This window comes from Exiguobacterium sp. s40, assembly GCF_018617905.1.
Classification (GTDB): Bacteria; Bacillota; Bacilli; order Exiguobacteriales; family Exiguobacteriaceae; genus Exiguobacterium; species Exiguobacterium mexicanum_A.
Genome location: NZ_JACSLC010000010.1, coordinates 1 through 57,671, shown reverse-complemented (window position 1 = coordinate 57,671; position 57,671 = coordinate 1). Strand labels below are relative to the sequence as shown.

51 protein-coding genes, 2 rRNA genes and 3 riboswitches (1 of these 56 running past the window's edge) are annotated in these 57,671 nt (G+C 54.4%); of the genes, 6 read left to right on the top strand and 47 right to left on the bottom strand.

Annotated elements, in window-relative coordinates:
• Positions 1-30, top strand: partial view of a peptide ABC transporter substrate-binding protein gene (locus KNP02_RS10055; protein WP_214708877.1) — the 3' portion only. It extends 1,599 nt beyond the left edge of the window; only the last 30 of its 1,629 coding nucleotides appear in the window; the start codon falls outside the window, past its left edge; the stop codon is at positions 28-30.
• A gap of 109 nt (positions 31-139) precedes the next feature.
• On the opposite strand, the gene KNP02_RS10050 is transcribed toward KNP02_RS10055, so the two are convergent.
• From KNP02_RS10050 to ade, 3 genes are all read right to left on the bottom strand, one after another.
• The gene (locus KNP02_RS10050) at positions 140-1,732 is read right to left on the bottom strand and encodes a Na+/H+ antiporter NhaC family protein (RefSeq protein ID WP_214708875.1); all 1,593 of its coding nucleotides are present in this window, start codon (positions 1,730-1,732) and stop codon (positions 140-142) included.
• A gap of 112 nt (positions 1,733-1,844) precedes the next feature.
• Positions 1,845-2,019: riboswitch (Lysine riboswitch) on the bottom strand.
• A 57-nt stretch (positions 2,020-2,076) separates the two neighbouring features.
• Positions 2,077-2,361 carry a hypothetical protein gene (locus KNP02_RS10045; RefSeq protein ID WP_138859995.1) on the bottom strand — a complete coding sequence of 95 codons (285 nt, stop codon included), beginning with the start codon at positions 2,359-2,361 and terminating at the stop codon, positions 2,077-2,079.
• Between the two features lie 117 nt (positions 2,362-2,478).
• The gene (gene ade, locus KNP02_RS10040; protein WP_214708873.1) at positions 2,479-4,188 is read right to left on the bottom strand and encodes an adenine deaminase; all 1,710 of its coding nucleotides are present in this window, start codon (positions 4,186-4,188) and stop codon (positions 2,479-2,481) included.
• A gap of 120 nt (positions 4,189-4,308) precedes the next feature.
• On the opposite strand from ade, the gene KNP02_RS10035 reads away from it, so the two are divergent.
• On the top strand, positions 4,309-4,845 hold the full coding sequence (locus KNP02_RS10035) for a gamma carbonic anhydrase family protein (RefSeq protein WP_214708871.1): 537 nt from the start codon (positions 4,309-4,311) through the stop codon (positions 4,843-4,845).
• A gap of 433 nt (positions 4,846-5,278) precedes the next feature.
• Here the strand turns inward: KNP02_RS10035 and KNP02_RS10030 are convergent, their stop codons facing one another.
• The 11 genes from KNP02_RS10030 to KNP02_RS09980 all read right to left on the bottom strand — a co-directional run bounded on the left by KNP02_RS10030 (position 5,279) and on the right by KNP02_RS09980 (position 15,769).
• On the bottom strand, positions 5,279-5,827 hold the full coding sequence (locus KNP02_RS10030; protein ID WP_138859999.1) for a nitroreductase family protein: 549 nt from the start codon (positions 5,825-5,827) through the stop codon (positions 5,279-5,281).
• A 116-nt stretch (positions 5,828-5,943) separates the two neighbouring features.
• A complete protein-coding gene (gene lysA, locus KNP02_RS10025; RefSeq protein ID WP_251129255.1) occupies positions 5,944-7,236 on the bottom strand; it encodes a diaminopimelate decarboxylase in 1,293 nt (430 codons plus the stop codon).
• The gene (alr, locus tag KNP02_RS10020) at positions 7,206-8,294 is read right to left on the bottom strand and encodes an alanine racemase (protein WP_214708869.1); all 1,089 of its coding nucleotides are present in this window, start codon (positions 8,292-8,294) and stop codon (positions 7,206-7,208) included. Before alr ends, lysA begins: the two co-directional genes overlap by 31 nt.
• Before the next feature lie 14 nt (positions 8,295-8,308).
• A complete protein-coding gene (locus KNP02_RS10015; protein ID WP_034781253.1) occupies positions 8,309-9,235 on the bottom strand; it encodes a branched-chain amino acid transaminase in 927 nt (308 codons plus the stop codon).
• 46 nt (positions 9,236-9,281) lie between these two features.
• Positions 9,282-9,989, bottom strand: coding sequence for a 2,3,4,5-tetrahydropyridine-2,6-dicarboxylate N-acetyltransferase (dapD, locus tag KNP02_RS10010; RefSeq protein WP_034781255.1), 708 nt, complete (start codon positions 9,987-9,989; stop codon positions 9,282-9,284).
• On the bottom strand, positions 9,967-10,716 hold the full coding sequence (dapB, locus tag KNP02_RS10005) for a 4-hydroxy-tetrahydrodipicolinate reductase (RefSeq protein WP_128123933.1): 750 nt from the start codon (positions 10,714-10,716) through the stop codon (positions 9,967-9,969). Before dapB ends, dapD begins: the two co-directional genes overlap by 23 nt.
• Complete coding sequence (gene dapA / locus KNP02_RS10000) at positions 10,713-11,594, bottom strand: 4-hydroxy-tetrahydrodipicolinate synthase (RefSeq protein WP_214708867.1); 882 nt, start codon at positions 11,592-11,594, stop codon at positions 10,713-10,715. Before dapA ends, dapB begins: the two co-directional genes overlap by 4 nt.
• A 12-nt stretch (positions 11,595-11,606) precedes the next feature.
• Complete coding sequence (locus KNP02_RS09995) at positions 11,607-12,602, bottom strand: aspartate-semialdehyde dehydrogenase (RefSeq protein WP_034781260.1); 996 nt, start codon at positions 12,600-12,602, stop codon at positions 11,607-11,609.
• 12 nt (positions 12,603-12,614) lie between these two features.
• The gene (locus KNP02_RS09990) at positions 12,615-13,814 is read right to left on the bottom strand and encodes an aspartate kinase (protein WP_034781262.1); all 1,200 of its coding nucleotides are present in this window, start codon (positions 13,812-13,814) and stop codon (positions 12,615-12,617) included.
• A 114-nt stretch (positions 13,815-13,928) separates the two neighbouring features.
• Positions 13,929-14,109, bottom strand: a riboswitch (Lysine riboswitch).
• Positions 14,110-14,186: 77 nt separating this feature from the next.
• Positions 14,187-14,615: a GNAT family N-acetyltransferase gene (locus tag KNP02_RS09985; RefSeq protein WP_214708865.1), complete on the bottom strand. Its 429-nt coding sequence runs from the start codon at positions 14,613-14,615 to the stop codon at positions 14,187-14,189.
• Positions 14,609-15,769 (bottom strand): alanyl-tRNA editing protein, encoded by a 1,161-nt coding sequence (locus KNP02_RS09980; RefSeq protein WP_214708863.1) that lies wholly within the window; start codon positions 15,767-15,769, stop codon positions 14,609-14,611. Before KNP02_RS09980 ends, KNP02_RS09985 begins: the two co-directional genes overlap by 7 nt.
• Before the next feature lie 96 nt (positions 15,770-15,865).
• Between KNP02_RS09980 and KNP02_RS09975 the strand changes: the two genes are divergently transcribed.
• Positions 15,866-16,594 carry a GntR family transcriptional regulator gene (locus KNP02_RS09975; protein ID WP_214708861.1) on the top strand — a complete coding sequence of 243 codons (729 nt, stop codon included), beginning with the start codon at positions 15,866-15,868 and terminating at the stop codon, positions 16,592-16,594.
• A 33-nt stretch (positions 16,595-16,627) separates the two neighbouring features.
• Here the strand turns inward: KNP02_RS09975 and KNP02_RS09970 are convergent, their stop codons facing one another.
• The 4 genes from KNP02_RS09970 to KNP02_RS09955 all read right to left on the bottom strand — a co-directional run bounded on the left by KNP02_RS09970 (position 16,628) and on the right by KNP02_RS09955 (position 21,333).
• On the bottom strand, positions 16,628-17,731 hold the full coding sequence (locus tag KNP02_RS09970) for an LCP family protein (RefSeq protein ID WP_214708859.1): 1,104 nt from the start codon (positions 17,729-17,731) through the stop codon (positions 16,628-16,630).
• A gap of 151 nt (positions 17,732-17,882) precedes the next feature.
• Positions 17,883-18,647 carry a glucosamine-6-phosphate deaminase gene (gene nagB / locus KNP02_RS09965; protein WP_214708857.1) on the bottom strand — a complete coding sequence of 255 codons (765 nt, stop codon included), beginning with the start codon at positions 18,645-18,647 and terminating at the stop codon, positions 17,883-17,885.
• Positions 18,644-19,789: an N-acetylglucosamine-6-phosphate deacetylase gene (gene nagA / locus KNP02_RS09960; RefSeq protein ID WP_214708855.1), complete on the bottom strand. Its 1,146-nt coding sequence runs from the start codon at positions 19,787-19,789 to the stop codon at positions 18,644-18,646. Before nagA ends, nagB begins: the two co-directional genes overlap by 4 nt.
• Positions 19,790-19,962: 173 nt before the next feature.
• Positions 19,963-21,333 carry an MATE family efflux transporter gene (locus tag KNP02_RS09955; protein WP_214708853.1) on the bottom strand — a complete coding sequence of 457 codons (1,371 nt, stop codon included), beginning with the start codon at positions 21,331-21,333 and terminating at the stop codon, positions 19,963-19,965.
• 37 nt (positions 21,334-21,370) lie between these two features.
• Between KNP02_RS09955 and KNP02_RS09950 the strand changes: the two genes are divergently transcribed.
• Positions 21,371-22,144 carry a CHAD domain-containing protein gene (locus KNP02_RS09950; protein ID WP_214708851.1) on the top strand — a complete coding sequence of 258 codons (774 nt, stop codon included), beginning with the start codon at positions 21,371-21,373 and terminating at the stop codon, positions 22,142-22,144.
• On the opposite strand, the gene glsA is transcribed toward KNP02_RS09950, so the two are convergent.
• Both glsA and KNP02_RS09940 read right to left on the bottom strand, forming a co-directional pair.
• A complete protein-coding gene (gene glsA, locus KNP02_RS09945; RefSeq protein WP_034781271.1) occupies positions 22,141-23,082 on the bottom strand; it encodes a glutaminase A in 942 nt (313 codons plus the stop codon). The two genes, KNP02_RS09950 and glsA, sit on opposite strands and share 4 nt — an antisense overlap.
• Positions 23,083-23,140: 58 nt before the next feature.
• Positions 23,141-23,314, bottom strand: coding sequence for a hypothetical protein (locus KNP02_RS09940; protein WP_167491852.1), 174 nt, complete (start codon positions 23,312-23,314; stop codon positions 23,141-23,143).
• A 112-nt stretch (positions 23,315-23,426) separates the two neighbouring features.
• Between KNP02_RS09940 and hemG the strand changes: the two genes are divergently transcribed.
• Together hemG and KNP02_RS09930 are read left to right on the top strand one after the other, a co-directional pair.
• Positions 23,427-24,791 carry a protoporphyrinogen oxidase gene (gene hemG, locus KNP02_RS09935; protein WP_214708849.1) on the top strand — a complete coding sequence of 455 codons (1,365 nt, stop codon included), beginning with the start codon at positions 23,427-23,429 and terminating at the stop codon, positions 24,789-24,791.
• A complete protein-coding gene (locus tag KNP02_RS09930; protein WP_214708847.1) occupies positions 24,788-25,861 on the top strand; it encodes a TIGR04053 family radical SAM/SPASM domain-containing protein in 1,074 nt (357 codons plus the stop codon). Before hemG ends, KNP02_RS09930 begins: the two co-directional genes overlap by 4 nt.
• 38 nt (positions 25,862-25,899) lie before the next feature.
• On the opposite strand, the gene clpB is transcribed toward KNP02_RS09930, so the two are convergent.
• The 27 genes from clpB to KNP02_RS09795 all read right to left on the bottom strand — a co-directional run.
• Positions 25,900-28,491: an ATP-dependent chaperone ClpB gene (gene clpB / locus KNP02_RS09925; RefSeq protein WP_214708844.1), complete on the bottom strand. Its 2,592-nt coding sequence runs from the start codon at positions 28,489-28,491 to the stop codon at positions 25,900-25,902.
• Between the two features lie 18 nt (positions 28,492-28,509).
• Entirely contained in the window at positions 28,510-29,373 is an 864-nt protein-coding gene (locus KNP02_RS09920) for a DnaJ C-terminal domain-containing protein (RefSeq protein ID WP_214708842.1), read from the bottom strand.
• Between the two features lie 141 nt (positions 29,374-29,514).
• Positions 29,515-30,687 (bottom strand): CamS family sex pheromone protein, encoded by a 1,173-nt coding sequence (locus KNP02_RS09915; protein ID WP_214708840.1) that lies wholly within the window; start codon positions 30,685-30,687, stop codon positions 29,515-29,517.
• A gap of 142 nt (positions 30,688-30,829) precedes the next feature.
• Positions 30,830-32,701 (bottom strand): DUF7507 domain-containing protein, encoded by a 1,872-nt coding sequence (locus KNP02_RS09910; RefSeq protein ID WP_214708838.1) that lies wholly within the window; start codon positions 32,699-32,701, stop codon positions 30,830-30,832.
• 214 nt (positions 32,702-32,915) lie between these two features.
• Complete coding sequence (gene ligA, locus KNP02_RS09905; RefSeq protein ID WP_214708836.1) at positions 32,916-34,910, bottom strand: NAD-dependent DNA ligase LigA; 1,995 nt, start codon at positions 34,908-34,910, stop codon at positions 32,916-32,918.
• Between the two features lie 9 nt (positions 34,911-34,919).
• Positions 34,920-37,136 carry a DNA helicase PcrA gene (gene pcrA / locus KNP02_RS09900; RefSeq protein WP_138860015.1) on the bottom strand — a complete coding sequence of 739 codons (2,217 nt, stop codon included), beginning with the start codon at positions 37,134-37,136 and terminating at the stop codon, positions 34,920-34,922.
• A 38-nt stretch (positions 37,137-37,174) separates the two neighbouring features.
• On the bottom strand, positions 37,175-37,852 hold the full coding sequence (pcrB, locus tag KNP02_RS09895; protein ID WP_214708834.1) for a heptaprenylglyceryl phosphate synthase: 678 nt from the start codon (positions 37,850-37,852) through the stop codon (positions 37,175-37,177).
• A gap of 93 nt (positions 37,853-37,945) precedes the next feature.
• The gene (locus tag KNP02_RS09890; protein WP_131437309.1) at positions 37,946-38,182 is read right to left on the bottom strand and encodes a hypothetical protein; all 237 of its coding nucleotides are present in this window, start codon (positions 38,180-38,182) and stop codon (positions 37,946-37,948) included.
• A 12-nt stretch (positions 38,183-38,194) separates the two neighbouring features.
• The gene (locus tag KNP02_RS09885) at positions 38,195-39,577 is read right to left on the bottom strand and encodes a TrkH family potassium uptake protein (protein WP_052090282.1); all 1,383 of its coding nucleotides are present in this window, start codon (positions 39,575-39,577) and stop codon (positions 38,195-38,197) included.
• Between the two features lie 36 nt (positions 39,578-39,613).
• On the bottom strand, positions 39,614-39,919 hold the full coding sequence (locus KNP02_RS09880; protein ID WP_034781303.1) for a YerC/YecD family TrpR-related protein: 306 nt from the start codon (positions 39,917-39,919) through the stop codon (positions 39,614-39,616).
• Positions 39,920-39,987: 68 nt separating this feature from the next.
• A complete protein-coding gene (locus KNP02_RS09875; RefSeq protein WP_214708832.1) occupies positions 39,988-41,730 on the bottom strand; it encodes an adenine deaminase C-terminal domain-containing protein in 1,743 nt (580 codons plus the stop codon).
• A 188-nt stretch (positions 41,731-41,918) separates the two neighbouring features.
• Positions 41,919-44,195, bottom strand: coding sequence for a putative bifunctional diguanylate cyclase/phosphodiesterase (locus KNP02_RS09870; protein ID WP_353047350.1), 2,277 nt, complete (start codon positions 44,193-44,195; stop codon positions 41,919-41,921).
• A 99-nt stretch (positions 44,196-44,294) separates the two neighbouring features.
• Positions 44,295-45,548 (bottom strand): phosphoribosylamine--glycine ligase, encoded by a 1,254-nt coding sequence (gene purD, locus KNP02_RS09865; protein ID WP_214708828.1) that lies wholly within the window; start codon positions 45,546-45,548, stop codon positions 44,295-44,297.
• Between the two features lie 13 nt (positions 45,549-45,561).
• A complete protein-coding gene (purH, locus tag KNP02_RS09860) occupies positions 45,562-47,082 on the bottom strand; it encodes a bifunctional phosphoribosylaminoimidazolecarboxamide formyltransferase/IMP cyclohydrolase (protein ID WP_214708826.1) in 1,521 nt (506 codons plus the stop codon).
• Positions 47,079-47,657: a phosphoribosylglycinamide formyltransferase gene (gene purN, locus KNP02_RS09855; protein WP_214708824.1), complete on the bottom strand. Its 579-nt coding sequence runs from the start codon at positions 47,655-47,657 to the stop codon at positions 47,079-47,081. Before purN ends, purH begins: the two co-directional genes overlap by 4 nt.
• Positions 47,654-48,688 carry a phosphoribosylformylglycinamidine cyclo-ligase gene (gene purM, locus KNP02_RS09850; protein ID WP_138860024.1) on the bottom strand — a complete coding sequence of 345 codons (1,035 nt, stop codon included), beginning with the start codon at positions 48,686-48,688 and terminating at the stop codon, positions 47,654-47,656. Before purM ends, purN begins: the two co-directional genes overlap by 4 nt.
• A gap of 12 nt (positions 48,689-48,700) precedes the next feature.
• A complete protein-coding gene (purF, locus tag KNP02_RS09845; RefSeq protein WP_214708822.1) occupies positions 48,701-50,110 on the bottom strand; it encodes an amidophosphoribosyltransferase in 1,410 nt (469 codons plus the stop codon).
• Entirely contained in the window at positions 50,086-52,305 is a 2,220-nt protein-coding gene (gene purL, locus KNP02_RS09840; RefSeq protein WP_034781321.1) for a phosphoribosylformylglycinamidine synthase subunit PurL, read from the bottom strand. Before purL ends, purF begins: the two co-directional genes overlap by 25 nt.
• Positions 52,289-52,969 (bottom strand): phosphoribosylformylglycinamidine synthase subunit PurQ, encoded by a 681-nt coding sequence (gene purQ / locus KNP02_RS09835; RefSeq protein ID WP_214708820.1) that lies wholly within the window; start codon positions 52,967-52,969, stop codon positions 52,289-52,291. Before purQ ends, purL begins: the two co-directional genes overlap by 17 nt.
• Complete coding sequence (gene purS / locus KNP02_RS09830; RefSeq protein WP_021065194.1) at positions 52,966-53,208, bottom strand: phosphoribosylformylglycinamidine synthase subunit PurS; 243 nt, start codon at positions 53,206-53,208, stop codon at positions 52,966-52,968. Before purS ends, purQ begins: the two co-directional genes overlap by 4 nt.
• Positions 53,208-53,909 carry a phosphoribosylaminoimidazolesuccinocarboxamide synthase gene (gene purC, locus KNP02_RS09825; RefSeq protein WP_214708818.1) on the bottom strand — a complete coding sequence of 234 codons (702 nt, stop codon included), beginning with the start codon at positions 53,907-53,909 and terminating at the stop codon, positions 53,208-53,210. Before purC ends, purS begins: the two co-directional genes overlap by 1 nt.
• A gap of 48 nt (positions 53,910-53,957) precedes the next feature.
• The gene (gene purB / locus KNP02_RS09820; RefSeq protein ID WP_214708816.1) at positions 53,958-55,250 is read right to left on the bottom strand and encodes an adenylosuccinate lyase; all 1,293 of its coding nucleotides are present in this window, start codon (positions 55,248-55,250) and stop codon (positions 53,958-53,960) included.
• A complete protein-coding gene (gene purK / locus KNP02_RS09815; protein ID WP_214708814.1) occupies positions 55,247-56,341 on the bottom strand; it encodes a 5-(carboxyamino)imidazole ribonucleotide synthase in 1,095 nt (364 codons plus the stop codon). Before purK ends, purB begins: the two co-directional genes overlap by 4 nt.
• Positions 56,341-56,829: a 5-(carboxyamino)imidazole ribonucleotide mutase gene (gene purE / locus KNP02_RS09810; protein WP_214708812.1), complete on the bottom strand. Its 489-nt coding sequence runs from the start codon at positions 56,827-56,829 to the stop codon at positions 56,341-56,343. Before purE ends, purK begins: the two co-directional genes overlap by 1 nt.
• A 69-nt stretch (positions 56,830-56,898) precedes the next feature.
• Positions 56,899-57,000, bottom strand: a riboswitch (purine riboswitch).
• A gap of 140 nt (positions 57,001-57,140) precedes the next feature.
• Entirely contained in the window at positions 57,141-57,332 is a 192-nt protein-coding gene (locus KNP02_RS09805; protein WP_034781380.1) for an NETI motif-containing protein, read from the bottom strand.
• A gap of 83 nt (positions 57,333-57,415) precedes the next feature.
• A 5S ribosomal RNA gene (gene rrf / locus KNP02_RS09800) occupies positions 57,416-57,531 on the bottom strand.
• Between the two features lie 57 nt (positions 57,532-57,588).
• Positions 57,589-57,671: ribosomal RNA gene (locus KNP02_RS09795) — 23S ribosomal RNA — on the bottom strand; the annotation flags it as partial.

Below are 57,671 nucleotides of genomic sequence, written 5' to 3'. Positions count from 1 at the left end.
GCTAGCTTCAAGTGGTTGGACGTCAACTAATCAGCAAGCCCTGTCACTCCTGTGGCAGGGCTTGTTTGTGCATCGACACCTATGCCAATACAAAAAAGAGGCGTGCCACGAGCGGTGGCACGCCTTTAATCTAGATGAATTACGCTTCGCGTTCAGCGCGCATATCAGCTGGCACGCGTCCGCGTTTAGAAATGATTTGCGCGATGACAAGGACCACGACAAACGTCGCGAATGCCGCGAAGAAGCCGATCCACATCGAGCCTGTGATCCCGAGGACCAAATACCCGACCGCTGACACACCAGCCGCAATCAACGCGTATGGAAGTTGTGTCAACACGTGGTCGATATGGTGCGATCCGGCACCCGTCGAACTGAGGATCGTCGTATCCGAAATCGGTGAGCAGTGGTCACCGAACACCGCACCAGCGAGCACCGCCGCGAGTGTCGGGAGCAACAGTTCCGGATCGACGGCCATAATCAAGTCTGCCCCGATTGGAAGCATGAGACCGAACGTCCCCCAGCTCGTCCCTGTCGAGAACGCCATCAGACCAGCGATCGCGAACAAGATGAGCGGCAAGTAAGACGCTGCAATCGAATCTGTGACAAAACTTGCCAAGTAATCACCCGTTTTCATATCTCCGATGACGGCAATGATCGTCCAGGCAAAGAGCAAGATGAGTACGGCGGGCCACATGGCACGGATACCGGCCCACGTCGCATGACCGTAGTCTTTAGCTGGAATTTTACGACCAATCAAGAGCAAGAGCGCAACGAGCAAGCTGATGACGGCACCGGTCACGAGTGACCGTGTCACATCTGTCGACTCGAACGCACCGAGAAGCGAGAAGCTTTGACCATCGGCAGCAAGCGCTTGTCCGCCTGTGTACAACATGGCTGAAACAGTGGCAATGATCAACACGATGATTGGGACAATCAAGTCGCGGACTTTCCCGCCATCGTGTTCTTTAATATCTTCACTCATCCCCATCGGTGCGCCTTTCGATGAATCGTAGAGCTCTCCTTGAAGGGCACGTAGCTCATGTGTACGCATCGGTCCGATCGCGAGTCCCGTGTAAGCGACATACGCCGTCAACATAAGTGCGAAGATGGCATAGAAGTTCATCGGGATGATTTGGATGAACGCTGAGAATGACGAGTAGCTGTCGATTGAGTACTTCGCAAGAATTCCTGCGATGATGGCGATGATGTACGCTCCCCAACTCGAGAGCGGGCTGATGACACAGACCGGTGCTGCCGTGGAATCGATCGTATAAGCGAGTTTTGCGCGTGATACTTTTTTCCGGTCCGTCAGCGGTCGGCTAATATTCCCGACGGCAAGACTGTTGAAATAGTCATCGATGAAAATCAAAATCCCAAGACCGAACGAGACGAGCCGAGCGCCACGAGCCGTTTTGACGTTAGAAGCGGCCCATTCTCCGAACGCACGGGCTCCGCCCGACGTTTGAATGATGGATGACAAGATGCCAAGCAAGAGCAAGAACGCGATCAACAGCACGTTCCATTCATTGATGGCCCCATCCGCCCAAAATAGCGCGATGATGTTTGACCATAAATACTGAATCGATTCGAGCGGGTTGAAATTGTGAAGCAGTAGCACCCCTGCGATAATCCCGACACCGAGTGACGGAATGACTTTCCGTGTTGTGATGGCCATAATAATGGCGAGTAAAGCTGGTACGAGTGATAGTACCGAAGTTGAATAATCTACCATGCTGATTTCCTCCTCTTCTGTTTGAGATTAGGCCCCCTATGCTTAAAAAAACGCAAAGCGAGGGCATCGGCAACAAAGCCGACACCCTCGCTGGATGTTCCGTCTTTCTTAGCCGACTTGGAGCGCTCCATACATAAATATGTATGGCAGTCTGACGGGTATTTCCCGTCAGCCCAGCACAAAGTCAGAGACATGACTTTACACTTCGGCGATCTTGCCTTTCTGTAGTCTTCACCGTTGTCATCCTCGGACTACTTACTCATCAGCATCGCACCTCTACCTCATCGATAGCACGAATATTCATTTAAAGTTACGTCTAAATTATCATAGGTCATAGTGACTAATCAATAATTTTTTTCATCTCGGATGATTTGTTTTAACACAGCGAGTGCGGCTTGATCGTCAGACTCGACCGCTTTAAAGAAATCACTAAAGAAATGATACAAGACGAATCGTTCGGCGTGTGACGATGTATGGTCTTTAATCGTCAGTAAGACGAGTTGACGCAACCGCCGTTTCGTCCGCGTCTCGTCAGGCAATTCTTCACATCGATCCTGGAAGGCACGATACACAGAATTGATCAAATCCTCATGTTCATCATACGACCTGTTGTAAGCAACTTGTTCCATCTGTTATATCCCCCCTTTCCATTTGTACCGATGAAACTTGTCGTAACTATACCAACTTAACCAAGAGCGTTCAATCGTTTCGGGTCGTTCTTAACAAAAATCATACGTTAGACTGACTTACGACTCGATAAATGAGAACGTCGTCACATCGAATAGTCCCATATCGGTCAACTTCAAATCCGGGATGACCGGGAGCGCGAGGAATGACATCGTCAAATAGGGATTGAAATGACGATGGGCGCCGACGACGTCGAGCGCATCGTTCAACTGTTCGAGCACGTCCGCCACTTCCGCATACGGACGTTTCGTCATGAGTCCTCCAATTTCGAGCGGCAAGACCGCCAGCACCTTCCCTTCTGACACCGCGACGACACCACCGCCCACTTTTTCAAGTGTTTCGGCAGCGAGCAACATGTCGTCCGGGCTCACCCCGGCGATGACGAGGTTGTGGCTATCATGGGCGACCGTCGCCGCGAGCGCACCCCGCTTCAAGCCGAACCCTGTCACCGGGGCCAGGGCCATGTGACCCGTCCCGTGATGGCGTTCGATGACGGCGAGCGTGGCAATGTCTTGGGCGAGGTCGGCTCCGGACGCGTCAGGTGTGAAGACAAGACGCTGTCGCTTCGTCAAGAGACTGTTCGGCAATACTTGAATCACATCGACCGCTTCTTCTTTCACGGCTAGACGGAACGAGTCCGCCGTCAAATCGGGTAGTTCGAGCTCACCTTTCATCGGTTTCGGCACTTCAATCCCGTCGGCTTCGAACGTCGCCTTGCCTTCTTTGGCGACGACTTCCCCGTTCACGTAGACGGTTTCGATTTTTACCGATTGGACGTCTGACAAGATCACAAAGTTTGCTCGTTTGCCCGGAGCGACGGCACCCACATCTTTGAGTCCGTATGCCTCGGCCGCGTGCAGACTAGCGATGGCATAGGCCGTTTCTGGTTTGACACCTTGTTTGATCGCCATGCGAATGTTGTAGTCGATCCCGCCTTCGGCGACGAGGTCGTCCAAGTGTTTATCGTCCGTACAGAACAGGAAACGGTGAGCGTTGCTTTCCGTGATGGCCTGGCTGACTTTCTCCACGTTCCGCGCGACCGACCCTTCTCGAATTTGAACATAAAAGCCGCGCCGGACCCGTTCGAGCGCTTCTTCGGCCGTCGTGCATTCGTGATCGGTCATGATTCCTGCCGTCCGGTATACGTTCAGCTGGTCCGGACCGAGGCCCGAAGCATGGCCGTCGACGACTTTCCCGACGTGTTCGGTTTGTGCGATTTTTTGAAGCATATCCTCACTTCCGGACTCGACAGACGGATAGTCCATCACCTCGCCGAGACCGTGGACGCCCGGGTCCCCTAAAAACGGGGCCAAGTCCTCGGCGTATAGCTTCGCCCCGGCGTGCTCGAACGGCGTCGCCGGCACACAGCTCGGGAGCATCATCCGCACGTCGAGCGGCAACCCTTTAGCGTCGGCGAGCATATACTCGATGCCGAGTGCCCCGTTCACGTTCGCAATCTCGTGCGGATCGGCGATGACCGTCGTCACCCCGAGCGGAAGCACCGCTTTGGCGAACTCGTGAGGAGGTACCATCGACGACTCGATGTGGACATGCGCATCGATGAATGACGGTGCGAGCGTCCAAGACGGGTCATGGTATTCGGTCTCCCCTTCGTAGCCGTCCCCAATGGCCACAATATAGCCGGCGTCGACGACGACATCGGTGCGAATCGTCTCACGGCTGTAGACGTCGATGACCGCCACATCTTTAAAGACGACCGCTGCTTTCTTTTTTTTCGCCGCGACGTCGATCAAATGTTGTTTCTCCATCTGTGTGTCTCCTTTTTTCTACGTATTTTTACTATCTTAACAAGAATAATCTTTCCGGTGCAATTTCTTTTTCAACTTATGCGACAATGAAAGCATATCCGTTTGAAAGGGGTTACACATATGCAATACAAATTAGGAGAATTGATTCCACATGTTGATAAGACGGTGTTCATCGCACCAGGGGCGCACGTCATCGGCGATGTCACCATCGGCGCCCATTCCGGCGTCTGGTTCAACACGGTCATTCGAGGCGATGAAGGACCGATTCAAATTGGTTCGTACGTGAATATTCAAGACGGATCGATGGTCCACCAATATGAAGGTTCCCCGACAGTCATTCATGACCGCGTCTCCATCGGACATATGGCGATGATTCACGGCTGTGAGATTGAAGAAGGTTGTCTCATCGGCATGCATGCGACCGTCCTCGACGGAGCCAAAATCGGGAAGGGCTCGTTCATCGCCGCTGGTGCTCTCGTCACACCGAACATGCAAATCCCGGAAGGCGTCATGGTCATGGGCGTGCCCGCCAAAGTCGTCCGTCCGCTCAATGACGAGGATCGCTTCATCATGGAACGGACCGTCAACAAATACGCGAAACGGGCTGAGCAGTACTTGACGACATGCGAGCCACTCACATCGACACAAAGATTGTGAAAGCGTTTACAAGATTCATAAATTGTTAACGCTTATCCCGATTTTTCTTCATGTTTCCTTTGTATACTGAGGATGTAGTCAAGCCGACGTGTCGAAAGGGGCCAATTGTAATGTATCCAAACCATGCCGAACTCATGTTAGACTTGTACGCCTCGTCCGTTAACCCAAGCTATTGCCTGCATATCGAGGATTCGTTTGACGATACGCTGCAAGGAACACATCGAGAGGTTTGGGAACGATTGCAATCGGATAATACTAAAGAGGAAGAAACTAAAGTTAAGGGAACGTGAACACAATGATTCCAACGAATGTCATTCAAGACTGGCTCGCAACCAAGTTAAAAAAATAAACTGAGCGCTCACATGAACGGCTCAGTCGCATTGACTTATAAATACTGGTCCGATCGTAGTCACCTACGCTCGGACCTTTTCGTTCACTCAAAAATCGTCAAGCAAGCGTCAATCGATTGACGTTGCTTCGTAGGCGGTACGTCTTCGTAACGACCGAGCTGGAGCAGTCCGACAAACGTCTCACCCTCAGCCCCAATCATCTCTTGAAGCCTGACATCCTCAAAAATACCGCCCGTCCGCCAGACGAGGCCGATCTGTTGCTCACTACATAATAAATGAAAGTTTTGAATCATCGTCGCCGTCGCGAGCAGCGCATCTTTCTTCCCTTTGTCCGTCTCGAAATGCTTCGTCGTCACGTAGACGCAAGCTGCCGCGTTCCGGATGCGTCCCGCAATTTTCTCGCGCTTCGCCTCTGGTCCATCTTGAAACGCCGGTTCGAGCGCCTGAAGCAAGACGTCTTTTCCATCCCCGTTGAACAAATAAAGATTCCACGGTTCGACTTTGTTATGAAATGGCGCTTGGTGAGCTGACGCCAACAACTCATAGAGTACTTTCGTCGCAATTGGTTCTTCCGTGAACATGCGAATCGTCCGCCGCGATTCAATCAACTGTTGTCCTGCTGTCTTTTCCATTGAAGTCACTTCCCCCTCTGTTATCTATTCCATCATAATTGAAAACATTTCTCATTTGAAGGAGAATGACTTCAACAAAAAGAACGCATCCCTGAGTCAGGAATGCGTTCGTTCTATCATGTCGATTGCCCAACGACCTCACAGGCGACCAAATCTTCGAGCGTCTGTCTCCGGACGACGAGACGATGTGTCCCATCTTTCACGAAGACGACGGCCGGGCGGAGCATCTGGTTATAATTGCTCGCCATCGAGAAGTTATACGCCCCTGTCGCTTTGACGAGGAGGAGATCGCCCGCTTCGACCGGCGGAATGAGCGAACGGTTCGAGATGATATCTCCCGACTCACAGCACGCCCCGACGATTTTTGCTTCAATCGTCTTCGGCTCATCCATCCGTGTCGCCGCGATGACATCATACTCGGCATCATAGAGGGCGGGACGAATGTTATCCGTCATGCCCCCGTCGACCGAGACATACGTGCGGATACCGCTCACTTCTTTCACCGTCCCGACTTCATAGAGCGTCGCGCCGGCGTTGGCGACGAGCCAACGGCCTGGTTCGATCCCAATTTTCGGGAGCGGCAAGCCGAAGCGTTCCACTTCCGCGACGAGCGTGTCCATCACTTGTGTCATCGTGTCGGCGAAGTCGAGCGGGTCGTCCGACTCGAGATAGGCGACACCGAAGCCGCCACCGATATTCAAGACGTCGGCCGTGTATCCTGTCTCTTGACGGATCGTCTCGATGAAGTTGACCATCGTCTTGACGGTATTGATGAACAACGTCGGTTCTTGAATCTGCGAGCCGACGTGACAGTGGATGCCTTGCAAATGCAGACGTTCCGCCTGCAGCGTCGCCTTAATCGCTTCGAGATACGTGTCGTCGTGGGTCGGGAAGCCGAACTTCGTGTCGACCCCACCCGTCTGAATCGCCTCATGGGCGCCTCCGACGACTTGTGGGACGATGCGGAGCAGGACGTCGACGTCGACATCGTGTTCGACAGCGAGGCCCGACAACAGTCCGATTTCGCGCATATTGTCAATCGTGAAATGGGTGATGCCGTTCTCGAGTGCGAACGTGATGTCCTGCACCGTCTTGTTCGACCCGTGGACGTGAATCCGGTCAGCCGGGACACCTGCGTGGAGCGCGACGAACATCTCACCGCGTGAGACGACGTCGATGCTTAAGCCCGCTGCCATCATTTTATCGTACACGGCCGCGATCGACATCGCTTTTGATGCGTAGAGCGCATATGTGTTCGGATACTTGTCGAGGAACGCGTTCCGGACGAGGCCGAGGCGACGCTCGAGTTCAGGCTCGCTCATGATATAGAGCGGTGTCCCGTACGTCGCTTGAAGTTCACGGACGGACACGCCTTCGATCATACAAACTGATTGGTTGGTGGTGTACATACATTGCCTCCTTCAAAGCGATACGGGACACGCCATGAGCGTGCGCATAATTGTTCTGAATTGTTGGCGTGCCCGGTGCGGGTCACGTCATCGATTTTCGTGAGATGGCCGTACAGCTCCACACGGTCTCCGACTTGAATCGTGTCATCGACGCGTAAAAAACTGTGGCTCATGAAGATGTTGCTGATGAACGGATAGGCCCGTCCTTCGATGTGGGCCGGTAAGAAGCGCCGGGCTCGCATAAGTCCGTCGCCATAACCGACCGAGAGCACAGCGATGCGTTCATTCGTCTCGGCCGTGTAGCCCGTACCGTAACCGACGTGGGCACCGGCCTCGATGTCATGGACGGCGACGACTTCCGCATCCCAGTGAAACGCCGGGATGAGCCAATCGACCGGTTCGACCGAAGAGTAGCCATAAAGGAAGATTCCCACGCGCACATGGGTACAATGCCCGAGGCGCGGATCCGCTTGTAGTGTCGCGGCGCTATTGGCCGCATGCACGATGTCGAACGAATGCCGTTCGATGAGACGATTCGACCAGTCGGCGAACCGTTCCACGTGCACACTGTGTTCGATTTCTGCGTTGTCGGCGTCAGCGAGCGGGAAATGAGTACATAACCCGACGAGGTCGAGCCCCTCGTCTTGGCAAAACGCGACGATGGCTAGCGCTTCTTTGAACGTCTTGGCACCGAATCGGTTCATCCCGACGTCAAGCTTTAAATGAAGGCGGACACCGTCCAACTGATCCCGTTGCGAGACGAGCCAGTCATAGGAACCGATGGCGACGTCAAGATGGTCACGATGGACGGTTGCCCAGTCGTAGACCGGGTTCATGACGAGAACGCGCGCTTCCGGAGCTGATGCCCTGACCTCGCTCGCCTCGTCCAGCGTCGTCACCATGAAGTGACGCACCCCTTCTTCATACAGTGTCGTCACAACTGGCTCCATCCCTAAGTTATAGGCGTTGTTTTTCACGACGGCGAACACCGGTCGGCCAAGCGCTTCAATCCGACGTTTGTTTTCGCGAATCGCATTCAAGTCAATTGTGACTCCCATACAAAAAAACTCCTTTATTCTTTGACTCCAGCTTTGACGAACGTGATCCAATCGCGGTGTGTCGGAATTTGACCCGTCACAGCCTCACGGTAACGCGCGAGCATGTTCGTCGCGACCGTCTGGACGCCGCCGCCGATTGAGATGTTGTCGATTTCGATGACGCTCGTCACTTCAGCCGCCGTCCCAGTTAAGAAGATTTCATCTGCGACATATAGTTCGTCACGTCCGATGTGGCGTTCAATGACCTCGAACCCTTCCTCACGGGCGAGTTCGATCACCGTTTGACGCGTGATGCCGTCGAGCACCGAGCAATCGAGTGACGGTGTGAAGATTTTGTTTCCTTTGACGAGGAAGATGTTGGCGACGCTCGCCTCGCTGACGTTTCCGTTCATGTCGAGGGCGATCGCTTCATCATATCCATCGCGCACCGCTTCTCCTTTAAGGAGTTGCGAGTTCATATAGTTCGCCGCCGCTTTCGCTTGCATCGGCATCATCGTCGAAGACACGCGACGATACGAGGCGACTTTCGCGCGGATCCCGACCGTCTTGCTGAAATATTCGCCGAGCGGCCAACAAGAGATCGCGACGTGTACTTTCGTTTCCTGCGTCGGCATGAGTGCCTGCCAAGGTGTGCCGAGGAAAACGAATGGGCGGATGTAACAAGCCTCGAAGCCGTTGCGTTCAATCAATTCGATTGTCGCTTGTTCGAGCTCATCGACCGTGTACGGCAAGTCGACGTGATAGTATGCACACGAACGAACGAGTCGCTCCAAGTGTTCACGGAGTCGGAAGATGGCCGGGCCTTCCTCTGTATGGTATGCCCGAATCCCTTCGAAGAACCCGCTACCGTAGTGAATCGCGTGTGTCATGATACTCGTGTTCGCGTCACTCGGCTCGATCCAAGCCCCGTCTTGCCACATCCATTGTCCATACTGTTCCATTGTTCAACTCTCCCATTCATTGTTTATATTTTCTGTCTATTATACGTTACAGGGAGCGTAAGTCATCAACGAGTTGTGTTTTTTCTGCGGTTTTTTCATCTTTTTGCTTAATGACACGGGCTGGTGTTCCGGCGACGACGCTTCCTGCTGGGACGTCTTGCGTGACGACACTCCCTGCTGCGACGACTGCGTTTTCACCGACACGGACGCCTTCCAAGATGACGGCGTTCGCACCGACCATGACGCCGTCTTCGATGATGACCGGGTCTTTTGAAGGTGGCTCAAGGACACCGGCGACAACCGCGCCGGCTCCAAGATGGACGTTCTTCCCGAGCGTTCCGCGGGCACCGATGACCGCGTTCATGTCGACCATCGATCCGTCACCGATGACGGCACCGATATTGATGACGGCACCCATCATGACGACGACGTTATTGCCGATTTGAACGTGGTCCCGGATGAACGAACCTGGTTCGATGCGCGCGTTCAATTTCGTCGTGTCGAGCATCGGCACGGCGCTGTTCCGGCGGTCGTATTCGAGATGCGTATCTGTGATGACCGCTGCGTTCGCTTCAACGAAAGCGGCTGCGCGTTCGGCCGTCGTGAGGAATAATTTCGATTCGTCGGTCCCGAATGCTTTCGCCCCTTCGATGTCTAGACCGGCCAACTGACCGTTGACGTATAGTTTGACAGGCGTTTCTTTCTTGGCATCTTTAATGTATTGCGCGATTTCATAAGCGTTTGTGAGTAACATGAGTGGCCTCCTCGTATAGGTTCGTTAAATTGTATAATCCGGCCGGGCGGTCGAGAATCGTTGCCGCCGCGGCGAGTGCCCCGTTCGCGAAGACGCGTTTGGACAGGGCCGTATGTTTCAATTCAAGCATTTCGTCGTCTCCGGCAAAGAGGACGGTATGTTCACCGAAAATCGTCCCCCCGCGTACCGAGTGCATGCCGAGTTCATCGGCTGCACGCGCTTCGCGACGCGGTGTCCGGTCATATACCGGTGTCACATCGCGTTTGGCTTCGATGGCACGGGCGAGTAATTCCGCCGTGCCGCTCGGTGCGTCGACTTTCTTGCGGTGGTGCGCCTCAATCACTTCGATGTCATAACCGAGCGTGAGCGGGACGAGTTGGTCGAGCAACTGTTTCAGGAGCGCGATCCCATAAGACGTATTATAAGACTGGAAAATCGGGATCTCCTGAGACGCCGCTTCAATTTTGGCGAGTTCCGCTTCCGAGAAACCCGTCGTCGCGATGACGAGCGGGATTTGCTTGGCTTTCCCGAAAGCGAGCACATCATCTAACAGTGCCGGGTTCGAGAAGTCGATGACGACATCGACGTCGGCCTCGACGTCTTGCAACGAGACGGGATGCTCCCCTCCGGCCGGTGAGACGATGGCCGCAACGTTCAAGTTTTGTGTCCGAGCGACTTCTTCGACGATCTGTCCCATCGCTCCGTAGCCATGAATGAGTAAGTTCACTGTCTCACCTCATTGAACTGCTCCATTGCCGACAACAAGCGGGCCTCGGCCGTCGCGCTCATCGGGACGAGCGGGAGACGTGGTGCACCGAACTCGAAGCCGCGTGCATTTAATGCCGCTTTGACTGGAATCGGGTTCACTTCCGCGAACAATTCGTCGATGACCGGGAGCAGTCGGAGCTGCCATGTGCGGGCCGTCTCTAAATCTCCGGCGAGGAGCGCTTCGGCTAAAGCGACCGTCGCGCCTGGATAGACGTTCGAGAGGACCGAGACGACACCTTGCGCGCCCCAAGCCATATAAGGAAGGATTTGATCATCGTTCCCGCAATAGACTGGGAAGCCTTCCGGCACGTGCGCCATTATTTGAGCCATCACCGAGATATCCCCGCTCGCTTCCTTGAGCGCAGCGATGCGTGGGTGGTCGGCGAGTTCCCCAACCGTTGCCGGATCTAGGGCGACACCCGTGCGTGACGGTACGTTGTAGAGCATGAGCGGAATCGGTGACGCGTCGGCAATCGCTGTGAAGTGGGCAATCAGACCTGCTTGCGTCGACTTGTTGTAATAAGGCGTGACGACCATCGCCATCTCGGCTCCGAGTTCGGCGGCCCGTTTCGTCTTTTGAATGCTGAGCGCCGTGTTGTTCGACCCGGTTCCGGCGATGATAACGGTGCGACCGGCAGCGACTTCAATCGCTTTGACGAGAAGCGTCTCGAACTCGTCGTCCGTGATGGTCATGCCTTCACCGGTCGTTCCCCCGATCACGAGACCGCTGACACCTTCTTTAATTTGATCTTCAATCAACGCTTCCCACGCTGTGAGATTTAGCTGACCGCCTGCTTGAAACGGTGTAGCGAGTGCGGTTGCGACTCCTGTGAACATATAATCTCCCCCTTATTTTGTAGCAGTCTGCCCAATCATGCATTGGGCGATTTGGACGGCGTTCGCTGCCGCGCCTTTTCGAACGTTATCAGCGACACACCAGAGATGGAACGTGTTCGGCTGTGACTCGTCGACACGAACACGACCGACGTACACGTCGTCTGTCCCGTTCGCATCGAGCGGTGTCGGATAGACGAGTTCGCCCGGGTTGTCCATGAGGACGACACCTGGCGCGTCCGCGAGCACGGCTTTCACTTCGGCTAGCGTCGCCTCGCGGTCGAGCGTGACCGTGATGGAGACGGCGTGGCTGTTACGGACCGGGACACGGACGCATGTCGCCGTCACCCCGAGGTTCGGCGCGTTCAAAATTTTACGTGTTTCCTCGATCATCTTCTGTTCTTCTTTCGTATAACCGTTCTCTAAGAACACATCGATGTGCGGCAAGACGTTATCGTAAATCGGATACGGATAGTTTTTCGGTTCCTCGCCGCGCGCTCCGCGTTCCAAGTCTTCAATCCCTTTTTGACCCGACCCGGAGACGGCTTGATACGATGTGTAAGCGACGCGCGTCAACCCGTATACTTCCGCAAGCGGTGCGAGTGCGACGACCGATTGAATCGTCGAGCAGTTCGGATTGGCGATGAGTGTCTTGTCCGGGCTCAGTTCGACTCGGTTCACTTCCGGGACGATGAGCGGGATGTCCGCTTGCATCCGGAACGCGCTCGAGTTATCGATGACGATGACCCCTTGTTCACTCAAACGAGGCGCATATTGTTCACTGAGGCTCCCCCCGGCTGAGAAGAGCGCGATATCAATCGGGTCGGCGTAAATCGCGTCCGACAGTTCCCGGATGACGACATCTTTTCCGTTCACGTTCACGGTCTTTCCGGCTGAACGGGCTGAAGCGTAAAGCAATAATTCGTTGATTGGAAACTCGTATTCGGTCAAGACTTCAATCATTTTTTGACCGACGGCTCCGGTCGCGCCGACGACGGCTACGTTATACATGGTGACTCCCCCTTATAAATGGAAACGTTCGGCGATAGCTGCGACCGCCGTTTCAACGTCTTGATCGTTAATCGTGTACGAGATGCTGATCTCGGATGTCGTGACTTGATAGAATGGGATCCCGCTTTCACGGAACGTGGCGAACAATTCGGACGCGACTCCGGTCGCGTCACGCATCCCGATGCCGACGACCGAGATTTTCGCATGTTCGGTATGACGGTCGATTTTGATTTGCGGGAACGTCTCGGTCAATTCCGCGAGCGCTTCTTCGAGGAACGCCTCTTCATCGAGCGGACACGTGAACGATAAGAACACTTCTCCATCGAACGCCGTCTGACTGATCATATCGATATTGACATGACGCTGTGACAACTTCTCGAAAATGTCGGCAACTCCTGCCACCGAATGTGGAATGTGTTTGATTGAGACACTGAGCACGTTTTTCACGACGCTCACGCTCGTCACCGCTTTTTGTTCCATCGCCTGTGTCATATCCATGATCCATGTTCCTCCTTCGCTTGCAAGCGTCTTCCCTACAAAAATGTTCACATCAAATTTTTTCGCGAGCTCTACACTCCTCATCTCCATCACTTTCGACCCGAGCGCGCTCATCTCCATCATCTCGTCATATGAGACCGTGTCTAGTCGGCGTGCCGTTTTGTGGATACGTGGATCAGCCGTGTAGACCCCGGCGACGTCTGTATAGATTTCACAACGTTTGCTTAGCACGGCGGCCAAGGCGACGGCCGTCGTATCCGACCCACCCCGTCCGAGCGTCGTCACATCACCGAACTCGTTGACACCTTGGAAACCGGCGACGATGACGACGTCATACGTCCGAAGTTTTTCTTCTAACACTTCTTTTCGAATCGCTTTGATTTTACTTTTCGTGTGAATGCCCATCGTGTCGATGCCGGCTTGTTGTCCGGTGAGCGAGATGGCGGCCACGCCCCGAGAGTTCAAAGCGATGCTGAGCAGGCTGATCGTCTGCTCCTCACCGACCGCGAGCAAGCGGTCAAGTTCACGAATCATCGGACGTTCCGTGATTTGTTTGGCGAGTGACAAGAGTGAGTCAGTCGTTTTCCCCATCGCGGAAACGACGACGACGAGCTTTTCACCGGCGGCGGCCCGAGTCTGTAAATATTCAGCAATGGCCTGGATTTGTTCAATCGTGGCAACGGAGCTGCCTCCGAATTTCAATACGGTTGTCATCAGGTTCCCCACTTTCATGATGTCCACCAACAGAAAAAGCGGCAGACCGGTAGGAAGCACTCTCCCTACGGTCTGCCGCTTGTACGCGCAGTTGAAAAACGATTAAAGAATCGTTCCGTAGATAGCGCTCCATGGCATTTCATCCATGGCAGTGTAGGCGTTATTCACGACTACCCCAGCCTTCGTTCGTACGCATGCGAACGTCGACTTCGGCGAATTTCCCCTTTCGGCTCGATCCGGAATGCGTCCGTGTCGATCAAGCTTACTCATGTCATTCGCAACCTCTATCTGTCAGTTGTTAGTTTTAGTTATAACAAATGCTTCCCGGCTTGCCAACCTTTTTTTAGAAAAAAGGAAAATTTCAAACAATGGTCACCACGCCTTGTGCATCATCCGATGTGGAATGTCAGCATCTAAAAATTCATCGCCGTACGCCTCGTACCCGAGTCGTTCATAGAACGGAAGTGCCGTCAGTTGCGCCCCTAGTTTGAGCTCGTGTAACTCCCTCGCCCGCGCGACAGATTCAATCGAAAGCATGATCTCCTTGGCATACCCGTTGCCGCGCTTCGTGGCAAGTGTGGCGACCCGTTCGACTTTCCCGACCCCGTCACCGATTGGGCGCAGACGTGCCGTCGTGACAGGCTCAGCGCCCACCATTCCGACAAAATGGATACAGTTCGGGTCGAGTTCGTCATACTCAAGTTCCGGCGCGATCCCTTGTTCACAAATAAACACCGTTTGCCGCACAGACCGGGCCAGTTCAATCAGTTTCGAGTCGTTCCCGTGTTCAATCTTCAACATGATACCATTCCTTCCTGTAGCCGCTTCACAATCTCCGCTGTCGCTCGTTCTAACTCGAGGACAGACTCGAAGCGGGCTTGCGCTTGTTTGTGACTGCCGCCCCCTCGACCGATGCCGAGGTCGTCGAGCGTCCGTTTCAAAAACTTACCGATGGCGATGTCGTGTGTCCCGTCATGCATGAGCCACAGCTTTTGACCCGTATGATTGGCTCCGACGGCAATCCGTCCGGTCGCGGCGATCCGTTCGACGATCGTCGTCGTGAGCGTCTCTGCTTCCGTCTTGCCGATGTGGGTGATGACATAATTGTCTTCTTGCAAGAAGGCAGCGACTTTCGCTTTCGCGACGCGGGCCTCGAGCGCCTTCACTTCTTTGTCCCGCTCGAGACGAAGATTCCGTTCTTCGATGACACGGGCGGCGACCGTCTCGTTCGTCGTCGACAACGTTTGGTGAATCGTGCGTAGTGCGGTCCGGGACGAATGGACCGCGGCCAAGGCCCGAAGACCGGCGACGTACGTCAAACGGACGTTACCGCGGACTTTCTTCATCGAGGTCACATGGACGATTCCGAGTTGACCCGTTGAATCTACATGGGTCCCGCCACAGGCGTTGTAATCGAGGCCGTCGATGGCGACGATGCGAACGGTTCCGGTGCGGTCGGTCGCTTTTCGTAAACGGTCTTGTTCGACTTCTTCGGACGACAGTTCATATGTGGAGACGGGGCGATTTTCAAAAACGATACGTTGCACGTCCCGTTCTAGCGACTCGATTTGATCCCAATCGAACACGTCCGTCTCGATCTCAAGCGACGATTCCTCAGGCCCAATCCCAAAACTGAGCGTCTGAATACCGTACTCATCCTCTAGCAAAGCCGTCAACACGTGCTGGGCCGTATGTTGAATCGAATGGTCGCGTCGGACAGCGTCGTTGACGATGCCGGTCACAAGCGTTCCAGGTTCAAGCGCACGTTCGATCAAGTGCCAGACGATCTCATCGACCCGTTGCACATCGAGCACGGGCTCTCCGTTGAGTGTGCCGGCATCCGGTGGTTGTCCCCCGCCTTCTGCATAAAATAATGTGGATTCAAGCGCGATCCATGTCCCGCGCGCATCGGTGCGGGTCTCGGTCACCGTCGTTTCAAATTGCCATGAATTCATTGCTGTCGCCGCCTTTTCTGTAGGATATGTTCAGACAACTAGTCTAATTTGGTCTATAATAAGAAACACTTACTTTCGAAGTCAGGAGCGATATGCATGTTACAGATTGATAAACAATCACCGCTACCTATTTATTATCAAATCGAAGCCTATTTAAAGCAACAAATAGATGCCGGCGAGCTTCAACCCGGAGAATCGATTCCATCCGAACGGGAGTTTTCCGAGCGCTATAACGTCAGTCGGATGACGGTCCGACAAGCGATCACGAACTTGGTCAACGCCGGTTATTTAAGCCGGCAAAAAGGCCGGGGAACGTTCGTCGCCAACAAGAAAATCACGATGGCACTGTCTGGATTGACGAGTTTCTCAGAAGAAATCAAGCATCGGGGCATGCGACCGTTCAGCCGCCTGTTATCGTTCCAGACGATTCCAGCCCCAGCGAAAGTCGCTCAAAAGTTGAGCGTGTCTCTTGATACCCCCGTCTATGAGATGCGACGGTTGCGTCTCGCCGATGAGAACGTGCTCGCCCTCGAGACCGCGTATATCCCGGTCGCCTTGTTGCCAGAACTGACCGAGACGGTTGCCGTCGGTTCAATCTATGAGTTTGCCGAGCAGTCCGGCCTTCGATTAAAGAACGCGACCCAAACGCTCGAGGCACGGAGTGCGGGGCCGGAAGAAGCGAAGCTGTTGACGATTTCTCCGAACGCCCCTGTCCTTTTGATTGATCAACGAACGTATCTCGAAAACGGAGACATGTTCGAATATAGCCGTTCCTTGTTCCGTGGTGACGCCTACTCGTTCACCGTCTCCATGGATCGGACGTAAAAAAATGGTTTGCCGCGGACGGCAAACCATTTTTTATTGTGCTTCGTACGTGATGCCGGCAGGATCATACATATACGTTTCGATCTCTGTATCGGTCATCGGCTCCACTTCATTGCCCGCATCGGCCTGTTGGACACGATAGCGGACTTCTTCGAGTAACGGCTCGTTCAAGAAGTAATAGAAATGGCCGTCGTTGCCGCGGGCCCCTTCACCGGTCAACTGATACTGGACCGTGTTGTTGAGGGCACCGACGTCTTCGATCAGGCGCATATAGTCGTTTGGACCGAGCGTCGTCTGCATGTTGTCACCGACCGCCTTCAACACCTTGTCATAGTTGTTGATGAGCGACGTGCCGAGCGCTTGGTCAAGGACGGCGTTAATGACTTCCATCTGGCGCTGTCCGCGTCCGATGTCACCGCGTGGGTCGTCATAGCGGTTCCGGACGTAAGCGAGTGCCTCTTCACCTGATAGCCGTTGACGGCCCTCTTCGACACGAATCACTTCTTTGGACGTAGTATGTTTGATTGTTTCAAAAGGAAACGCGACGTCTACAGAAACGCCTCCTACCGCGTCAATGAAGTCAATAAATCCTTGAAAATTGAGCGAGACGACGTGATCGATATCGATACCTACCAAATCCTCTACTGTATTCGTCGCTACTCGCATCCCATTGTTCGGGTTCGACTCGTCCATCGATCCGAAATAATGTGCGTGCGTGATCTTATCTTGATCGAGTCCAGTCTTCCCATACGGGATGTTGAAGCCCGTGTAGTCGATATTGACGTACGAGTCACGCGGGATGCTGAGCATCGTCGTCTGCTTATTTTTCTTATTCAAAATGACGACAATCATGACGTCAGAGCGGCCATATGCTCCTTTAGCTTTCATTTTCGGGGATAAGTCCGTTCCGAGCACGAGGAAGCTCTCGGTATCCTCTTTATCGAATCGCGTCGGTTCGAGGGTCGGATCATCCTCAAGTGTCACTTGCGTACCGGACAACATGTTATGTGCTTTATAAAACGTTGTCCCATACATGCTCGAGCCAACGATGACGGCGATCAATACGAGGGCGCTGAACAGCTTATAAAACGCAGACGGGCCTTTGCGACGTCTACGAGCCTGGGTTCTTGAATTCATGAGTTTCTCCTTCACGGTCGATTGATATGAGCTTCACCTATTATAGAGGAATCCTCGACTTTTGTCGAAAACGTTTTGATTACAAATCCATTTCCATACAATTTCCCACAGTTGGCCATAAAAAAACCTGGAGACACTTGTCTCCAGGTCGTTAAGCTCGGATGGAAAAGAATCGGTCGGCCGCTTCGCTGCCACGTGCCTGTAACACGTCACTGCATCCTGAAGCCGCTTCGGCGTCGAGAACGATGGTGACGCTTGGATGCGCCTGTAAGATGGAAGCCGGCCACTCGATCGTCGGTACGCTCTCAATCATGTGGTGCACGGCTTCCGCTTTACGAGCACCTGTTGCGACGAGTACAATTTCTCGCGCGTTCATGATCGTATCGAGCCCCATCGTGATGGCATGTGTCGGCACTTCTTCAATCGTGTCAAAGAAACGACGGTTCGCTTCCCGCGTCGACTCGGTCAGTTCGGTCACGTGCGTCTTCGCATCGAGCGCGGTACCCGGCTCATTGAAGGCGATATGTCCGTTCTCTCCGATGCCAAGCAATTGAAGATCGACCCCGATCGACCGGACGAGCTGTTCGTATCGTGCCGCTTCCGCTTCCGGATTTTCCGCGTCACCACGAGGCACATGGCTCTCTTTGAACGGGACGTCATTGAATAGCTTCTCTTCCATGAAGTGATGATAACTTTGCGGATGACTCGGTGCGAGTCCGATGTACTCATCTAAATTGACGCTTGTGACATGACTGCAGTCAAGCTTGTCACGTTTGAACATCTGATACATGCCGACCGGCGTGCTCCCCGTCGCCAGCCCGAGCACGAACTCTCGTTTCCCGGCCAATCGTTCAGTGATGAGTGTATAAGCGATCGTTTCTGCATCTGTCGGTGTTTTCGCAACTAGTATGTTCATTCCATATCCTCCTTCGAATAAGCGATACGTCCTTGAAGAATCGTTGTCGTGACCGACAGCGCATCGTCCCAAATGACGAGGTCCGCATCAAAGCCGGCCGCAATCGATCCTTTGTTCGTCAATCCGAATTCACGCGCTTGGTTCGTCGACGTCATCTTCACCGCTTCAGGTAATGTGCATCCAGTGAACGTGACCACGTTTCGGAACGCCGCGTCCATCGTCAAGACGCTACCGGCCAAGTTTCCGGCTTCAAGGCGGGCTGCCCCGTCCGTAACGATGACCGGTTGGCCTCCGAGTTCATAGCGACCGTCCGGAAGCCCTTTCGCCCGCATTGCGTCCGTAATGACGACGAGCCCGTCCGCCCCTTTTAAGCGATAAGCGAAATCGACCATCTCGTGACGGCTGTGAATCCCGTCTGGAATGATTTCGACCATGACGTCCCGCTCCAATAAACAATAGCCGACCGTTCCCGGCTCCCGATGGTGAAGTCCGCGCATCTGATTGTATAAGTGCGTCGCATGTTTGACGTTCGCTTCCTTGTTCTCGGCGAACGTGGCGTTCGTGTGCCCGGTCGACCCGACCGCCCCGGTCTCAAGCATCGCTCGTTCGAGTTCACGTGCCCCTGGACGTTCCGGCGCATACGTGACGAGACGGATGTGCCCGCCGGCCTCTTGTTGCCATGTCCGGAACTGCTCCGCGTCGGGGTCGATAATATATTCTGCCGGTTGCGCCCCCGCGTTATCGACGTTGACGAACGGTCCTTCTAGATGGATGCCGACGAGCGACGTGTCTCCCGCCTCGATGACAGTCCGGGCTGATTGTAGCGCCTTCGTGATGGCAGTCGGTGACTGCGTGATCGTCGTCGCAAAGAATGATGTCACTCCTTCAGCAAGCATCGACTTGGCGAGATGACGCAATCGGTCTTCATCCGCATCCATCGTGTCGACGTCATACCCGCCGTGGATATGAACGTCGATCATGCCCGGCGTCACAAGCGCCCCGTCCACATCGAGCTCCGTCTCACCTTCTGCTCTATACTCATCCATCGAACCGACGCTCTCAATCGTCGCTCCTTCGAACCGGATATATCCTCGTTCCCATGTCTTGTCCCCCGAAACGATCTGTGCGTTGATGATCACCATGATTGGTCATCCACCTTTCCTCAAGTAGCTTCATCGTCATCATAACAAAAAATCAGTATAGTTGTATAGACCAATTTTGTTTAATAAAAAGGATTGATTCCCTCAATCCTTTGCCCGACTTATTCATGCCTAAAACAACAAAAGTTGACGTCAGTGACGTCAACTTTTGCAGGTTATGAGGTCTCGTTCATGAGCGGTTTCCCCTCATACCGTTTGACGATATGAATGAGACGCATGAACAACAAGACGGCGCCTGCCGCAAGACCTGCGATCAACCCGATCCAGTAACCATCCGGTCCCAAGCCGAACTGTTCGGCGAGTGTATAGCCGAGCGGGAGACCAATCACCCAATAGGCGATAAGCGACAAGACGAGCGTCACGTTCACGTCTTTGAAGCCACGCAAAATCCCTTGAATCGGTGCGGCGACCGCATCCGACAGTTGGAAAAAGACAGCGAAGATCATGAAGTGGGCCGCGAGTTCCACGACGGCCGCGTCGTTCGTATAAATCGCGGCTACCCGTTCATTTTGCCAGAACAAAAGACCACCCGAGAAGAGCGAGACGGCCAGACAGAGTACAATCCCGATTTTAGCATAGCGCACCGCATCCTTCAGTCGCCCTGCCCCGAGTTCGTACCCGACGACGATGGTGAGCGCGCTCGATGCCGACAACGGCAACATATAGACGAACGAGGCGAAGTTGATGGCGGCTTGGTGGGCCGCGACGATATTGTCACCATAGGCGCTAAGGAGCAATGTCACTGCCGCGAAGATGCTGACTTCAGCAAAAATGGCGAGACCGATCGGCGTGCCGAGCTTGAGCAACTCTTTTTGTCTCGGCCACATGAGACGTTCCACCGAGCGCAGGAAGCGATACTCGAGGAACGGTTTTCCGTTCCGGACGAACGCGAACGCCATAAAGAACAGCAACCAGTAGGTGATCGCTGAGGCAATTCCGGCCCCTACGCCGCCATATGCCGGCACACCAAGTTTTCCAAAGATGAAGATGTAGTTTAACCCGACATTAATGGGTAACCCTAATAATATAAGCAGCATCGAGATCCGTGTCTTGCCGAGCGAGTCCATGAGTGTGCGCAACACGTTGAACAAAAACATCGGCAACACTCCGAATCCGAGTGCGAGCAAATACCCTTTGGCAATTCGTTTACCTTCTTCGCTCAGCCCCATGCCGTCAACGGCCGTCGGGACGAGCCAGAACCCGAGGATGAGCGTCGCGACGCTCAGTCCGATCGCTAAGTATACACCTTGATACAGTGTTCGTTGAATCTGTTGGATGTTACGGGCCCCGAGCGCCTGCGCGACGATCGGTGCGACAGCGAGCAAAATCCCGCTTAACCCCGTATAGACGGGCATCCATAGACTCGACCCGACGCCGACACCTGCCAAATCGACGGCACCGGCACGGCCTGACATGACCGTGTCAAAAAAGCTGATTAAGTAAAAGGACACTTGTGTCACCAAAATCGGAAAGAAGATGGTGAAGAACAGTTTAATTTTTTCATTAAGTGAATGTGTTTGATACATGGACAACCTCATCTCATTTCAGAAAGGAAAAATTAGAATGAATCAACGGAATGCGGAGAAATTAAAATACGAGCTTTTGGAGACGTGGAACACGTTCAATCATTATATGACTGAGGCGCTCACGTTCCAAAACAGCGAAGACATCCACCAAGCGCGGGTCCATCTTCGGAAACTATTGACGTTCATGCAACTGTACGACACGAAACCTTCCACGTATCGTCAGTTGAAACAGTTGATGGAGGCGCTCGGTGCAGTGCGTGACGGGGACGTTCTTCTCGCAGGGCTCGCTGTCGAGACCGAGCTCGAGCAGGCTTTCGCCGATCACGTCGAAGCGAGCCGCGCCAAAGACTGCACGATTTTAAATACGCGCGTCACGGAGAAGATGACCCCATCGCTCGACCAACAAGTTCGCCGCTTTATCGGCGGACAGTTGTTCCGTGCCTTCAAAAAGCGGGACGCCTCTTCATTTATCGATAAAGCGAGGAGCGACCGCAAACGACGGATCGACGCCCATCACGACGCGACGGAGATGTCCGACCGGCTCGAGACACTCCATAAAGTCAGGCTCGCCGTAAAACGGGAACGTTATTTGAACGAATACTTGTTGAACTACGAAGCGAAAGCCTCAAAAGAACAAATTCAAAAGCTGAAACGGCTTCAGACCGAGCTTGGCGACATGAACGATCGCCATCAACTGTTATTGCGTTGGAGCGATTTCACACCACCCGCCGCCTTGGCCGACGATTACGAACAAGTCGTGCACGAGCTGCAATCTCGGCTCGACGAATCGGTCGACGCCATCCAGCTTTAGCGGGACGTGTAGCGTTCGACGAGCAGTTCGAGCAGTTTCATCCCGGCAATTGAGTTCCCTTTCGAGTCGAGCGCCGGTCCGAAAATCCCGAAGCCGACATCGCTCAGTCCGAGCTCGTGTTTACCGGTCGCAAGGATGGCCCCGGACACCCCGCTCTTTCCCGGGAGACCGACACGGACGGCAAATTCCCCAGACGCATCGTACATGCCGCACGTCGTCATGATCGCTTTGACGATTCGGACGACGCGACGCGGGATCAGCTCTTCGCCCGTGACCGGGTCTTCCCCGTTGCCCGACAAAATTCGGCCAATGCGGGCCAAGTCAAAGCAATCGATTTCAATCGCACACTGCTTTGTGTACACGTCGATGATTTCATCGACATCACCCTCGACAATCCCGTGATGGCGCATGAAATAGAGCAAGGCCCGGTTCAAGTCGGTCGTCTCGTATTCCGAGCGGGCGACTTTTTCGTTATACGTGATTTCCTCCACCGGCACGTCGAGCAACGTCGCCAAAAACTGGCGGAACTGATAGATTTTCAGTTCCGCCGTGTCCCCTAAAATCATGCTCGTGACAGCGAGCGCCCCTGCATTGATCATCGGATTGAGCGGCTTTGACGGCACCGTCTCTTCAAGCTTGGCAATCGAGTTGAACGCGTCGCCGGTCGGCTCCATCCCGACTTTCGAGAACACGTAATCTTCTCCAAACTCCATCAAGACGTAACAGAGCGTCAACGCCTTCGAGACGCTTTGGATTGTGAACTTATGGTGGACGTCCCCCGCATGAATATATGAACCATCAGGCAAACAAATCGCCACGCCGAGCAAATCATCCTGTACATGCGCGAGCTCAGGAATATAGTCGGCGACTTTCCCTTGTGCTGTGTACGGACGACACTCATCGACCAAATGCGCCAACTGTTGTTCCAATACGTTCATCCAATCACCCCATGTCCGATAGTTTTCAACCGGGTCATCTTATCATATTCGAAGACGGTTAACCATCAAGTGGTCCGTCTTCCTTTTCTGGCTTATACCATTCCTCATCAGCCCAAAGGACCGACGGGCTGTCTTCATCTCCGTCGAGCTTCTCCCCGTACCGATTCATCGATGCGATGAAGGCGATAATGCCGACCACGACGACTGTCGCCGTTATGCCGAACCAAACCATATGGAGCCTCTCCTTCCCAATCGTGACGAATTTGTCTAGAACCATGTGAGACTTATCCTATGTCTACGTCAATATTCTCGGTACCGTTAGGAAGAACACTACATAGAAATGGGTGAATGGATTGAACAAAATTGCAATTATCGGTGGAGGAATTACAGGCATGGCCGCCGCCTATTACGCGAAACAAGCCGGGGCGCACGTCACCATGTACGAAGCGAGCGATCGAATCGGCGGAAAAATCAAGACCGTCTATCAAGACGGCTTCGTCTTAGAATGCGGACCGGACGGATACATGGCCCGAAAACCGACATTGACCGAACTGATCACCGAGCTCGGACTCGACGATCATCTCGTCCGGTCGATGACCGGGACATCGTACATTTATGTCCGCCAACAGCTTCGACAAATGCCGGACGGATCGGTCATGGGCATCCCGACCAAGTTTTGGCCGATGGTCAAGACCGATTTGTTCACGTGGCGCGGTAAACTTCGGGCCGGGATGGACCTCGTGCTGCCACGCGTCTATACGGGGACAGACATCTCGCTCGACAAATTCTTCCGGACCCGGCTCGGATCAGAAGTCGTCGATGCGATGATTGAACCGCTTCTCTCGGGAATCTACAACGGGACGCTCGACGATATGAGCATCGAGTCTACTTTCCCTCAGTTTATCACGATTGAACAAAAAACACGCAGCCTGATTCTCGGTATGAAAGCATTGACACCACCTGTTCAAGCCGGCGTCAAGCCACGTGAAGCCGGGAAGTTTCTATCCCTTCAGCAAGGTCTCGGTGTCCTCATCGAGGCGCTTCGCCCGTCGATTGACCGCCTCTATACAGAGACGAAAGTCGCGGCGGTCCGGCCCCATGAAGTCACCCTCGTCGACGGGACGTCCGAGTCGTTCGACGGTATCATTTTGGCCACTTCGCCGAATGCGCTCGGTCCGATCCTCGGTCTCCCGGAAGCAGAAAAATTGTCCGAGTTGAAACGGACGTCTTCCATCACCGTGCTCGCGGCGTTCGATGAAAAAGAGGTCGCGTCACTCGACGGGACCGGTTACGTCATCGCCAAAGCGGAAGGGAACGCCTTGACGGCCTGCAGTTGGATGCATAAGAAGTGGCCCCACATGGCACCAAAACATAAGGCGCTCTTACGCGTCTACATCGGATCTGAGTTCGTCCCCGACTTGTTGACGGAATCCGACGAGACCATCGCCGACTTCGCGCTGCGTGAACTGCGGAAGATTCAACACGTCGGTACCCCGATCTTCACAAAAGTCGAACGGCACATCGATACGATGCCGCAATATGAGGTCGGTCACAAACAATACGTGCGCGCTTTCGAAGAGCAGCTGTCCACACTCGACGGGATCGAGGCATGTGGTGCCATCTTGCATGGCGTCGGTCTCCCCGACTGCGTCGATTCGGCCAAACAGGCCGTCTCCCGGGTGATGGCTGGACAGGCGGTGTCCGTATGAAACGAGTCGACTACAACGAAAATCCATTCATCGTCATCTGGGAAGTAACACGTGCCTGTGCGCTGTCATGCGTCCATTGCCGGGCCGAGGCCCAGTTCCATCGGTATCCGGGTGAACTCGATACCGAACAAGGCAAAGCACTCATCCGAGACATCCGCGCAATGGATAATCCAATTCTCGTCTTCACCGGGGGCGACCCGCTCATGCGTGAGGACTTGTTCGAACTGACCGAATATGCCGCTTCGCTCGGCATGCGTGTGTCGATGACCCCGTCGGCGACACCTCGCGTGACCCATGACGCCGTCAAACGGGCGAAAGACGCCGGCTTGACGCGCTGGGCGTTTTCACTCGACGGTCCGGACGCCAAATCGCACGACTACTTCCGCGGTACGCGTGGCAGTTTCGAACGGACGCTGCGCGGCATCTCTTACTTCCGAGAAGAAGGGATGTCATTCCAAATCAATACGACGGTCACGGAATATAACGTCGACCAGCTCCCGGAGATCGCCAAACTCGTCGGGGAACTCGGCGTCTCGGTATGGACGTTGTTCTTCCTCGTGCCGACCGGCCGCGGGTCACTCCTCCAACCGATCTCGCCAGAACGGCATGAAGATGTACTCCGCTGGGCGTTCGCGTTGCAAGAGCATGTCCCGTTCATCATCTCGACGACCGAGGCACAGTTTTATCGGCGCATCGCCCGGCAAGAAAATTTGAAACGAAAACAAGTTGGATTGCCGCCCATCGGCCATCCACATGATGACCTCGCCAAGGCGCCCCGCGGGACGAACGACGGGAACGGCTTCGTGTTCATCTCACATACGGGTGACGTCCAGCCGTCCGGCTTTTTGCCGATCACATGCGGCAACGTGAAAGAGACACCGCTCGCTGAGATTTACCGGCACCACCCGGTCTTCAAGTCGCTGCGTGACCCTGATACACACCACGGGAAATGCGGCTACTGTGAATATCGATACGTCTGCGGAGGGTCTCGGGCTCGCGCTTATGCCGTCACCGGCGACTATAAAGCCGAGGAACCGTACTGCGTCTATCAACCCGAACCGATTGCATAAACAAAGAGCGCCGGCGTCAGCCAGCGCTCTTTTGTGATTCAGTGAGTGACCGTCGCGGGACGAAGCGTCAACTCGTCGTTCTCGACGTCGATGACGACCGTCTGGCCGTCCTCGATATCTCCGGCGAGAATGCTACGGGCAAGTTTCGTCTCAATCGTCCGTTGTACGTACCGGTTGATCGGACGGGCCCCGAACTGTGGCTCATACGCCTCGTCGGCGATGAACACCTTCGCGGCATCCGTGATCTCGATTTGAATCGAGCGCGCCGTCAAGCGACTGCCCATGCGTGCGACCGCTTTTTCGACGATTTGGCCGATTTGAGCCCGCGTGAGCGGATGGAACAAAATCGTCTCATCGACCCGGTTCAAAAACTCGGGACGGAAGTGGCGGCGGAGCCGCTCGATGACTTGGCGTTCTTCCGCATCATCGATGACGCCATCTTTCGCCGCTTCGAGCAAGATGTCGGCCCCGATATTCGACGTCATGATGACGATCGTGTTTTTGAAGTCGACGACACGCCCGTGCGAGTCGGTCAAGCGACCATCATCGAGCAGTTGCAGCAAGATGTTGAACACATCGGCGTGTGCTTTCTCGACCTCGTCGAGCAGGAGCACCGAGTACGGGTTGCGGCGGACCGCTTCCGTCAACTGGCCACCCTCTTCATAGCCGATATAACCCGGAGGTGCCCCGACCAGACGAGACACAGCGTGTTTCTCCATATACTCGCTCATGTCGAGGCGAACGATATGGTCCTCCGAGTCGAACATCGCCTCGGCGAGCGCTTTCCCGAGCTCGGTCTTCCCGACACCGGTCGGTCCGAGGAACAAGAACGAGCCGATCGGACGGTTCGGATCTTTGATGCCGGCCCGAGCCCGAATGACGGCGTCGCTGACGAGCCGAATCGCATCGTCTTGTCCGAAGACGCGTTGATGAAGTACCGTCTCGAGGTTGAGCAACTTATCTCGTTCTCCTTCGGTCAATTTCGTCACAGGGATGCCCGTCCATTTCGAGACGACCTCGGCAATCTCTTCCTCGGTCACTTCTTCCCGGACGAGTTCACGTGTCACCGAACCAGCGAGCCGCTCTGCTTCTGCAAGCTCGCGCTCGAGTTCCGGGATGCGGCCATATTTGAGCTCGGAGGCCCGGTTCAAATCGTAACGGCTCTCGGCTTCTTGCAGTTCAAGTTTCACTTTTTCTAAATCCCCACGGATATGTTGGACACGATGGGTCGACTCTTTCTCGTTTTCCCAGCGGAGTCGGAGCGCGTCCGACTGTTCGCGGATCGAGGCGAGCTCTTGCTGCAACGCATCGAGTCGTTTCTTCGAGGCGTCATCGCTCTCTTTCTTCAAAGCCGCCTCTTCGATTTCGAGTTGCATGACGCGGCGCACGAGTTCATCGAGCTCGGCCGGCATCGATTCCATCTCCGTCCGAATCATCGCACACGATTCGTCGACGAGATCGATTGCCTTGTCCGGCATGAACCGATCGGTGATATAGCGGTTCGATAACACGGCCGCTGCGACGAGCGCGTTGTCGTGAATGCGGACACCGTGGTGAATCTCGAAGCGCTCTTTTAATCCACGCAAGATCGACACCGTGTCTTCGACGTCCGGTTCGTCGACGAGCACTTGTTGGAAGCGGCGCTCGAGCGCTGGATCTTTCTCGATATATTGCCGATATTCATCGAGTGTCGTCGCACCGATACAGTGGAGTTCACCGCGGGCGAGCATCGGTTTGAGCATGTTCCCGGCGTCCATCGCGCCTTCGGACTTACCGGCCCCGACGATTGTGTGCAGTTCATCGATGAAGAGGATGATTTTCCCTTCCGCTTCTTTCACTTCGTTCAAGACGGCTTGGAGCCGCTCTTCGAACTCGCCGCGATATTTGGCTCCGGCGACGAGCGAACTCATATCGAGACTGAAAATCGTCTTGTCTTTCAAGCTCTCCGGCACGTCGCCGCGGACGATGCGTTGGGCGAGCCCTTCGACGATCGCCGTTTTCCCGACGCCTGGTTCCCCGATCAAGACCGGGTTGTTTTTCGTCTTCCGGCTCAAGATACGGATGACACGCCGAATCTCGCTATCGCGCCCGATGACGGGATCGATTTTGCCGGTCTTCACTTCTTGGATCAAGTCGCGTCCATATTTCGTCAAGACGTCATACGTCGCTTCCGGTGATTTCGACGTAATCCGTCGATTGCCCCGGACGGCGACGAGTGCCTCACGCAATCTCTCCTCGGTCACACCTTTGCGTTCGAGCATGTTCTGTGCTTGACTCTTGTTCATGATGATCCCAAGCAGAATATGCTCGACCGAGACGTATTCATCGCTCATCCCTGTCGCTTCACGTTCCGCCGTCGTCAACACGTTCAACAGCGAGGCCGAGATCATCGGCGTCGTCGGCGTTTGAAGTTTCGGTGCGTTCTTGAGCGCCATCGCGACCTCGGCCTCGATCTCGGCGACGCTCAGTTCCATTTTTTGCAGTAAGAGCGGCGCGATGCCGTCCGTTTGTGAGATCATCGACGCCAAGACGTGCCATTCGTTCATCTCGCTATGGTGGTACTGTTTCGCAAGTGCCTGCGAGCTGACGATGCCTTCATGTGCTTTATCGGTAAATCGATTGAAATCCATTCTGCTTCCTCCTTAGGTTCAGCGTTCGAGTTGTTCGTAAACAGATCGGTGGGCGGCGTCTAGCGGCAAATCGACTTCAAGTTGGACGAATAGATCCGATCGGACTTTCGAAGCGGTCATGAATCCACGTCCCGGGATGCGCATCCGTTGACCAGGCCGCGACCCCGGTTTGACTTTCAGCTTGACCCGACCACCATCGAGTGTCGCCACGACGACTTCCGCGCCGTCGAGGAAAGCGAGCGGACGCAACCGTTTGACGGTAATGACGTTCGCCCCTTCGCGCCGGTACATGTCGTCATCAGTGAAGTGGAGCTCGACGTACACATCGCCTCGATCGCCCGACTGTCCGACTTTACTGCTCTTGCCTTTGAGCCGCAGCTTTTGTCCTTCATGGGCGCCTTGCGGGATTTTGACGTTGACCGTCCCCGTCTGTAGGCGCAGGCTCACTTTGGCATCACTCGTCAACTGACTGAGTGGGACATTGACTCGGACCGTCTCATCGAGGTCTTCTTCGACCGCCTGGTCAAAGAAGCTGCCGAACATATCCTCAAAACCGAATGTGCGCGACGTCGTTCGTGACCCACCGCCGAATTGACGGAACAAGTCCTCGAATTGGGCCGATCCTTCCCCGTACCCATCACCACTGTACCCTCCACCGAACGTCGGCCCTTCCGGACTTCCGTAACGGTCATAGTTCGCTTTTTTGTCAGGATCGCTCAACACATCGAAAGCCTCTTGGATTGCTTTGAACTTGTCTTGGGCACCCGGGTCTTTATTCACGTCCGGATGGTATTGTTTTGCCAACTTTCGATACGCTCGTTTTATGTCTTGGTCGGATGCCTGCTTCGGCACGCCAAGGACGTCATAATAGTTTTTTGCCATCTCGTTTCACCTCACCTATCCCTTTCCCGATTCTGTTAAGTCTATTCTACCGATTTGGTCAAAGAAGGTCAAAGAATTTCCTCGTTACTTGTCATACGAAAAAAAGAAGGCATTCGTTTCATCACGATGCCTTCTTATCGGTTAGAAATATACTTTCGGACTATCCATGCCCTCTTCAAACACGATCGTCACTTCTTGTTCGCCACCGAGCGAGGTGACGTTGATTCGGACGGGTACGTTCCGGTTGTATTCCCAGCGGTTCTCGAGCAGGCCGACGACGTGCTGCGTGAAGCCGACGAGTTCGGCCCGGCTATAGTACTGGATCGGAATATCGATCTCAATCCGTGACAATTCCCCGTTCTGATAAAAACCTTTCCCGATCATCCCGCTGAAATCTGGGAACACATCAGCGATTCGGTCGCTGAAGAGGGAGAATTTTTGAGCGTCATCGCGCACTTCCGTCGTCGCTTTGGCGGACGGGAAGTAATAATACGTCTCGTCGACATCTTTCCAATCACTCGCCGTCACCTCGCCAGCCGTGCCAACGAATGCCGATTTGACATAGTTCCCCGGCGTCGGTGACCCTTGCGACGCTTTCATATACAATGCGACGTTGATATCGAGATCTTTGAAGTCCTCGCGCTTGCGCAGTTGGGCGACGAGTTCATTCGCCATGCGCTCTCCTTCAGCGATGACTTTCTTCTCGTCCAACTTTTCCGTATACGTCGGACCGAAATTCGGCGCTTGGAACACGTACTCCCGGTTCAAAATCAAAGCGAACGAAACACCGCCGAGTTGATAGCCGTTATCCGTTTTCGTCATATAGTTCTGTTCGACGAGCGACGCCAAATAGAGTGGCGACTTTTTATTCTCCTCGACGAATTGGTCTTCGGCCACTTCGGCCGTGCCGTTCGCATACGCCGGGTTGAGCGGGACGAGACCTTCTGACGTCTTGTCTTTACGGCCAAGCAGACGCGAGACATCTTCACTCGTCAATAGCTGTCCTTCTTGATACGCATAGTTTTCCGGTTTGAACGCGCCGGTCGAATGGCGCATGAGGCCGAGTTCCACTTCTTCAAGTTCGAGCGACGAGCTCACTTGGCGCTGGGCCAACCCTCGGGCTGCCGCCGGTTTAAATGGAATGACCATCTGGTAATATGAATCACGCGCTTGAATCGCTTCTGTGACGCCTTCGGCTGCCGTCTCTTCACCCGTCGGTGTGACATTCTCTTCCCCCATCGGGATTTTCATCGAGCACCCGCCGAGGAAAACCGTCGCGGCGAGAGCTGGGATAATCAATTGTTTCCATTTCATCTATGTCTGAACTCCTTTGATGATTCGATTCGTTACACTTCGTCCATTATAACAAAATCGTCCGTCGAAAAAAGTGTCGAAGCGGAATCAGTCCCGATTCAAAGAAAAGCACCCCCCGACTCGTGTCGGAGGGCGCCTGCAATTATGCTTTTGTGGATGGACGGCGCTGATACGTCACGAACAAGAGCCCGAGCACGATCAAGACGAGTCCGAGTACCGTTCCCCACGTTTTTGTCGTGCCGGTCATCGGAAGGGTCGCTTGATCTGGCGTCACCGGAGTCGTTGGTTCCGGCACATAAACCGATTCATCTTGGTCATCACGGTTATCGTTGCCCGGTTTTGGAAGGCTTTGCTTTACGTGCACCGTCGCCTCGTCCGTTCGGGACACACGCGCTTCACGATTGACCTCGAACGTGAACGTCGTCCGGTTCGTCAATACTGCGCCCGCTCGCACATCATAGGATGGCAAGAGTACTTTTTCCATCTCGAGCACGACTTCCTCACCTGGGATGAGTCCGTTCTCGACTTCAGCGAGAGCCTGCATGCCGTCTCGAAGCGTCTCGGTCGTCTCGCGCTGTTCTTTGGTCGTCAACGCCCCGCTCGTCCATTCATCGATGACATCGACAAAGTACAAGGTGACATTCGACGTGTTTGTGATTGTATACGTATAGCGAATCGCCTCGCCCGGGTGCACCGTCCCTGGGCTCGCCACTTTCGTGACCATGAAATCGGCTTGGTTCAATAAGACGATCTGTTGACTCTCGGCATCGACGACCCGTCCATAGGAATCGGTCGCGCCGACCCGGAACACGTTCCCGATCTCAGGAGCGTTCGTCCGGTCATAGTCGCTCGGGATTTTTAAGTTGACCGTCGCCTCGACGCGTTCACCTGCCGCGAGGCCGTTCTCCCCGATGAGCGCCATCAACTGCTCACGCACGTCGGCATTGAATGCTTCGACCTTATCAGCATCGATGTCGCCGCTAAAGAACTCATCTTCGATGGAGGTGATCGTGAGCGCCGTCTCGCCTGTGTTCTCGATGACGAACGTATACGGAATCACTCCGCCGACGACGGCTTGATCAATATTTGCCTCTTTACCGACCTCGAGGCCAATCGTCTCATTCGGTACGACCGTGACGGTCGCCTCGGCACATTCGGCCGGAATCAATTCATCTGCTCCTTCAACACCGATACAAAACGTATTCGTCACCACCGTCTCATCTGTCACGTCTGGTGCGAACACATCGAACTGGATTGTCGTCGTCCCGACCGGTATCGTCGGAAACGTCCAATCGAAGGCGGGTGGTCCACTCACGGTCGTCGGGAGTACCGAACCTTCCGGACCGAGAACTTCAACCGAGTCCGCGACGACGGTCAACGCTTCCGGGACCGTGTTGGATACGGAAAAATTCTCGACAGGGGCGCCCGTCACATCGATGACGAGCCGATACGTCACTAAATCTCCGCCTAACACACGCTCGATTGGCCCGTCGGCACCGAGCACCAATTGATCGATGGCAACTACTGGGGTGGCGGAGGGTGCAGTCACTTCTTCTGTGACAGGTTCTTCTGGCGATGGCTCTGATTCAACGAGCGGAGGCTCGACCGGTGTTTCAACGTCTGGAACTGTCTCTGTCCCGTCATCACCCGGCTCAGTCGACTCGCCCGCAAGTTCCTCAACATGAAATGCATAGACCGCGTCCGGGAACGAATAAGGAACACCCTCACCATTATATAACGTGACTTGATCGATGGTCGTAACGTCAACGTCGGCCGCATCCACCATGAACCGCCAAATCGTTGACGATTCACGCGCCCCGTAGTACGTCACGTCGTCGTAAATCAGGCTTGCGCCGTCGTACGCTTCGATTTCTTCAAGGCTCAAATCAATTTGTGCATAAATTGGCGTTGGTGTCATTGTCGTGTTCGCGTAAACGCCATTCGGTGCCCACATGCCAATCAATACGAGGATGAAAGTGATGAGTGCGATGAAACGTCGGTTGGTATGTTGCATGCTGGTCCCCTCCTCTAAGGTGTGACGAACGTCTGCGATGACACGCTCCGGCACGGGAGAGGGATGGAGGATGATTGTGCGCGAGTCGTGGTGTCGAAAAGTATTTGTAGATACTAATCATTACCCATCCGTTGAAGGTGCGAACCTGCCCACGACCGGAAAACGTTTAAAAATCAGGTCAATGATAAAAGGCCCTCCCTTAGGAGGACCTCGTTCAAGATTGTTCTGCTAGGAAAGCGAGCAACGCCGCCTCGTCCCACACTTCGATGCCGAGCGACTCGGCTTTCGTCAGTTTCGAGCCAGCCTTCTCGCCGGCGACGAGGAGATCGGTGTTCTTGCTGACGCTGCCCGTGACGCTCGCACCAAGCAATTCAAGTTGCTTCCCGGCTTCGCCACGTGTCATCTCATGCAGTTTCCCGGTCAAGACGACCGTCTTTCCGGCGAGCGGCGCATCGGCGTCGACCGGTCGTTTCGCACCTTTGAACGTCAGATTGACACCTGCCGCTCCGAGGTCACGGACGAGGTCACGCGCTTCCGGCTTCTCGAAGTATAAGACGATTGATTCAGCCATCTTCGTACCGATGCCATCGATTGACGTCAAGTCGTCGATCGAGGCCTCCATGACCGCTTCCATCGTCTCGAACCGTTCCGCAATCAACGCGGCCGCTTTTTGTCCGACGAGGCGGATACCGAGCGCGAACAAGACGCGCTCGAGCGAGTTCTGTTTCGACTGCTCAATCGCCGCGAGCAAGTTCGTCACCGACGTTTCGCCCATCCGGTCGAGCTCGAGGAGCGCGTCCCGGTCGAGACGGTACAGGTCGGCCACGTTATGAACGAGCCCGGACGCGTGGAGTTGTGTGATTACTTTCTCGCCGAGCCCATCGATGTTCATCGCCGGGCGTGACACGAAATGAATCAGCCCTTCGAGCAGTTGGGCCGGGCATTCGGGATTGACGCAGCGGTGGTCCGCCTCTCCTTCTAAGCGAACGAGTTCAGATTCACAGGCCGGGCAATGCGTCGGGAAGACGATTTCTGTCTCCTCCCCGGTACGCTCACTGACGAGCGCCGAGACGACGGCCGGGATGACGTCCCCGGCTTTCTTGATGACGACACGATCTCCGATGTGGAGGTCCTTCTCTACAATGAAGTCCTCGTTGTGGAGCGTCGCATACGTCACGGTCGATCCCGCGACCGAGACCGGTGCGAACCGTGCGCGTGGCGTGACTTTCCCGGTCCGCCCGACACTGAAGTCGACGTCTTCAATCGTCGTCACGACTTCTTCAGCCGGGAACTTATAGGCGACGGCCCAACGCGGACTCTTCGCCGTGAAGCCGAGCTGTTCTTGCTCTTCGTAAGCTGCGACTTTGATGACGATGCCGTCAATCTCATATGGTAGCTCCGACCGCTTCGTCACATACGTTTCGATATAGTCCCATAACTCATCGGCCGTATGACACGTCGTGTACTCTTGGCTGACGGCGATGCCGAGACGGCGCAAATATTCGAGCGACTCGTCATGCGAGGCGACGAGGTCGTCCGTCGAGACGAGCCCGTAGGCGAAGAACGCCAAGTTCCGCGACGCCGCGATTTTCGAGTCGAGCTGTCGGAGCGAACCTGCCGCCGCATTGCGCGGGTTGGCGAATAAAGGTTCCCCAAGACGTTCTCGCTCGTCATTCAAATGTTCGAACGACCGTTTCGGCATATATGCCTCACCGCGCACCTCGAACGTGACGTCCTCGTTCAACCGAAGCGGAATCGAGCGGATCGTCTTCAAGTTTTGCGTGATGTCTTCTCCGGTCGTCCCGTCACCGCGCGTCGCGCCACGGACGAGCCGACCGTCTTCGTATTTCAATGACACGGCGAGCCCGTCAAACTTGAGCTCGGCGACGAAGAGCGGACTGTAACCGAGATCTTTCTCGATGCGTTCGACCCATTCGACGAGCTCTTCTTTAGAAAACACGTTCCCGAGCGAGAGCATCGGCGTGTCATGCGTCACTTTGACGAACGCGTCGAGCGGGGCACCGCCGACACGTTGCGTCGGCGAATCCGGACTCCGGAGTTCCGGATAGTCCGTCTCGATTTCAATCAATTCGTTCATGAGACGGTCGTATTCCGCATCCGGGACGCTCGGGCGGTCGAGCACATAATATTCATACCCGTATTGATTTAACTTTTGACGAATCGCTTCAACGCGTTCTGCCATCTCCATATAATCACCTCACGCTTTTTCGATTGGGGCAAACTTGGCGAGTAGGCGCTTGATGCCAACGGCCGGGAAGGCGATATCGAGTTCGAGCTGGTCGCCTTCGCCACGAGTCTGTACGACCGTGCCTTGTCCCCATTTTTTATGATTGGCCTTATCCCCGACGTTCCAACCGATTGATTCGGCGCCGGACGACTGGGCGAGTTTTGGTTTCGGTTTCGAACTGAAGCCGTTCACCGGAAGTTTCCCCGGCGACTCGACCGGATTCCATGGCATCGGTTTCTTCGCTTTGCCCGAACGCTCCAAGAGCGTCTCTGGCAACTCGTGCAAGAAGCGCGACTCCGGGTTGTTTTGGAAACGCCCGTACAACATGCGGGACTGGGCCCGCGTCAAATAGAGACGTTTCTCAGCCCGTGTGATCCCGACGTAGGCGAGGCGACGTTCTTCTTCCATCTCTTCCGGATCGTTCAAGGCACGGCTGTGTGGGAACAGCCCTTCTTCCATCCCAATCAAGAAGACGACTGGGAACTCGAGCCCTTTGGCCGAGTGGAGCGTCATGAGCGTCACTTGGTGCAACTCGTCGACTTCTTCGAGCGAATCGAGGTCCGAGACGAGCGTCAAGTCGGTCAGGAAAGCGACGAGCGTTTGTTCATCGCTCTCTTTCTCGAAGTTTTGCGCGACCGAGAGGAACTCTTGCAAGTTCTCGAGGCGGCTCTCGGCTTCAAGCGTCTTCTCGATTTTGAGCATCTCTTCGTAGCCTGACTTCTTCAGCACTTCTTCAATCAATTCGGAAATCGACAAGTAGTCGGCCATTTGACGCAAATCGACCATCAATTGACGGAACTCGGCAAGCTTCGTCGCTGTGCGTGGGGCAATGCCCGACAGTTCGATGTCACGAATCGCTTCCATGAGCGACACACCTTGCATCCCGGCGAAGTCGCCGAGCTTATCGACCGTCGCGGCGCCGATGCCGCGCTTCGGTTCGTTGACGACACGGACGAAGGAGATGTCCTCGTCCGGGTTGGCGATCAAGCGCAAATACGCCAAGATGTCTTTGATTTCTTTTCGTTCATAGAACTTTGTCCCGCCAACCATCTTATACGGGATGTTCGACTTGAGCAGCATCTCTTCAAGTCCACGCGATTGAGCGTTCGTCCGATACAGAACGGCCATTTCGCCGTAATCGACACCCTCTTGGCGGAGTTCTTTCATCTGATTGATGATAAAGAACGCTTCATCCCGGTCATCTGAGGCGACGTGAAGGAGCAGTTTCTCCCCTTCGACGTTCTCGGTCCATAGCTTCTTATCTTTTCGGCTCGAGTTGTTTTGAATGACACCGTTCGCCGCTTCCAAAATCCGTTTCGTCGACCGATAGTTTTGTTCGAGCAAGATGACGTGCGCACTCGGGTAATCTTTCTCAAACGTCAAGATATTGGCGATATCGGCCCCGCGCCAGCGATAGATCGACTGGTCCGAGTCACCGACGACACACAAGTTCTCATGCGCTTGCGCGAGCAGTTTAACGAGCGTATATTGGGCCCGGTTCGTATCTTGATACTCGTCGACGTGGATGTATTGGAACTTCTTCTGATAAAACGCGAGCACGTCCGGCGCTTCTTGGAACAGCTGAATCGCCTTCATGATCAAGTCATCAAAGTCGAGCACGTTGTTTTGCTTCAACTTTTTCTCATACGCCGTATAGACGTCCGAGATGACTTTCTCGTATGGGTTGTTACCGACGAGTCCAGCCGCGTCTTGCGGCGTACGGAGTTCGTTCTTATGGTTCGAGATCATGCCGAGGAGCGTCCGCGGCTCATATTTTTTCGGGTCAAGGTTCAGCTCTTTGAGCACTTGCTTGATTGCCGTCAACTGATCGGACGAGTCGAGAATCGAGAAGTTCCGGTCATAGCGGATGCGATCGATGTCGCGGCGCAAAATCCGGACGCACATCGAGTGGAACGTCGAAATCCAAATATCGTCCGCGACACCGCCGACGAGGCGGGCGATCCGGTCTTTCATCTCGCGGGCCGCTTTATTCGTGAACGTAATCGCGAGAATGTTCCACGGCGCGATCTGTTTCGACGCCATCAAGTAAGCGACGCGATGCGTCAAGACACGTGTTTTCCCAGACCCCGCCCCGGCCATGATGAGCAACGGGCCGTCCGTATATTTGACCGCCTCCGCTTGCGGAGGGTTCATGCCTTTGACTAGTTCTTCACTCAAGTTATACATAATCGTTTCCTTTCTCTAACCAAACATTTGTTCTTATTTTATCGGAGTGCCGCGACAGTCGCAAGCGCTCCTTCGAAATTGTCATAAATCACATTGCCGACGACGATCGTGTCCGCGTATGCGGCCATCGTCTGAGCTGATTCAAAATCGGTGATGCCGCCCCCATAAAACAAGTGGGCGTCCGGCACGGCCAGCCGTAATTCTTGGACGAGTTCGACCGACCCGAACGTGCCGCTATACTCCACATACAAGGAAGGCAGGCGGAACAAGCGATGCCCCGCTTCCGCATAGGCAACCGTCGCCTCGATGGACAGATCGGTCTTCGCCTCGGTCACCTGGGCCACTTTCGCGTCCGGATTCAAGACGATATAGCCTTGCCCGGTCACATCCGCATGAAACAAGTGTCCGTATCGTTCGAACGCCTTTGTTTGATGACCGATGAGCCAGTCGACAGTTCCTGCATTCAGGACGGTCGGAATAAAATAGTGATCGAAGCCTCGAACCACTTGCTCGGGATGGCTCATCTCAAGTGCGAGCGGAATGCCGCACCCTTCGAGTCGGGCATAGAGCGCGAATGTGTTCTCCGCATCGACCCCGTCGGTCCCTCCGATGAGGAAGGCGTCCGTACCGGAGCGGACGAGCGCCGCGAGCACCGAATCATCGAGCGGTTTATTCGGATCTAGTTTAAACACGTGGCGCCACGATTGAAAATCCATTCGGCTTCCCTCCCCTTCGATACCTTCTCTAGTGTAGCGATTTTTCCCGCCACTTGCATCTGTTGAACAAAAAAAGACTTGCCGAGGCAAGTCTCAAGCACGTCTCGCGTGCGTCTTTTGTTCGCGGGCCGTCATCCATTTGGCGACGAGCAGAGCGAACAGCCCGTACACCGGGATGAACCAGAGCGGATTCGCCAAGAAAAAGCCGAGCACGGGAATATCAAGTAGCGGAGAATCCGGTGAGCAGAGCGCCGTTCCGTTCACAACCGCGATGAACGGCAACACCGGGACGGCGAACACGTAACCGAAATTGATCCAAAAAGCTTTCATGTTCTGAGCTCCTTACCCTAAGATGATTGATTCTTTCGGATAGTTGTACATCCGTTTCGGCTGTCTCCGCTGCAAAATCAAGATGAAGGCGATGACACCGATGCGTCCAATGAACATTAAAATGGTGAGCACCCACTTGCCGACGTTACTAAATTCGGACGATAGCCCGACCGACAACCCGGTCGTCCCGAACGCCGAGCACGCTTCGAACAAGATGCGCGTGAGCGATGCGTCTTCGAAGAACGTCAGCACCATGACCCCGGTCAACAGGACGGCCAGAGACACGGTAATGATGACGAACGCTTTCCAAATGTCCTCGAGCACGATCTCACGTCCGAAGATTTTGATGGACGAGTCCCCGCGAATGAACGCGACGACCCCGAGTACGGCGACGGCGAACGTCGTCGTCCGAATCCCCCCACCGACCGAGGACGGTGACGCCCCGATGAACATCAGAATCGACAAGAGCAACATACTGCCTTCCGAGAACAAGTTGACATCAACGGTCGACAACCCCCCGTTTCGCGTCGTCACGGACTGGAACAACGAGTCCGAGAGTGCGAGCCAGAGCGGCAACTCTTTGAACGCGTTGTCATACTCAAACAGGAACAAACCGACGGTCCCGATGGCAATCAAGATGAAAAACGTCGATACCGTCAGTTTTGTGAACAGTGAGAAACGGCGCGGGAAATTCTCGCGCTTCCGAATGATTCGGTTCGTCAAATACGTGCGAATCTCGACGAGGACCGGGAACCCGATGGCACCGCCGGTCATGAGCGCGATTTGGGTGAAGATGACGAACGGGTCTTCCCGGAATGGTGCGAGCGAGCTGCCGGTGATGTCAAAGCCGGCGTTCGTCGTCGCACTGATCGAACCGAACAGGCCTTGCAGGAACGCCTCGCTGGCCGTATCGAAGTAATTTAAGTAATGGACCCCAAGCAACACCGCACCGACCGCTTCAATCGCGATAACGGTGATGACGATCTCGGTGATGTACTTGACGATCCCAGACATCGACGTCTGGTTTTGGTCACGTAAAATCAGCTGGCGCTCGCGAAAACCGATGCGCTTGCCAAGCAAGATCCACATGATGACGTGAAGACTGATCAACCCGACCCCGCTCACTTGAACGATGAACAAGATGATAAATAATCCGAACGTCGAGAACGTATCGGTCACGACGATCGGGGTCAATCCGGTAACGCTGACACAGCTGACCGCGAAAAAGACGAGATCGGTGAACGTGATCGAGACGCCCGGTTGTCGCGCAATCGGTAAAGCGAGCAAAATGACGGCCAACACGACCGCCGCGCTATAAATCAACACGAGTGTCTGGACCGGTGTCAGCTTCCGAAAGAACAGCTGTAAATTTCGCTTCATAAACTTGTCTTGCATCTCGCCCCTCCTCTCCCATCAAAAACAAGATGACTCTTACGAGTCACCTTCTGATTGTTGTAGACGTTCAAGGGCAAGATCATAGCCGCCTGACCCGTAGTTCAAGCAACGCTTGACGCGGGAGATGGTGGCTGTCGAAGCTCCTGTCGCTTCTTCAATTTTATGGTACGTGCTACCTTCACGAATTTGGCGGGCCACTTCTAGCCGTTGGGCGAGCGCCTGCACTTCGTTCACGGTCGCTAAATCTTCAAATAGTTGATAACAATCTTCGAGTGTATCGAGCTTCAAAATCGCCTCAAACAGCTGATCGAGCTCTCGTCCTCGTAATTTATCGAGTTGCATCCGCAAGCATCCTCTCTTCATCGTACTTCTTTATCATTCTAAAGCACGACCGGCTCGGACTCAACTGTTCATCGTAAAATCGCTGGAAATAGTATTTGTTTCTTCATCACTTCGTAAATTCCGAGCGGTGTGGCCCGCACATATGGCAAGTGCGTCGACGCCAAGAACAAGAGCGTATAGATTGGGTCTTCAAACTTGTAACCACGCGTGAGCAGTTCGGACCGCAACCCTTCTTCTTGGACGATCAACTGTTCAATCGGCTCCTTCGACGTCATGCCACAGAGCGGGAGCGGGATTTCCGCGATCACCTCACCGCGGTCGACGAGGACGATGCCGCCGCCAAGTTCCTTCATCCGCTCGAAAGCCGTCAGCATGTCTTGTTTACATTTCCCTAAGATCAAGTAGTCGCCACTAATCGAATACGAGCTGACGAGCCCGCCAAAGTCGTTGGCAAATCCTTTCAGCACCGTGTTGAGACGCCACTTCCCTTCTTTATCAAGCAACATGAGGAACGACTCGTCCCCGTCACGCGGCAATTCGTCTTGACCGGTGTCGTGCGAGATTTTGAACAGTTTCATGATGACCGAGTTGACCATGTCGAGCCCGACAGGCATGCTGAACGACAGATCGTTCGGCGTCAGTTCGATGTCGACGTCCGTCGACGGCATGAGCGCGAGCGCCGCGTCGACGAGCTCGTTCGGGAACAACGATGCCCCGTCCCGGTAAATCCATTGCCCTTTGGCGATGACGGCGGACGGGCGCGGCTCGTCGATCGCATCAAGAATATTCAGATGGGCTATGCGTCCCGGCGCAATCGAACCGAGAACGTGATCGAGCCCAAAGTGTCGCGCCACGTTCAATGACACGATGCGGTACGCCTCAATCGGCGGCAATCCGGCCTCAATCATGATCTTAATAAGCGCGTCTTGCAGCCCGTCTTGATAAAATCCTGGCGTCGACCCGTCTGTCGTGACCATCACATGATCGAACGCCTCGAGTCCGGCGTCGAGCAGACCACGGATGAGTCCCGGAAGGTCAGGACGAATCGAAGAATGACGGAGTGTCGTCGTATAGCCGTGTTCGAGCCGGCAGAGCGCTTCTTCGGCCGTCATCGCTTCATGGTCGCTGTGAACACCCATCAGCGCCATCTTCGTCAACGTCTTCGCCGAGGCACCCGGGAAATGTCCTTCGACCGGGAGCCCGCACGTCTCCGCGTCGAGCATCCACTGCAACATCTCGTCATCGCCTTTCAACGTGCGCGGCCATGCCGTCAATTCACCGGCCATGATGACGTCCGAATGATTGAACCAGTCGTGAATCCGCTCGGAATCGACAAGGACACTTTCCCGGTCGAGCTCGGTCTGTGTATCGAGACGCGCCCACCAATATGTGCTCGTCGGAAGCTGTTGGATCGCATCGAGTTGCGCAAACGCTTGCTCCTTATTTTGTAAAAAAAGAAGCATGTTGTCATTCACGAGCGTAGTCGTCCCCCGCTCGCCTGCATACTTCGACAGCGTCGCCGGATTATAAAGTTGGAATGGATGCGCATGTGGCTCGATATAGCCAGGCACGATATATTTTCCGGATACGTCCACCGTCTCGACGGCCGCTTTCGGTACATCTGGCCCGACATAGACGATCCGGTCATGCTCGATCCAAATATTTGCTTGTTTCCACTGCTTCACGTACATGTTCAAGTACGTGGCATTCGTCAATACGAGCGAAGGTGGCCTGACTTGGCTCACGACTTCTAGTTGTGACCGAATCATCGCTTTAGACCACGGTGCCCGCGCCGATCGTTTTGTTGGCATCGAACCCAATCCTCCCTTAATCGCCTCGCCATTATTATCAGACAATAATTTTGTAAGCGTTTTCTTTCATCTGTTTCAAGTTTACCTTTTCTATGAAAGGGTCGCAAGCTATGTTACCAATTGTAATGAAATTTTCACGGAAATCATAAAAAGAAAGATGCTCCCCGCAGGAAACATCTTAATCGCTCTCAAACTAGAACCGTTTTCTTTAAATAATGCTCGAGTTGGGCAAGCGGAACCGGTTTGCTGTAATGGTAACCTTGGATGAGCGAACTGCTATGTTCGAGCACGAACGCGAGCTGCTCCGGACGCTCCACACCTTCCGTGACGATATTGAGACCGAGTGTATGGAACGTTTGATATAACCCTTCGAGCAATGCCCGATCGAACGTGTTCTCAGGAATCCCTTTGACAAAGTTTTGATCGATTTTAATAATATCGAGTTGAAGCGACTGCAAGAACGAGAGCGACGATGTCCCGACACCAAAGTCATCGAGCGAGATTTTGACGCCGATCGTTTTGAGCGCGTGAATGAACTGCTGAAGCTCATACAGATTCCCGCCGACCTCACTCTCGGTGATTTCGACATGAAGGCGATGAGGGTCAAATCCCGTTTCGGTCAGCACGTGTTCCAATGAAGCTAAAAACGACCCGTCGGCGATTTGGCGTTTCGATACGTTGATCGAAAGGAACAAGTGATGTCGTTCCACATGATCCTTCATCTCCGTGACCGCCTGTACGAGCACCCAGCGTCCCAAGTCCGAGATAAGGCCGAGCTGCTCGGCGACCGGGATGAACAGGCCTGGGGAAATCTGACCTTTGCCCGGATGATTCCAGCGAATGAGCGCCTCGACTCCCCGTACTGCAAACGGCCGTGGCGATACGATCGGCTGATAATACAGTTCAAACTCATCATGTTCGAGGGCATGGCGCAAATCGCGTTCCATCTCGAGCGTCTGTAAATAATGGCTCCCGTCCTCGATTTCTTGGAACGTCAAGACACGGTTCTTCCCTGACAGTTTCGCCTCGTGAATGACCACGTCGAGCCGCCCCATCATGACCTCATACGTGTGTTGCGGCTCGGTATAGGTGAACACATCGATGCCGATTGTCGCCGCCATCCCTTTCACACCGTTGACATGGGCCCAGTCCTTCAAGTCTTTCGTCAAGTGCCGGGCGACCGGTTGGAGCTGGTCAAGTGTCCAGCCCGGATGGACGAGCATGAACTCATCGGCACCGATGCGAGCGACGAACCCGTCTTCTTTATAGAAGTTGAGCCGTGAGGCGAGATAGATGAGAACAGAATCACCCGTCCGATGTCCGTATTGGTCGTTGATTCGTCGGAAGTCATCCAAATCCAATCCGAGCACTCCGATCCGTTCCTGCTTTCCACGCACGGTCGAGAAATAATCTTCTAGCGCGAGCCGGTTCGGAAGAAGCGTCAATGCGTCTCGGAACGCCCGGTCGATCACTTCGGCGCGCGTATCTTCGAGTGCCGCGAGCACCTCGTTCATGCTCGTCGCCATCTGTTCGATTTCGTCGTGGCTGTGCGCGTCCCGACTGAGACGGAGTCGGCTGTCCCGCTCGAGTGTGATGATCTTAAACTCACTCACGATCTCCATCAGCCTCCGAATCACGACCCGGTGAATCGTCCATAACAAAGAGAAGAACAGACCGAACCCGAGGATGACGAGCGCGAGCATGCCGAGCCGCAACATCGTGACCGTATTTTCGTAGTGCGTTTGCGCGACGGTGAACCCGACTTCATAATCGGATTGCTGAAACACCGTGTCGAGTGGGATCACCACATCGGTCCCGTCCGTCCCGCTCTTGATGATTGTCTCTTCTCGACGAACCGGCTGAATCGTCAATGGTATCTTCGTTTGGGCACTTATATCTGCCATGACCGTCGAATCGACGAACTCGAGCATGATGAGCGTTCCTTGGCGTGGTCCACTACTGTCACGTCGTAGAATCGGATGACTGACATATAACGTCGGGCCAAAATCACTCGCGTATACGCCGTTCTGTGCATCGCTCCGATTGGTCAAGCGAGAGGTAACCGCCCGGATAATCGCTTGTTGGTCGGCTTTCGACAATGACATATCTGTCGAACGAAACGCCGAGTAGAAAGCCTCCCCCTCGTTGTCCAAATAGACCATAGCGTTGACGCTCAAGTTCTCGAGCGACTGTTCACTGATGTTATTTTTGATATAAGCGGCATTTCGTCGCTGCACGAACGTGTACGTATCATTCCAGACAGCCCAGTCGATGAGTGTGCGCTCGAGTGTGCTCTTCCGATTGGCGAGTGTCTCAGATACGCTCGCGATTTGACTCTCGACCGTTTGACGATCTTGCTCCATGCTTTTCTCGATGAAATAGGGTCGTACCCCAAAAAAGATGACACCGACAAACACAATTATATTCACGGCCACCGCAATCATGAGCTTCGTCCGAATGCGCACGTCGACCACCTTCTTCCTTCAATCTACTCCATTATTGTAGAGCAGGAAGTACGGATTCCCTTCTTTTCGCATGAAAAAAAGGACGGGTTGACCCATCCTTTAAAAAATCTGAGCCAACGCCCGCCCTCCGATATCACGCCGGTAAAACGTCTGTGGCAAATCAAGTTGTTCGAGTGCCGTATAGACGGCCGTCTTCGCTTCAAGCAACGTCGGTTTCGTCGACGTGAGGACGAACAATCGCCCCCCGTTACCGATGATGTGGGTCCCGTCCCGGGTCGTCCCCGCATGGAACACGAGCACATCATCTCGTAAGTCACCGAAGCCTGACAGTATCTGCCCGGTCGTCGCTCGATCAGGATAGCCTTCTGCCGCGACGACGACTCCAATCGTATAGCCTTCTACCCATTCAATCGGATACGGTTTTTGGTCCACGACCGCCTCGATGACGCCGAGGAGAGGAGATGCCAAGTTCGGGAGAATGACCTCGGTCTCGGGATCGCCAAATCGAGCGTTGAACTCGATCACTTTCGGGCCATCCGCCGTCAAGATGAGGCCCGCATACAAGAACCCTTCGAACGGTGTGCCCCGCTCGACCATCGTCCGCGCCAGCGGGAAGAGCACACGTTCGACCGCCTCTTGATACACAGCATCATCCAAGTGAGGCATCGGACTGTAGGCGCCCATACCGCCCGTATTCGGTCCTGCGTCTCCGTCATAGGCACGCTTATGATCTTGTGACGTGATCATCGGGATAACGTGCTCCCCTGACACGAACGCCATGAGCGAGAACTCTTCTCCATCCAAAAACTCTTCGATGACGACACGTGATTGGTCCCCGAACTTATCGGTATCGAAAATGTCATGGATGGCTGCTTTCGCCTCTTCAAGTGTGAACGCGACGGTCACCCCTTTACCGGCGGCGAGTCCATCCGCTTTGACGACGAGTGGTGCTTCGAGTTGATCGATCTGTCGGAGCGCTGACTCGGCATCGGTGAACGTGTCGTACCCTGCGGTCGGGATATTGGCTTCGCGCATCACTTCTTTCGCAAACGCTTTACTGCCTTCAAGCAACGCCGCCGCCTTCGTCGGTCCGAAGATTTTTTGTCCATGAGCTTGAAACACATCGACGACACCGGCCATGAGGGCCGACTCTGGACCAACGATCGTCCAGTCAACCGCCTCGCGCTTTGCAAACTCGACGAGGCCAGAGACATCTGTCTCTTCGATTGGTACACACGTCACGTCGCCCATATTAAGATTACCCGGAGCGACGAACACCTCATGTCCGTCTTGTCTCAACTTCCAAGCGAGCGCGTGCTCACGCCCGCCGCGTCCAATGACGAGTACGTTCATCTTATCGCTCCTCTCAATGTTTGAAGTGTCGAACTGACGTGAACACCATCGTGATTCCGTGACGGTTCGCCGCTTCAATCGACTCCTCGTCACGAATTGATCCGCCTGGTTGAATGATGGCCGTGATCCCGGCTGCGGCTGCGGCTTCGACCGTGTCCCCCATCGGGAAGAATGCATCGCTACCGAGCGCGGCACCCGTAGCACGTTCACCTGCTTGTTCGAAAGCGATTTTCGCCGCGCCGACGCGGTTCATCTGTCCCGCTCCGATGCCGATTGTCGTCTCGTCTTTGGCGACGACGATGGCGTTTGATTTCACGTGTTTAACGACACGCCACGCAAGTTTCAAGTCTTCCCATTCAGACGCCGTCGGGCGACGGTCGGTCACGATTTGGCATGACGCATCATCGATTGTGACGTCGTCCCCATCTTGTACGAGGAGACCGCCCGCGACGGCTGTCAAGCGCATCCCTGTCATCTGGCCCATATCGAGCGTCAATAACCGAAGATTCTTTTTCTCTTTCAATCGGTCAAGTGCTGCCTCGCTAAAGGATGGCGCGATGATGATTTCTAGGAAGATGTTACGGAGGGCCTCTGCCGTTTCCACATCGACTTCACGGTTCAAGGCGACGATGCCCCCAAAAATCGAGACCGGATCGGCCGCATGGGCTCTTGAGAACGCTTGGCTGATTGTCTGTCCGACAGCGACACCACATGGGTTCATATGTTTGACGACGACCGCTGCCGGCTCCGTCAATTCGCTGAGCGCCTCGAGCGCCGCGTTCGTATCTTGGATATTGTTATATGAGAGTTCTTTGCCATGGAGCTGCTCCGCGTTCGCGAGCGTCACCCCGTGATAGAGCGGCGTCTTATAAAACGCTGCCTGCTGGTGCGGGTTTTCCCCGTAACGGAGGTCTTGTACTTTCTCATACGTGACCGTGAGCTGTTCCGGGAACGTCTCGCCGATCTGCTGCCCTAAATAGTCGGCAATCAAGGCGTCATACGCCGCCGTGTGACGGAACGCTTTTGTGGCAAGACGTTGACGTGTTTCGAACGTCGTCCCGCCGGCACGAACCGCTTCGGCCACATGACCGTAGTCGGCCGGGTCAACGACGACCGTCACGCTGGCATGGTTTTTCGCGGCCGAACGGAGCATGCTCGGTCCGCCGATATCGATATTCTCAATCGCTTCATCATACGTCGCGTTCTCTTTCGCAATCGTTTCTTTGAACGGGTACAAGTTGACGACGACATAGTCGATTGGCTCGATGTCGTGGTCTTTCATCTGTTCGACGTGCGAATCTAAATCGCGGCGTCCGAGAAGTCCGCCATGTACGAGCGGATGGAGCGTCTTCACGCGACCGTCGAGCATCTCTGGGAACGATGTCACTTCCGAGATATTTTTTACGGGAAGACCGGCCGCGATGAGCGCCGCTTCCGTCCCGCCTGTCGAAATGAGTTCGATGCCCGCTTCATGCAACGCCTGCGCGAGCTCGACGATTCCTGTTTTATCTGACACACTCAGTAATGCTCTCACTTGAAAACCTCCTGTTGGATAAACACTTGTTGTAGTACGCGCGGATAGAGCTGATGCTCGACCGCTTGGATGCGTCTTGCCGCTTCGGCCGCATCACAGCCTGCGATGGCGACGTCTTGTTGGGCGATGATTGGTCCCGTATCCATCCCGGCATCGACGTAATGGACGGTCACACCGCTCGTCGGCACGTTCGCCGCGAGCGCCTGACCGATGGCGTCTTTTCCTGGGAACGCCGGTAAGAGCGACGGATGGATGTTGATAATATGGTTCGGATATGCTGACAGCAATACGTCCCCAATCAACCGCATATACCCGGCCAAGACGATATAATCGGCGCCGAGCGTCTGTAACAAGACGAGAATCTCTTGTTCGAATTCCGCTTTTGACGCATATGCCTTCGGTTCGAACGAGAAGCTCGCGATGTTGAACCGATCCGCCCGCTCGAGTACTTTCGCTTCTGGTTTGTCCGTGACGAGCAGGACACATTCCCCTGACAAGTCGCCTCGGTCGATGGCTTGCCAAATCGCTTCGGCGTTGCTACCGGACCCGGAGGCGAAGATGGCAAACTTTTTCACTGGTCGACCCCCATGATGCGGACGCCCGGTTTGGCATCAACTTTCCCGATACGGTGCGACGTCTCTCCGGCGCGTTCGAGTGCGGCTTCGACGACTTCGACGTCTTCAGGCCGGACCGTGATCATGAAGCCGATGCCCATATTGAATACGTTGAACATCTCTTGTTTCGAGACGTGCCCGACTTGCTCGAGCCAGTCGAACACGGGCAGACTCGGCCAATTCGATGCGTCGAACGTGACACCGAGACCTTCCGGCAACATGCGTGGCACGTTCTCGTAAAAACCGCCGCCCGTGATGTGGGCCATGCCTTGGACACGCCCCGTCGCGATGGCCGCTTTCGCCGCCTCGGAATAGATGCGTGTCGGCAACAAAAGGGCGTTCCCGAGCGTCGTATCGAGCATGGCGATCTCATCAGTGTAGGCGAGCCCTTGCGACTCGACGATATGGCGGACGAGCGAGAATCCGTTCGAATGGACACCTGATGATGCTAAACCTAGGACGATGTCCCCCGCTTCGATTGTCCGTCCATCGATCAGTGCTTCCTTCTCGACGACACCGACGGCGAATCCAGCGATATCGTACTCGCCGTCCGGATACATACCCGGCATCTCGGCCGTCTCGCCTCCGACGAGGGCACAGCCCGCTTGGACGCAACCTTCGGCGACCCCTGCGACGATGCGCTCAAGTTTGGCCGGTTCTGCCTTGCCGGTCGCGATATAGTCTAAGAAATAAAGCGGTTCGGCCCCGTGGACGAGACAGTCGTTGACACACATCGCCACACAGTCAATTCCAATCGTATCATGTTGGTCGAGCGCGAACGCGAGTTTGAGTTTCGTGCCGACCCCATCCGTTCCGCTGACGAGAATCGGATGTTTCAACTGCATCGAGCCAAGGTCGATCATCGCCCCGAAACTGCCGAGCCCGGTCATCACTTCTGGACGCATCGTCCGTGCAACGTGACGCTTCATGCGTGATACTGCTTCATAGCCTGCTTCTAAATTCACACCCGCTTGTTCATATCTTAAACTCATCGTCAGTCCCCCTCAAGCTTTTGTCTCTGTTACAAGTCTCGCCAGTTCAGTTGGATAAAGTCCGGTGAAGCAAGCGGCACACTGCCCGCGCAAGTTCCCTTCGAACGGTCGGTCGATCGCTTCGACCGTTCCGTCCAATGTGAGGAACGCCAGTGAATCGGCCCCAATCTCTTCTTTAATCTCTTCGATGGATTTGGTGGCCGCAATCAACTCTTCCTTTGATGATGTATCGATGCCGTAATAGCACGGATGCTTGATTGGTGGTGACGTGATGCGAACATGCACCTCAGTCGCCCCGGCTTCACGGAGCAACTTGACGATCCGTCTGCTCGTCGTACCGCGGACGATCGAATCGTCGACCATGATGACCCGTTTTCCGTTCACGACGCCTCGAAGCGCCGACAGCTTCATCTTGACACCGCGCTCCCGTAGTTCTTGCGACGGCTGAATGAACGTCCGGCCAACATAGCGGTTTTTAATGAGTCCCATCTCGTACGGAATCCCGCTCGCCTCGGCGTAACCGATGGCCGCCGAAATGCTCGAGTCCGGGACGCCGGTGACGACGTCCGCTTCGACCGGTGCCTCGTCAAACATCTTCTTCCCCATCGCCTTACGGGCCGTATGCACGTTGACGCCATCGATGATCGAGTCCGGCCGCGAGAAGTAGATGTATTCCATTGAACACATCGCGCGGACCGATGCCTCGCTGTACCGCTCCGACACGATCCCGTCTTGCGTGATCATGAGGAGTTCCCCTGGCTCGACATCGCGTACGTACGTCGCCCCCACGACGTCAAACGCACATGTCTCTGAGGCGAATACGTAAGCTCCATCCTCGGTCTGGCCGAGCGAGAGCGGGCGCAAGCCGTGAACGTCGACGCCGACGTAGAGCGCGTCTTCCGTCAAGAAGAGGAAGGCGAATGCGCCGACGAGACGGGCCAAGCTATCTGCAATCCGCTCTTTCATCGAGTTGCCGCGGCTTCGTTTAATCAAGTGGGCGACGACTTCCGTATCGGACGTCGTCTGAAAAATCGCACCTTCCGTTTCGAGCATATGTTTCAACTCGTTGGCGTTGACGAGGTTACCGTTATGCGCCATCGCCAAGTCGCCCGTAAGCGACTTGAAGTGGAGCGGTTGGACGTTCTCGAGCGTGTTGCCGCCTGCCGTCGAATAACGGACATGACCGATGGCGTGATGCCCGGTCAATGCGTCGAGCGACGGTTCGTCGAACACTTCAGCGACGAGGCCAAGCCCGCGTTTGGCGTGCAAGCGCTCGCCGTCAGCCGTGACGATGCCTGTCCCTTCTTGTCCCCGGTGTTGCAGGCTGTGGAGGCCGTAGTAGGCGAGGTGTGACGCTTCGTGGTGATTAAAAACCCCGAATACCCCGCACTCCTCGTTCATGCCTCGGATGTCATATAACATGGAATAGCTCCTTCCCATACCCGTTCAAGTTCCGTGACGTCCATTTCGATGAGACGGTCGCTCGCACGGACCGTCAATTGTGGCGTGTCTGTCACCTGTCCGATGCGTGTCGCCTTCGTCAACTTCGCGAACGCATCAGCCTGATGTGGCGCGACTGTGACGAGGAACCGTGACTGTGATTCGCTGAAAAGTGTCGTCACGAGATCTGCGTCGACTGTGACATCTGCGCCGAAGCCCGTGCCGAACACGAGCTCAGGGAGTGCCGCGGCGAGTCCGCCTTCCGATACGTCGTGGGCCGCTGTGACAAGACCTTCCCGAATCGCCGTAAGCAATACTTGTTGCTGACGGCTCTCTGTCTCGAGGTCAAGCATCGGCGCCTGTCCGCTCACTTTACCGTCTTGCAGCATTTGAAGCGCACTGCCACCGAACTCAGGTTTCGTCTCTCCGAGCAAGAAGATGATGTCGCCTGCTGCTTTCGCGAACGACGTCGTGATATGTTCCGGCTTGTCGATCAAGCCGACCATGCCGACGACCGGCGTCGGATAAATCGCCGTCCCGTTCGACTCATTGTAAAGCGAAACGTTCCCACCGATGACTGGTGTGTCGAGGGCACGGCACGCTTCGGCCATCCCTTCGACAGCTTGATCGAGCTGCCAAAACCCTTCTGGCTTGTCCGGGCTACCGAAGTTCAAGCAGTCCGTGAGGGCGAGCGGTGTGGCGCCGCTGGCAACGATGTTGCGCGCTGCCTCTGCGACCGCAATCGCACCACCGACACGTGGGTCGAGGTACACGTATTTGGCGTTGCAGTCCGTCGTCATCGCGAGTGCTTTGTCTGTGTCGCGAATGCGGATGACGGCCGCATCACTTCCTGGGGCGACGACGGTCGACGTTTGGACCATATGGTCGTATTGCTCATACACCCAACGTTTCGAGGCGATTGTCGGCATGGCGAGCACGTCTTTCCATGTCGAGAGGACGTCCGAGACAATCGGTTGGATTGGTGTCATCGCTTGGAACGTTTCATAGTACGCCGGTACTTTCGACGGCTTATGGTAGACCGGTGCGTCTTCTGCGAGCGCATCGACTGGTACTTCGGCCGCGACTTCCCCGTGATGGAGCAGGCGGAGCACTTTGTCTTCGATGACTTCACCGACTTTGATCGCATGAAGTCCCCACTTCGTGACAATCGCTTCGATCTCATCTTCATGTCCTGCCTTGACGACGAGGAGCATCCGCTCTTGTGACTCCGACAACATCATCTCGTAAGGCGTCATGTCGGCCTCACGTTGTGGGACGAGGTCGAGGTTCATCTCGATGCCCATGCCTGCCTTCGATGCCATCTCGGCCGAAGACGACGTGAGACCGGCTGCTCCCATGTCCTGGATGCCGACGAGGGCCGGGTGCTTGATGACTTCCAAGCACGCCTCAATCAACAGTTTCTCCATGAACGGGTCACCGACTTGGACGGCCGGGCGTTTCTCGTCCGCATCCTCACCGAGTTCTTCCGAGGCGAACGTCGCCCCGTGAATGCCGTCGCGTCCTGTCGTCGCCCCGACATACATCACTGAGTTACCGACGCCTTCGGCAATACCTTTTTGAATGTCTTCATGGCGGATGAGCCCGACACACATCGCGTTGACGAGCGGGTTACCCGCATAGGCCGGGTCGAACGCGACTTCCCCACCTACCGTTGGGATACCGACACAGTTGCCGTACCCGGCGATGCCTGAGACGACGTGGCCGAAGAGATGTTTCACACGTGATTCGTTCAAATCTCCGAAGCGGAGCGAGTTAAGGAGTGCGACCGGTCGCGCGCCCATCGAGAAGATGTCACGGATAATCCCGCCGACACCTGTCGCCGCACCTTGGTACGGCTCAATCGCCGACGGATGGTTATGGCTCTCGATTTTGAAAGCGACGGCCTGGCCATCGCCGATATCGACGATGCCAGCACCTTCCCCAGGTCCTTGAAGGACATGTTTCCCGGTTGTCGGGAATTTCCGGAGGACAGGCTTCGAGTTTTTGTACGAACAGTGTTCAGACCACATGACCGAGAATAACCCGATCTCGGTGTAGTTCGGCTCACGACCGAGCAGTGAGACGACGAGCGCGTATTCCTCATCGGTCAATCCCATCGTGGCGTAAAGTCGCTCTTCACGGATGTGTGTTGCTGTCGGTTCAGTTGTAAGTAGCATGTCGAGTCCCCCATTTCACCATCGAAGTGAATAATCGTTTGCCGTCTTCCCCGCCGAGCAATGCTTCGACCGCTCGCTCCGGGTGCGGCATCATTCCGAGTACGTTGCCTTGTGCGTTCGTGATCCCTGCAATATTCGCGACCGATCCATTCGGGTTGTCGGTATATGTGAAGGCGATCTGCCCATTGCTACGAAGCGTCTCAAGCGTCGCCTCGTCACAGTAGTAGTTGCCTTCCCCGTGCGCGATCGGGACTTGGATCGTTTCCCCGAGTGCATAATCGTTCGTGAACATCGTCTCGTTCGTCTCGATTTTCAATTCGACCGTCTTGCACATGAACTTCAAATCACGGTTACGCATCAATACGCCCGGTAGGAGTCCTGCTTCGACGAGCACTTGGAAACCGTTGCAGACGCCGAGTACCGGACGCCCTTCTTCTGCGAACCGTTTGACTTCACTCATAATCGGTGAGAACTGGGCGATGGCGCCGCAGCGCAAGTAATCCCCATATGAGAATCCGCCTGGCAGGAGCACACCGTCGTAACCGTCAAGCGACGTTTCCGTATGGAACACATAGTCCGCTTCTTCGCCGAGGACATCTTTTACAGCGTGATACATGTCGAGGTCACAGTTTGATCCCGGGAAGACGATGACAGCGAATTTCATGCGAGTACCCCCATCTCGATTCGATAGTTCTCGATGACCGTGTTGACGAGCAACTTCTCACACATGTCACGCACCATCGCTTCGGTAGTCTCATCGGCGACTTGAAGCTCGATCACTTTCCCGATGCGTACTGATTCAACGCCTGTAAAGCCGAGATGTTCGAGTCCGCCTTTGACGGCGACGCCTTGTGGATCGAGTACACTTTCACGTAATGTCACGTACACGTTTACTTTTTTCATCAGTTCATTCCCCCTATGCGTGTTAACAACTGGCTATACGTGTCTGTCAGAGATCCGAGGTCTCTGCGGAAAACATCTTTATCGAGCTTTTGTTTTGTTTCTTTGTCCCAGAGTCGGCACGTGTCCGGCGAAATCTCATCGGCGAGGATGATCGTACCGTCGACTTTACCGAACTCGAGTTTGAAATCGATCAAATCAATGCCATGATCATTAAAGAAATCGAGCAATACATCGTTGACCCATAGGCCGAGTTGTCGCAATGTTTCGACTTCTTTGTTTGTGGCAACTTGCAGTAAACGGATATGGTCCTCTGTTAAGAGTGGATCTCCGAGTGCGTCATCTTTATAGTAGAACTCGACGATTGGTGACAGGAGCGGTGTCCCTTCTTCCCAACCGAGTCGTTTGGCAAGGCTTCCGGCGGCGATGTTACGCACGACGACCTCAAGCGGGATGATGTCGACACGGCGCACGAGCTGCTCGCGATCCGATAGTCGCTTAATGAAATGCGTCGGAATCTTGTTATCGTGCATGAGTTCGAACAAGCGCGTCGTGATAGCATTGTTCAACACGCCTTTGCCGGCGATTGATTCTTTCTTCTCCCCGTTAAATGCTGTCGCGTCGTCTTTATAATAGACGCGGAGCACACCCTGTTCTTCTGTCTCGAATAACGCTTTTGCCTTACCTTCGTAAATTGCTTCCATCTGTATCGTCCCCCTTAAAAGTGAGAGGGGCATGACGCCCCTCAACGATCACAAACCACAGCGTTCAAAAATGACATCGACACGGCGCACGTGATGGCTCGGGTCGAATAGGTCGTCGAGCTCGTCACTCGTAAAGAGCGCGCCCATCTCGGCGTCTCGTTCAATCAAAGTGCGGAACATCGTCTCTTCTTCCCACGCCTGCATCGCCTTCGGTTGAACGGCGTCATACGCTGCTTCGCGCGACCATCCTTTTTCGATCAAGGCGAGCAAGATGCGTTGGGAGAAAATGATGCCAAACGTCCGATCCATGTTCCGACGCATATTGTCCGGGAAGACCGTCAAGTTCTTCACGATATTGCCAAAGCGGTTCAACATGTAGTTGAGGAGACTCGTCGCATCCGGAAGAATGATCCGTTCGGCTGAAGAGTGTGAGATGTCACGTTCATGCCAGAGTGGGACGTTCTCATACGCCGTCACCATATGACCGCGAATGACACGGGCCAGGCCGGTCATGTTCTCTGAACCGATTGGGTTGCGTTTATGCGGCATCGCTGACGACCCTTTTTGTCCTTTGGCGAAGAATTCTTCGACCTCACGTGTCTCTGTCTTTTGGAGGCCGCGAATCTCTGTCGCCATCTTCTCGATTGATGTGGCAATCAATGCGAGTGTCGACATGTATTCGGCGTGACGGTCACGTTGCAACGTCTGTGTCGAAATCGGTGCCGCTTGAATCCCTAATTTGTCACATACATACGACTCGATGAACGGATCGATGTTTGCGAACGTGCCGACCGCACCACTCATCTTGCCGAACTCAATCGTCTCACGGGCTGCCATGAACCGCTTCTTGTTTCGCTTCATTTCTTCGTACCAAAGGGCGAGTTTCAATCCGAACGTCGTCGGTTCTGCGTGAACACCGTGTGTACGGCCCATCATGATGTCATACTTATGTGCTTTCGCTTTCTCAGCGAGGATCTCGATGAAGCGGTCGATGTCAGCTTCTAAAATATCGTTTGCTTGCTTAATCAAGTACGATAAGGCCGTATCGACGACGTCTGTCGAAGTCAGTCCGTAATGCACCCACTTCTTCTCTTCTCCAAGCGTCTCTGAGACGGCACGTGTGAAGGCGATAACGTCATGGTGCGTCTCTTGCTCGATCTCCAAGATGCGTTCGACATCAAACGATGCTTTGTCCCACAGGACCGCGACATCTTCTTTTGGAATGACGCCTAGCTCGCTCCACGCCTCACATGCGTAAAGTTCTACTTGAAGCCATGCCTCAAATTTGTTTTGGTCTGTCCAAATCGCCGCCATCTCGGGACGGGTATAACGTGAAATCATAAAACGGTCTCCTTCCAGATTGCCAATTGTTCGATGGTCTGAAGCGCTTCTTCGACGGAATCGGCGAGCACGTTCAAGTGCCCCATCTTCCGACCAGTCTTCGCTTCTTCTTTTCCATACAAATGTAGTTTAACATTCGACGGTAACGTTTGCGGATTCAGCTCATCCATATGTTCGCCTAACAGGTTAACCATCACGACCGGGGTGTGGAGTGCCGTACGACCGAGCTTCATACCAGTGATTGCCCGTACATGTTGCTCGAACTGGGACGTCTCACAGGCGTCAATCGTGTAATGCCCTGAATTGTGGGGACGGGGAGCAAGTTCATTCACATACAAGGAACCATCCTCCATGATGAACAGTTCAACCGCAAGCGTTCCAATCAATCCGATGTGGTCAGCGAGTTGAAGGGCCAAATGCCGAGCCTCTTCCAAAATGTCTTGTTCCACTCGTGCTGGCACTATCGATAAGTGTAAAATATTTTGATGATGAATATTCTCGCTGATCGGGAACGTTGTCGTCGCGTGAGCCCCTCTCGTTACGATGACCGAAATTTCTTTTTTAAAAGGCAGCCAAGCTTCGGCCACGTACTCCGTCTCTTCGAACTGATCCGTAAATGTGCGAACATCTTGCTCCGTCCGCAAGACCGTTTGACCTTTTCCGTCATATCCGAATCGGCACGTCTTGATGACGAATGGGAGGCCTAACACGTCTCTTGCTCGAGTGACGTCTCGGAGGGAACGAACTGGAACATATGGAGCGACGTGAAGGCCCGCACCTTCAATCATTTGCTTCTCATAGAGCCGATGCTGTGTCGCCTTTAAGACATCCATCCCTTGCGGACACTTGTCAGCGATAGCTTCAATCATCGCTGTATCGATGTTTTCGAATTCATATGTGATGACGTCTGAACGCTGAGCCAGTTCACGAGCTGCTGTTACGTCGTCAAATGTAGCCACGATGCTTGGCGCGACTTGAGCGGCCGGTGCGTTTGGGTTTGGATCAAGACTTAGCGTTTCGTATCCCATAGCACTCGCGCTGAGTGACATCATCCGACCTAGCTGGCCTCCGCCTAAAATTCCGATTCTCATCAAATCAGCTCCTCTGTCGCTTTGAGTGCCACATCTCGTTTCACTTGGCGGTAAACCTCGAGACGGTCAATCAATTCAGAAGATTGGAGGCTCAAGATTTGCGCCGCGAGAAGACCTGCGTTCGTCGCCCCAGCTCGACCGATGGCGACGGTTGCGACCGGTACACCTGCAGGCATTTGAACAATCGAGAGCAATGAATCAAGTCCGTTTAACGCCTTCGATTGTACTGGTACCCCGATGACGGGTAATGTGGTCTTTGCAGCGACCATACCTGGTAAGTGAGCTGCGCCTCCCGCTCCAGCGATAATGACCTGTATGCCCCTTGCCCGAGCTCCCTCAGCGTAGTCGAACATTAAGTCCGGCGTCCGATGCGCCGAGACAACTTGTTTTTCATATGGAATACTCAACTCTTCAAGGATCTCACAAGCATGGCTCATTGTTTCCCAATCGGAAGAACTACCCATGATCACACCTACTGTTGCCTTCACTTAAATGTCCCCCTTAAAAAAAGAAATCCCTAAACCGAATAACCAGTTTAGGGTATAGACCACGACAAAAAAATGTCGACTATACCCCATAGTCTGATCAGAGTCGGCGATCAGGTAGAAACTTGCGAGCCATTTCCTCGCGATTATATGGAGCACTATTTAATTTGTTCTTAACTCACACGCCTATCGTACCTTGTTCATTCAAAACATGTCAACAAACGGCGAACAATTTAATTATCTGAATATTCATCGTTCGTCTTTAGGTTCATTAAAATACAAAAAAACCGCCACTCATTCGTGACGGTTTGGCATTATGGTTTGAGAGCAACGCACTCAAATAAAATCGACTGATGGGAATGTACAGGTTCGTCTTTGGTTCCCGTTTGTTCAAAGACAGGCTTCTCAATCCTACGTACCGGGCGATACCCCATTTGAGCAATTCGATTTAAACACTCATCGATTGTCTCGTTTGGCTCGACGTATACTTTGATTTTTTTGGCCATCTGTTCTTCCTCTCTTTCATTTGAATCGCGATATAAATAAAAAAAGCGGCGGCCCTTGAGCGAATGCTCCAGAACCACCGTTTGCCTGGCGACGTCCTATCCTCACAGGGGGAGACCCCCAACTACTTTCGGCGCTGAAGTGCTTAACTTCCGTGTTCGGCATGGGAACGGGTGTGACCACTTCGCCATCGCCACCAGACAAGAGAGATCGTTCTCTCAAAACTGAAGACTCATCAATTCATACAAACCGTTAGACTAGATCAAAGCCTCGACCGATTAGTATCATTCAGCTCCACACGTCGCCGTGCTTCCACCCATGACCTATCTACCTCATCGTCT

What these genes read in the sequence shown, in the direction of transcription:
- KNP02_RS10030 (WP_138859999.1), bottom strand. Translation starts at nt 5,827, where the DNA reads ATGGAAAAGACAGCAGGACAACAGTTGATTGAATCGCGGCGGACGATT.
- KNP02_RS10035 (WP_214708871.1), top strand. Translation starts at nt 4,309, where the DNA reads ATGCAATACAAATTAGGAGAATTGATTCCACATGTTGATAAGACGGTG.
- nagA (WP_214708855.1), bottom strand. Translation starts at nt 19,789, where the DNA reads ATGGTGATCATCAACGCACAGATCGTTTCGGGGGACAAGACATGGGAA.
- purC (WP_214708818.1), bottom strand. Translation starts at nt 53,909, where the DNA reads ATGGAAGCAATTTACGAAGGTAAGGCAAAAGCGTTATTCGAGACAGAA.
- KNP02_RS09875 (WP_214708832.1), bottom strand. Translation starts at nt 41,730, where the DNA reads ATGCCAACAAAACGATCGGCGCGGGCACCGTGGTCTAAAGCGATGATT.
- dapD (WP_034781255.1), bottom strand. Translation starts at nt 9,989, where the DNA reads ATGTTACTCACAAACGCTTATGAAATCGCGCAATACATTAAAGATGCC.
- purF (WP_214708822.1), bottom strand. Translation starts at nt 50,110, where the DNA reads ATGTTATATGACATCCGAGGCATGAACGAGGAGTGCGGGGTATTCGGG.
- KNP02_RS09955 (WP_214708853.1), bottom strand. Translation starts at nt 21,333, where the DNA reads ATGTATCAAACACATTCACTTAATGAAAAAATTAAACTGTTCTTCACC.
- pcrA (WP_138860015.1), bottom strand. Translation starts at nt 37,136, where the DNA reads ATGTATAACTTGAGTGAAGAACTAGTCAAAGGCATGAACCCTCCGCAA.
- KNP02_RS10015 (WP_034781253.1), bottom strand. Translation starts at nt 9,235, where the DNA reads ATGGAACAGTATGGACAATGGATGTGGCAAGACGGGGCTTGGATCGAG.
- KNP02_RS09950 (WP_214708851.1), top strand. Translation starts at nt 21,371, where the DNA reads ATGAATCAACGGAATGCGGAGAAATTAAAATACGAGCTTTTGGAGACG.
- KNP02_RS09890 (WP_131437309.1), bottom strand. Translation starts at nt 38,182, where the DNA reads ATGAAAGCTTTTTGGATCAATTTCGGTTACGTGTTCGCCGTCCCGGTG.
- glsA (WP_034781271.1), bottom strand. Translation starts at nt 23,082, where the DNA reads ATGAACGTATTGGAACAACAGTTGGCGCATTTGGTCGATGAGTGTCGT.
- ligA (WP_214708836.1), bottom strand. Translation starts at nt 34,910, where the DNA reads ATGGAGATGGCAGAACGCGTTGAAGCGATTCGTCAAAAGTTAAATCAA.
- KNP02_RS09915 (WP_214708840.1), bottom strand. Translation starts at nt 30,687, where the DNA reads ATGAAATGGAAACAATTGATTATCCCAGCTCTCGCCGCGACGGTTTTC.
- purM (WP_138860024.1), bottom strand. Translation starts at nt 48,688, where the DNA reads ATGAGTTTAAGATATGAACAAGCGGGTGTGAATTTAGAAGCAGGCTAT.
- purQ (WP_214708820.1), bottom strand. Translation starts at nt 52,969, where the DNA reads ATGAAATTCGCTGTCATCGTCTTCCCGGGATCAAACTGTGACCTCGAC.
- KNP02_RS09995 (WP_034781260.1), bottom strand. Translation starts at nt 12,602, where the DNA reads ATGTATAACGTAGCCGTCGTCGGCGCGACCGGAGCCGTCGGTCAAAAA.
- purL (WP_034781321.1), bottom strand. Translation starts at nt 52,305, where the DNA reads ATGCTACTTACAACTGAACCGACAGCAACACACATCCGTGAAGAGCGA.
- KNP02_RS10045 (WP_138859995.1), bottom strand. Translation starts at nt 2,361, where the DNA reads ATGGAACAAGTTGCTTACAACAGGTCGTATGATGAACATGAGGATTTG.
- purS (WP_021065194.1), bottom strand. Translation starts at nt 53,208, where the DNA reads ATGAAAAAAGTAAACGTGTACGTGACATTACGTGAAAGTGTACTCGAT.
- KNP02_RS09910 (WP_214708838.1), bottom strand. Translation starts at nt 32,701, where the DNA reads ATGCAACATACCAACCGACGTTTCATCGCACTCATCACTTTCATCCTC.
- KNP02_RS09805 (WP_034781380.1), bottom strand. Translation starts at nt 57,332, where the DNA reads ATGGCCAAAAAAATCAAAGTATACGTCGAGCCAAACGAGACAATCGAT.
- KNP02_RS09985 (WP_214708865.1), bottom strand. Translation starts at nt 14,615, where the DNA reads ATGTTGAAGATTGAACACGGGAACGACTCGAAACTGATTGAACTGGCC.
- KNP02_RS09980 (WP_214708863.1), bottom strand. Translation starts at nt 15,769, where the DNA reads ATGAATTCATGGCAATTTGAAACGACGGTGACCGAGACCCGCACCGAT.
- alr (WP_214708869.1), bottom strand. Translation starts at nt 8,294, where the DNA reads ATGGGAGTCACAATTGACTTGAATGCGATTCGCGAAAACAAACGTCGG.
- clpB (WP_214708844.1), bottom strand. Translation starts at nt 28,491, where the DNA reads ATGGATTTCAATCGATTTACCGATAAAGCACATGAAGGCATCGTCAGC.
- purK (WP_214708814.1), bottom strand. Translation starts at nt 56,341, where the DNA reads ATGAGAATCGGAATTTTAGGCGGAGGCCAGCTAGGTCGGATGATGTCA.
- nagB (WP_214708857.1), bottom strand. Translation starts at nt 18,647, where the DNA reads ATGAACATACTAGTTGCGAAAACACCGACAGATGCAGAAACGATCGCT.
- KNP02_RS09975 (WP_214708861.1), top strand. Translation starts at nt 15,866, where the DNA reads ATGTTACAGATTGATAAACAATCACCGCTACCTATTTATTATCAAATC.
- KNP02_RS09885 (WP_052090282.1), bottom strand. Translation starts at nt 39,577, where the DNA reads ATGCAAGACAAGTTTATGAAGCGAAATTTACAGCTGTTCTTTCGGAAG.
- dapA (WP_214708867.1), bottom strand. Translation starts at nt 11,594, where the DNA reads ATGTTCACAGGAGTCGCAACCGCACTCGCTACACCGTTTCAAGCAGGC.
- KNP02_RS09970 (WP_214708859.1), bottom strand. Translation starts at nt 17,731, where the DNA reads ATGAATTCAAGAACCCAGGCTCGTAGACGTCGCAAAGGCCCGTCTGCG.
- KNP02_RS09920 (WP_214708842.1), bottom strand. Translation starts at nt 29,373, where the DNA reads ATGGCAAAAAACTATTATGACGTCCTTGGCGTGCCGAAGCAGGCATCC.
- KNP02_RS10050 (WP_214708875.1), bottom strand. Translation starts at nt 1,732, where the DNA reads ATGGTAGATTATTCAACTTCGGTACTATCACTCGTACCAGCTTTACTC.
- ade (WP_214708873.1), bottom strand. Translation starts at nt 4,188, where the DNA reads ATGGAGAAACAACATTTGATCGACGTCGCGGCGAAAAAAAAGAAAGCA.
- purB (WP_214708816.1), bottom strand. Translation starts at nt 55,250, where the DNA reads ATGATTTCACGTTATACCCGTCCCGAGATGGCGGCGATTTGGACAGAC.
- lysA (WP_251129255.1), bottom strand. Translation starts at nt 7,236, where the DNA reads ATGTACACCACCAACCAATCAGTTTGTATGATCGAAGGCGTGTCCGTC.
- KNP02_RS09990 (WP_034781262.1), bottom strand. Translation starts at nt 13,814, where the DNA reads ATGACAACCGTATTGAAATTCGGAGGCAGCTCCGTTGCCACGATTGAA.
- KNP02_RS09940 (WP_167491852.1), bottom strand. Translation starts at nt 23,314, where the DNA reads ATGGTTTGGTTCGGCATAACGGCGACAGTCGTCGTGGTCGGCATTATC.
- KNP02_RS09880 (WP_034781303.1), bottom strand. Translation starts at nt 39,919, where the DNA reads ATGCAACTCGATAAATTACGAGGACGAGAGCTCGATCAGCTGTTTGAG.
- purD (WP_214708828.1), bottom strand. Translation starts at nt 45,548, where the DNA reads ATGAACGTACTCGTCATTGGACGCGGCGGGCGTGAGCACGCGCTCGCT.
- pcrB (WP_214708834.1), bottom strand. Translation starts at nt 37,852, where the DNA reads ATGGATTTTCAATCGTGGCGCCACGTGTTTAAACTAGATCCGAATAAA.
- KNP02_RS09930 (WP_214708847.1), top strand. Translation starts at nt 24,788, where the DNA reads ATGAAACGAGTCGACTACAACGAAAATCCATTCATCGTCATCTGGGAA.